Origin of the sequence: Dactylosporangium sp. NPDC049742, assembly GCF_040674675.1 — a bacterium.
Taxonomy (GTDB): Bacteria; Actinomycetota; Actinomycetes; order Mycobacteriales; family Micromonosporaceae; genus Dactylosporangium; species Dactylosporangium maewongense.
This window is the reverse complement of record NZ_JBFANF010000008.1, coordinates 57140-114810: the sequence shown is the minus strand read 5'-3', so window position 1 is coordinate 114810 and position 57671 is coordinate 57140. Positions and strand designations below refer to the sequence as shown.

Here is a 57671-nt window from a genome sequence, read left to right as displayed (position 1 = left end):
TCCCGGAAGGGGCGCAGCGGCACGATCAGCAGCAGGCCGAAGCTCACCGCGAGCGTGAACGCGGCGGTGCGGATGGCCTTCGCCGAGTGCGGCAGGGTGATCGCGAGCGCCTCGCGCAGCGGTCTGGTCCGGGCCTCGCGCCAGGCGGGGCCGATGCCGAAGATGTTGTAGTCGGAGCCGAGCGCGACGAGCAGCACCGCCGCCGCGAACGGGACGTAGAACGTAAGGCCGTCGCCGCCGAGGCGGTCCTGGAAGACGTACGTGGTCAGGCCGAGGGTGGCACCGATGGCGAGGACGCTGCAGGCCAGCAGGCCGATCGGGGCGACCAGGGCCCGCAGGAACAGCACCAGGAAGAGCAGGTTGGCCAGCAGCGCCGCGATCGCGATGCGGCCCAGGTCGTGCACGGTCTGGTCGACGATGACGTGGGCGACGGCGGTGTCGCCGCCGAGGCTCGCCGTCGCGCCGTCGAGCCCCGCGTCGCGCAGCAGGCCCGGCAGGTCCCGGTCGAGCCGGCCGGCGGTGTCGACGGCCCGGGCGCCGAGCGGCTCGTCGGCGAGGACGAGCAGGAAGCGCGCGGCGGAGCCGTCGCGGGCCTGGAAGACGCTGAACCCTTCCGGCAGTCCCTGGGTGCCGGGGCCGAGGACGGCGGCGACGCCCGGCTCGCGGGACAGCGCCTGCTGCAGCTTCGCGAGCTCCGCCGGGCGGGCCGCGACGCCGGCGCCCTCGATGAGCACCTCGGTCGGCGACAGGATGCCGTCGGCGAAGCCGGTCTCCGCGGCGTCGGCCGCGACCCGGGTCGGGTGTCCTGGCGGCAGCGCCTCGACGAACGAGACCCCGAGCCGGATGTGCTGCAGCGGCAGCGCGGCCGCGACGAGCCCGCCGACGCACAGCAGCAGCACCGGCAGCGCGAACCAGCGGCGGGTCAGCAGCCTGGCCCACCAGCGCCCGCCGACCGGGGCCGGCTCGGCGCCGCGGGTGCCGAGCGGGCGGCGCAGCGGCGACCAGAAGACGAACCGGCCGAAGATCGCCAGCAGCGCCGGCACCAGGGTCACGGCCACCAGGACGCCGATGAGGATGGCGAGCGCCATCCCGGGGCCGAACGCCCGGAAGGTCGGTGCGTCGGCGACGATGAGCGCGCCGGTGCCGGCGGCGGCGGTCGCCCCGGCGACCGCGATGATCGGGGTGTAGCGCGCGGTCGCGTGCCGCGCGGCGTCCAGCCGCGACTCCCCCGCGGCCAGCTGCCGGCGCGCCGCCGACAGGTAGAACACGACGTAGTCGGTGACGACGCCGAGCAGCAGCGCGACCAGCAGCGGCTGGGTCTCCTGCGGCACCGGCACCCCGAGCCGCTCCGCGAGCGCGCCGCCGACGTGCAGGGTCAGCAGCGTCGCGACCCCGGCGGCGCTGAGCGCGAGCAGCGCGGCGATCAGCGACCGGAACGCGAACGCCACGATGAGGAACACCGCGCCGACGGTGATCAGCTCCAGGGTCGGCACCTTCGACTGCAGGATGCGGGTCTGCTCGACCCGCGCCGGCACCGAGCCGGTGATCCCGACGACGGCGTCGTCCGCGCCGTAGTGCGCGGCCACGAACTTCTCCGCGGCGGCGACCTGGTCGGCGAAGGTGACGTCCGGGTCCGTGAAGAGCAGCGTCACGATCGTGGTGCCGTCCTCGGCGGAGCCCGGGAAGAGGCCGAGGGTGTTCATGACCGGCACCGCCGCGCGGATCGGCGCGACGTCGGTGTACGTGCCTTCGCTGACCGCCCGCGCGCGGGCGACCGCCTCGGTCTGGGTGGCCTGCGGCAGCCCGTCGGCCTTGCGCTGCACCACGGCGACGCGGCTCAGCAGCGGGAAGCCGAACTTCTCGAACGAGCGGACCTCGCTGGCGACGGCCGGGTTGCCGGCGGACACCAGCTGCTCGAGGTCGCTGCCGCCCTGGTTGGTGGCCGGCAGGTACTGCACGGAAAGGACGACCGCGACGGCCCACCCGCCGACGATCAGCCAGCGCAGCGCGACCACCAGCGTCGCGTATCCACGCATCAGCACGTTGGGCCGCCACCGGCTGCGAGGCTCCACGACGTCGGTCACGGTCCGGCACCCTCTTCCAGGAGTTCGTTGTGTGGATCGGGCAGTACCCCGGCGCCGGGACAGGAAAACGGTGCGCCCCGATCGGGCGACGTCGTGGCGGGATCAGCCGGGCCAGCGGCCGGTGGCCCGGCGGACGGCGACCGCGCCGGCCCGGTCCACGGATGCCTTCACCACGGCGAAGATCGCGCCCTGCAGCGCGGCGGCGACGAGGATCTCGCCCCAGCCGCGGTCCTCGTCGGTGGCGTTCGGCGCGTCGTCGTCGTTGCCGAGCACCTTCCAGACCTGCTTGAAGACCAGCCCGGCGACGAGGCCGGAACCGACGCCAAGGGCGAACCCGACCGGCTTGTACGCGAGCTTCGCGCCCCAGCCGCTCATCATCGCCCCCTGCGGCGGACGGCGACGGCGACGAGCACCGCGACGAGCACGGCGGCGCCGATCGCGGCGAGGGGCAGCGGCCGTCGTACGGCGACCGCCTTGTCCGAGACGGTCTCGGCGAGGTTCCTGGCGGCGTCGGCGGCGGCACCCCTGGCGCGCTCGGCGGCCTGCGCCGCGGCGTCCTTGGCGCGCGCCTTCACGTCGGCCTTTGCGGCGAGGGCCTCGACCGTGCTGCCGAGCTCGGCGCGGGTCCGCGCGATCTGCTCCCGCAGCAGCCGCGGGTCGTCGCCGTCGGATCGTGGCATGGCCATGCGGCACCTCCGTTCATGTGCACGCGTGGTTCCCTTGCCGTCCGGCAATCAAACACCCCGCAGGGAGCGTCCGGTGTGGATCACCCCATCCCCACGGCAGGCCCGGCGAGGGACAGATCGGCCTCGAGACCGTAGTGGTCGGACAGGAACAGCTCGCGCCCGTCGGGGACGCGGACCGCGTCCCGCAGCACGGTCCGGGCGCGCGCCACCACCGGCCGGCCCGCGCCCTCGCGGACGAGGACCTGGTCCAGGGCCGGCGGCGACGGCCAGCGCGGCGTCGGCCGGAACGTCGTCGTCGGGTCGCCGGCGAGGACGTCGCGCAGGCCGGCCGCCGCGGCGAACCCGGTGAACGCCGCCGAGTCGCGGGGCACGTTGAAGTCGCCGACGACGACCGCCGGCAGCTCCGGCTCGAACCCGCGGACCAGCCGCGCCAGGTGGTCGAGCTCCTGGCGGATGACGCGGGTGAACCGGTTGCCGTCCGACCAGTCGTCGTCGCGGTTCGCGGACAGGTGGGTGTTGACGACGGCGAGAGGTCCGGCCGGCGTCTCGACGACCGCGAGCTGCGCCCCCTTGCGCATGAGCTGCTCGGTGCGCAACGGCCCGGCCATCCGGAAGCGCGCGAACCGGTACCGCAGGATCGGCCGCCGCGACATGAGCATCAGCCCGCCGGACGGCAGCGCCGCCCGCGTGACCGCCACGTGCCGGTAGCCGGCGCCCCGCCGCAGCAGGCGCACGCTGCCGCCGTGCAGCACCTCCTGCAGGCACACCACGTCGTACGCGGCCCGCTCCAGCACCGGGCCGAGCGCCCGCAGCCGGGCCGGGACGTCGTCGCGCATGAGCGTGTTGAACGTCAGCAGCCGCACGTCGATCATCGGCCGATTCCACCACCCGCGCCGCGCGGGGCGCCACGGGGTATCCCGCCGGGGGCGTGAAAGTTTCCGCCGCCGGCCGGGGGGCCGCGCCGCCGCCGCGAACTTTCCGTAATCCGGGCGCCGGGCGAGGCATCTATCGCATCGACGAGATCACACCCCGCTCAGGAGGTTCCCGTGCATCCACAACCATCGGCGCGGTGGCGCCGGCTCACCGTCCGGGTCGCCGGCGTCGCGACGGCGCTGCTGGCCGTGCCGCTCGCCGTGCTCGCGGTGTCGGTGTGGCCGTCGGAGGCGGCCGCCAGCCCGGCGGCCGGCGGCGTCTACACCCTGGCCAGCGGCGCGAGCGGCAAGTGCGTCGACGTCGCCGGCGCCGCGACCGGCAACAGCGCCCTGCTGGTCCAGATCGCGTGCAACAGCGCCGCGGCCGACCAGCGCTTCACCGTGATCGTCCAGGGCGGCGCGTTCAACCTGGTCAACGCCAACAGCGGCAAGTGCGTCGACGTGCCGTACGCGTCCACGACGTCCGGCACCCAGCTGTGGCAGTACACCTGCGGCGTCTCCACCAACCAGCAGTGGACCTTCACGGCGTCCTCGGCGGCCGCGGGCAAGTACGTCGTGAAGAGCGTCTCCTCCGGGCTCTGCCTCAGCGACAAGGACGGCTCCACCGCCGGCGGCAACCCGATCGTGCAGGAGACCTGCTCCGACATCGCGCGCATGCAGTGGTCGTTCAACCACGTCGGCGGTGCGACCGCGACCGCCAGCCCGCCCCCGACCAGCGGCAAGCCCACGGTCGCGGCGGACGGCACCGGCACGTACCGGACGGTGCAGGCGGCCATCAACGCGGTGCCGGCGAACAACACCGGCCGGGTCACCATCACCATCAAGCCGGGGACCTACCGCGAGATCGTCACCATTCCGGCGAACAAGCCGTACATCACGCTGCAGGGCCTCGGATCCGCCCCCGCCAACACCGTCATCGTGAACAACCACTGGGCCGGCGGCGGCTTCCCCGGCGGCAGCGCCACCATGTTCGTCAACGGCCACGACAGCGTGCTGACGAACCTGACCGTCAGCAACGACTTCGACGAGAGCACGCAGACGAGCGGCCAGCAGGCGGTGGCCCTGCAGCTGGACGCCGACCGGTCGATCCTCAGGAACGTCCGGCTGCTCGGCGACCAGGACACCTTCCAGATCAACGACCACGCCCGGCTGTACGTGGTGGGCTCGTACATCGAGGGCACCGTCGACTTCATCTACAGCGGCGGCACGGCCGTCTTCAACGCCTGCTCGATCTTCGAGAAGCGCAGCACCGGCGGCCCGATCACGGCCGCCAGCACCGACCCCGCCAAGACCTACGGCTTCCTGTTCTACAGGTCGACCATCACCGGCGCCTCGAACAACGTCACGCAGCTGGGCCGGCCCTGGCGGCAGGGCGCGCAGGTGCTCTACCGCGAGTCGAGCCTCAGCGCCACCATCAAGCTCGCCCAGCCGTGGACCGACATGGGCGACGCCACCTGGAAGAACGCGCGGTTCTTCGAGTACAGGAACACCGGCGCCGGGGCCACCGTCAACGGCAACCGGCCGCAGCTGAGCGACTCGCAGGCCGCCAACTACACGCCGCAGAAGTACCTGGCCGGCACCGACGGCTGGAACCCCATGTAACCGCCCCGCCGACGCCGGCCACCAGTGCGGTGGCCGGCGTCTGGGGCGGTGCGGGTCAGGCGCAGGTGGTGCCGTTGACGGTGAAGACCGACGGGTTGGTGTTGCCGCCGGTGTACGAGCCGTTGAAGCCCAGGCTGACGGTGCCTCCGGCGGGCACCGCGCCGTTCCAGGACTCGTTCGTCGCGGTGACGGCGGCGCCGGTCTGGGACCAGCGGCCGGACCAGCCCTGGGTGACGCGCTGGTCGCCGGGGAACGTGAAGCCCAGCGTCCACGAGGTCCACGCCGTGGTCCCGGTGTTCGTGATCGTGACGCTGCCGCTGAAGCCGGTGCCCCAGCTGTTCGCCGAGTAGGCCACCGTGCAGCCGCCGGTCGAGGCGGGCGCCGTCCGTACCGTGACGGGCGACGACAACAGGGAGAACTGTCCCGCGGTGTCCTTGGCGCGGACCATGAGGATGTACTCGGTGTTGGGGGTGAGGCCGGTCAGCGTGGCCGACGGCCCGGTGCTGGTGGCGAGGATCGACAGCGCGTCGCCCTGCCGGCGGTGGATCTCGTAGCCGGTGACGCCGTTGTCGTCGGTGGAGGCGGCCCAGGCGAGCGTGAAGCCGGTGGCCGTCACCGCGGACGCGACGGGCAGGCCGGGCGTGGAGGGCCGGGCATCCGCGGGCGGGTCCGCCGTGGTCACGGTGACGGGCGCCGACGTGGCGGAGGTCAGGCCGGCGCCGTTGCGGGCGGCGACCACGAACGTGTAGGCGGTGGCGGGCGTCAGGCCGGTGATCGACGCGGACGCGGTGGTGGTGGTCGCCACGACCGTCGACGTGGAGCCGGACACGCGGCGCACCTCGTAGCCGGTGACGCCGCTCTCCGGGTCGCTGGACGGGGCCCAGGTGAGGCGCAGCCAGGTCGAGGTGACGTCGGAGGCGACCGGCGTGCCGGGCACGGTCGGCGCGGTGGTGTCCTGCGGCGGGACGGTGCCGGTGTGCTCGGCGGCCCAGCTGGCCAGGGACGCGAGGCCCGAGTTCCAGTTGATCGCGACCTCGTTGACGGAGTACGCGCCGATGTCGTCGACGAAGCACTTCTGCGCCTTGCAGCCGGCGAGCTGCGCCTGCGCGACCGGGTCCTGCAGGCCGCTGTTGGGGCCGCCGGACAGCGCGCCGGGCGGCGCGGTCGGCAGCGACGCGTCGGCCTGGTTGGCCCAGAACCGGTGGTGCACGTTGCGGACGGCCTTCTCGCCGTACCCGGCGATGTAGGACTGGTTGAGCGGGTTGCGGCCGAGGAGGTAGTCGAGGGCCTGGAACGCGCCGGTGCGGTACTTCGCGAGGCCGGTGAAGTCGTAGGCGAGGCCGAGGACGGCGGCGTTGTTGGCGATCTGCCCGGAGGAGCCCCAGTTGTAGGTCGGGCCGCCGTTCGGGGCGGGGTAGCCCTGCGCCGCCATCTGGGTCAGCAGCCCGTCGGCGAACGTCGCGAACCTGGCCCTGGTGGCCGCGACGTCGGCCGCGGGCAGGCCGTTGGGGACGATCGCGAGGGTGGTGTCGCCGAGGCCGGCGACCCAGCCCCAGTCATAGCCGCGCTGGTTGAAGCCGGCGCCCTTGTAGAGCGGCGAGCCGGTCACGTCGGCGCGGTAGGACGCGCCGCCGGTGGTGGTGAACAGCTCGGCCGCCGCCCAGTAGAACTCGTCCGTGACGGTGCTGTCGTCGTACGCGCCGCCGCCGGTGCTGTCGCTGCCGCTGGCAATCCGGTTCGGGTTGGATTTCGCCGCGGCGTACGCCTTCTCGGCGGCGGTCTGGGCGCGGGCGGAGAACGCCGGGTCGATCGTGCGCCAGATCCGGGCCGCCTGGGCCGCGACGGCGGCGAGGTTGAGGGTGGCGGCGGTGCTCACCGGCGACAGCAGGCGCCGCTGCGGGTCGGCCTCCGGGCGCATCGGCAGCCCGGTCCAGTTCTCGTCATGGATCTTGTGATGGACCATGCCGGCGTCGGTACGGCCGTCCGGCACCTGCATCCGCAGCAGGAACTCGACCTCCCAGCGGGCCTCGTCCAGGACGTCCGGGACACCGTTGGCCCGCTCCGGGATGGCGAGGGTGCCGTCGCCGAGCGCGGCGCGGTCGGTGCTCCGCTCGTAGATGTTGAGCAGCTGCCACGCGGCGATGCCGCCGTTGACGACGTACTTGCCCTGGTCGCCGGCGTCGTACCAGCCGCCGCGCACGTCGAGGGAGTAGCCGCAGCTCGTCCGGCACGGCACGGACGTGTCGCCCTGGTTCGGCGCGACGCCGACGTGCCCGGCGGGGCGGGCGTAGCGGCTGCCGGCGTACTGCGACTCGATCGCGATGCCGCTGCGCTGGTGGTAGAAGAAGGCGAGCGAGTCCTTTCGCAGCTGCTGCACCGGCGCGGCGGAGATGTCGAACGGGTAGCTGTCCGACCCGCCGGCCGACAGCACGTAGCCGCTGCCCGGGGTGTCGTAGGCGGAGAAGTCGGCGATGTGGACGTTGTCGCCGGACAGGGTGTCGGCGCCCTTCACGGTCGTCTGTCCACTCGCGACGGTCACGCCGGCGGCATTGCGCAGCGTCCAGCCGATCGGCGTCGTGGCGGAGCTGACGATCGTGGCCTGCTTCGGCAGGCCCGGCACGTAGGCGACCTGGTTCACCTTGACCGGCGACCCGGGGTCCGGCGCGGCGGTGGCGGGCGGCGCGCACACGGACAGTGCGAACAGTGCGCCCGCGGCGGCGATCGCCACGGTACGGCGTCTCATGTCGGGAGTCCTCCTACGGCAAAGGGTGCCGGCACTGGCGGGCGCCGGCGTGCCGGACCGTAGGCGGGCCTTCGACACGCTGTAAAGCTTCCGTCGCGTCGATGCCGTCCGGCCGGTGCCGCGGGCATGTAACTTACGGCTCATGCGGCTCGCCAGCTACAACGTCGAGAACCTGTTCAACCGGGCCAAGGCGCTGGACCAGCGCACGTGGGCGGCCGGGCGCCCGATCCTCGAGGCGTTCCAGCGGGCGTGCGAGCTGCTGGAGGAGCCCGTCTACACCGACGAGGTCAAGCACGACATCCTGCGCGAGCTGGGCCGGCTCGGGCTGCGCAACGCCGACACGGCGAAGTTCGCCCGCCTGCGGCAGAACCGCGGGCGGCTGCTGGTGCGGCGGCGCACCGGCGTGGTCGAGGTCGTCGCCGGCGGCCGGGCCGACTGGATCGGCTGGGTGGAGCTGACCACCGACCGGGTGGACGAGCTGGCGCTGCTCAACACGGCGCGGGTCATCCTCGACGTCGGCGCCGACATCCTCGGCGTGATCGAGGCGGAGAGCCGGCTCGCGCTGAAGCGGTTCGCCGAGGGCGGCCTCGGCGGCATGTACGAGCACTTCATGGTCGTCGACGGCAACGACGAGCGCGGCATCGACGTCGGCGTCATGTCCACCGCGGAGTACCCGCCGGTCGGCCAGCGCACCCACGTCGACGACACCGACGAGCACGGCCGCGTCTTCAGCCGCGACTGCGCCGAGTACCACTTCCGGCTGCCGGGCGGCCAGCGCCTCGCGGTCCTCGTCAACCACCTCAAGAGCAAGGGCTACGGCGGGAAGGTCGCCTCCGACGCCCGCCGCCGCCGGCAGGCCGCAAGGGTCGCGGAAATCTACCGCGCGTTGGATTTCCCGCTCGTCGCCGTCGTGGGCGACCTCAACGACACCCCGGCCGGCGACCCCCTCGCGCCGCTGCTGCGCGACACCGACCTGCGCGACGTCAGCACCCACCCCGGCTTCGACGACGGCGGCCGCCCCGGCACGTACGGCTACTGCACCGCCCCCAACAAGCTCGACTACGTCCTGCTGTCCCCGGCCCTGTTCGCCGCGACGACCGGCGGCGGCATCCTGCGCAAGGGCGTGTGGGGCGGCCGCCGCGGCGCCCTGTGGCCGATCTACGACACGATGACCCAGCCGGTCCACGCCGGCTCCGACCACGCCGCCATCTACGCCGACGTCGACCTGTCCCGCCTGCCGCGGCCCTGAACGACCGCCGCGGCCTGGAGCCGGGGGCGTGTCACCGGTTCGGGCGACCAACGAACGGTGAAATATGCACAAACACTGCGCTCTGGGTAGCGGATCTATTGCATTGCGTGACAGTCTGAAAGTCGCGAAGATCAATGGGGGTCAGGGCGCGAGTGGGAGGAGCGGGGATGACCGCGACCGCGGCCGCGATGAGTCTTGCCTCCGGAGAGCCCCCGATCAACTTCGCCGCGCACCAGCTGCGGGCGGGCAACCTCGCGGGCGCCCGCGACGACTTCGAGCAGATGCTGGCGATGCTGCTCGCGGCGCTCTACCCCGGCGCCCGGGCGATCACGGCCAACCCCGGCGACTGGGGCATCGACATCCTCCTCGGCGAGCTGTCCGGGCTCGTCATCATCTGGCAGTCGAAGTACTTCTGGCCGGTCGTCGGCCGGTCGCAGCAGGGGCAGATCCGCGAGTCGTTCGACTCGGCGCTCGCCGCGGCCGCCCGCAACGGGTACCGGCTGAGCCAGTGGGTGCTGTGCGTGCCGGCGAGCATGGACGCGCCGACCGCCCAGTGGTGGGACAACTGGCGGGCGCGGCGGCAGCGGGAGACCGGCGTCTCGATCGAGCTGTGGCACGAGAACGTGCTGCGCAACCATCTCGTGCGGCCGGACTGCGCCCACGTGCGCCGGCACTTCTACGACCCGTACGTGCCCGCGCAGACCCAGCGGACCCCCGTGCGGGACCTCGGCGAGGACGACGACTCGGCCCTGGACCGGGCGCTGTTCGTGCGGCAGCTGCGGGCGGCCGGGCACGTCGAGGTCGGCGCCGCGAAGCGCGAGTACTTCAACGCCGACCTGCTGGCCCGCGAGGTCCTCGACAAGCGGGTGCCGGCCGAGGTCGCGGCGCTGAGCGAGGCCGACGGGGTCGTGCACGGCATCTGGGAGGCGCGGTTCAACGCCATGGCGTTCGCCGGCGACCCGCGGCTGCCGGGGCTGCACGCCGAGGTGATGCACGACATCCGCGAGTCCGGCGCGTTCCCGGTCCAGCTGCGGGCCGGGCCGGTGCACCGGTGCGGTCTCATGCACCGGGTCGTCGAGGACCGCCGCGCGGGCTGGGTCGTCCACTGGCGGGACATCGCATGACTCCAGACGACATCTCCGTCTTCCGCCAGACCAGGCTGCTCCTGCTCCTGGCCAGCGCCGCCGAGCCCCTCGACGCCGAACGCCTCGGCGTCTACGACTTCCTGGCCGCCCACCCGCTGCTCCTCGCGCGGTCCGACGACGACGCCGACCGGACCACGCTGCGGCTCGCCGGGTTCGACGACCGGGCCGTCGCCTACGCCAGCCCGGGCCAGCGGTTCGTCACCGCGCAGCTGCACCTGTCCCACGACCTCGCCGCCCTCGTCGGGCGGGGGCTCGTCGAGGTCACGGCCACCGGACGGGTGACCTACCGGCTCACCCAGGAGGGCGCGAGCATGGCCGATCGATTCACCGCGATGTACGCTCAGGTGTACCGCACAGCGGCGCGCATCGTCATCCGCCGCCTTCGTCGCCTGAGCACGCGGAGGCTGCGCGAAGGCCTGCGGCTGTGGCTCCTTCCGGTCCCTTCGTCCGCGCTGAAGGACCTGACATGATCGGTTTGCGAGCACACGGCATCCGGCTCAGGCGGCTGCGCCTGCACAGCGGCGACCGCACCTATGACGTCGACTTCCGGGCGCCCGACGACTCGCCCCGGCCGCTGTCCGTGCTCGCCGGCGCCTTCAGCACCGGCAAGACCACGATCCTGGAGTTCGTCGACTACTGCCTGGGCGCGTCCGATCACCCGCGCCACCCGGAGATCATGCCGAAGGTGCGCGCGGCGACCCTGGAGGTCGAGCTCTCCGGCTCGCCGTACCTCATCGAGCGGACCGTCGGCGAGCCGTCGATGTTCGCGTACGTGCGCGCGGGCCGCCTCGACGAGCCGGGCGCCACTCCCCCGGCACGGCGACCGCTGCGCCCGGCGAGTCACCCGGAGAGCCTGTCGACGATGCTGCTGTCGCACTGCAAGCTCGAGGGCGTCCGGCTGCGCGACAGCGGCGTCGACACCGACCCGCTGAGCTTCCGCGACCTGATGTGGCTGTGCTTCCTGCCCAACGAGCGCCTCGACGACAAGGACCTGCTCTTCCGCAGCGTGCCGATGAAGCACCTGAAGCTGCGGCAGGTCGTCGACGTGGTCTTCGACGTGCACGACGACCACTCCGTGGAGATCGGCCGGCGGATCCGCGCGGTCGAGGCGGACCTGTCCGCGGCCCGGGCCGCGTACCGGGCGGCGGAGCAGATCGTCGACGAGCAGCACGTCGGCGACCGCGAGGACCTGGAGGCCCTGCACCGCACCGCGAAGGACGAGCTGGCCGCGTGCGCGCAGGCCCTCGCGGCGCTGGACGCGCAGGCCCGCGCCGACACCATGTTCGCCGAGGAGCTGCGCGAGCGGCACGGCGCCGCGGCCGTCGAGGCGCGCCGCACCGCGGCGGAGCTGCGCGACCGGGAGACCCAGCTGCAGCGGATGCAGACCCTGCACGGCACCTACGCCGACGACGTCGCGAAGTGGACGATGCTCACCGAGGCCGACCACCTCTTCGAGCCCATGCGCATCTCGGCGTGCCCGTCGTGCCTGGCCCCCCTCGCCGGCGGCGAGGACCGCTGCCCCGCCTGCCGGCTGCCGATCACCGACGGCGGCTCGGTCGACGTGACCGCCGAGCTGCGCTCCGCGAAGACCCGCCTCGCCGAGCTGAACCGCTACACCGAGGAGCTGCAGGAGCAGCTGCCGCGGCTGCGGGACGCCGCGGAGCGCGCCCAGCGCGACGAGGCCCGCGCCGCCGCGGAGGTCGACGAGGCGACGGCGCACACGATCACCCCGTTCCTCGCCCAGCGCGACGCCCTCGCCCGGCGCCGCGAGGAGGCCGCCGCGACGCTGCAACGGGCGCTGAGCGGGCTGCGGCTGATCCAGAGCCTGGAGCGGCGCGCCGCCGGCATCCTGCACCAGATGGACCAGGTGGCCGCGTACCGCGAGGAGCTCGCCGCCGCCGGCCCGCAGGCGCGGCGCGCGGACCGGACCGCGGTCATCCGGCTCGTCAGCGAACGCTACCGGGAGATCCTGCAGGAGTGGCGCTACCCGAAGGTCGCCGACGCCTACCTCGCCGAGGACCTGACCCCCTACATGCGCGGCGAGCCCTACACGGCCGCGTCGTCGGGCGGGCGGACGCTGATCGCGCTCGCCTGGCAGCTCGCCCTGTTCGAGGTCGCGTGGGAGAGCCGCTCGTCGCACCCCGGGTTCCTCATGCTGGACAGCCCGCAGAAGAACCTCGGCGTCGCCGGCGACCTCGCCGACACCGTCACGATCGAGCGCATCTACCAGCACCTGGAGCAGTGGCTGTCCGGCCGCGGCGTGGGGGCGCAGATCATCGTCGCCGACAACGCCCCGCCCCCGACCGCCGCCGACGACGTCATCGTCCGCTTCACCCGCAGGCCGGACCAGCCGCCCTACGGCCTCATCGACGACGAGACCGGCTGATCACCAGCTGTTGCGTCGCCCTCGTCATGGCGACGTACCGGTCGACCGCGCTCTCGAACGCGTCCGGATCCACGAGCACGACCAGGTCGAACTCGAGCCCCTTGGACAGCTCCGGCGTCAGCGACCGCACGCGCTCCGTCGCGGCGAACTCCGGGTCGCCGATGACGCACACCGTGCCCTCCTCGTGCGCCGCGAGCCACTCGCTGACGATGGTTCCGATGTCCGTTTTCTTCGCGTGTACGACGGGAAGGCCGCTCCTGCGGATCGACACCGGCACGTTGGCGTCCGGCAACGCTTCGCGGATCACCGGCGCCGCCTCGGCCATGACCTCTTCCGGCGTGCGGTAGTTGATGCTCAGCGACGCCATGGTGACCCGGTCGAGCCCGACCCGCCCGAGCCGCTCCTGCCACGACTCGGCGAACCCGTGCCGCGCCTGGGCCCGGTCCCCGACGATCGTGAAGCTCCGCGACGGGCAGCGCAGCAGCAGCATCTGCCACTCCGCGTCGGTCAGCTCCTGCGCCTCGTCCACCACGATGTGCGCGAACGGCCCCGCCAGCCGGTCCGGGTCGCGCTCCGCCAGGCCGGCCTCGTCGACCAGCGCCTCCACGAAGTCCTCGCCGCGCAGCATCGTCACCAGCCCGGTGCCGTACTCGTCGTCGGCGGCCTCGATCAGGTCGTCGACGACCCGGTCCATGCCCGCCCGCCGCGCTTGCACGTCCGCCGCCCGCCGCCGCCGTCGCGCCGCTGCCGCCGGGTCGCCGAGCCGCTGCCTGGCCGCGTCCAGCAGCGGCAGGTCACTGACCGTCCACGCCTGCGGGTCCGTCCGCTGCAGCCGGCGTACCTCCTCCACCGACAGCCACGGCGCGCACCTGCGCAGGTACGCCGGCACCGACCACAGGTCACCGACGAGGTCCGTCGCGTCGATCAGCGGCCACGCCCGGTTGAACGCCGTCACCAGCTCGCGGTTCGCCCGCAGCTGCGCCTCGGGGACGTCCTCCTTCTCCCGCAGGATCCGCACCAGCTCGTCCCACACCAGGTCCCGCGCGTCGTTGTGCGGGATGCCGGGCTCCGCCGCCTCGAACGCCTCCGCCCAGTCCTCGGAGCCGATCCAGAGGTCCGCCCAGTGGGTCTCGACGGTCATCCCCTTCGCCGGCGGCCGCTCGTAGAACCGGACGGCCTCCTCGACCGCCCCCACCATCCGCGCCGACGCCTTCAGCCGGGCCACCTCCGGATCGGTCTCGGCCGTCGCCGCCGCCCCCTCCGGCACGAGGTCCCGCAGCGTGCACGTCTGCACGCCCTCCTCGCCGAGGCTCGGCAGCACGTCCGCCACGTACGCCAGGTACGGCTGATGCGGCCCCACGAACAGCGCGCCGCCCCGCCTGTGCCCGAGCCGCGGATCGGCGTAGAGCAGGTACGCCGTCCGGTGCAACGCGACAACGGTCTTCCCCGTCCCGGGACCGCCGTCCACCACCAGCGCACCGCTGGACCCCGCCCGGATGATCGCGTCCTGGTCCGCCTGGATGGTCCCGAGCACGTCCCGCATCCGCGCCGACCGGCTGCTCCCGAGCGTGGCGATGAACGCCGACTGGTCGTCCAGCGCGGCGTGCCCCTCGAGCCCCTCCGGCGTGAACACCTCGTCCCAGTAGTCGGTGATCCTGCCGCGCGTCCACCGGTACCGGCGCCGGCTGACCAGCCCCATCGGGTTCGCGTGGGTCGCCCCGAAGAACGGCTCCGCCGCCGGCGACCGCCAGTCGAGCAGCAACCGCCGCCCGCCGCCGTCGGTCAGCCCGAGCCGCCCGACGTACACCGGCTCGCCCGACTCCGGCACCATCCTGCCCAGGCACAGGTCCATCCCGAACCGCCGCAACGCCCGCAACCGCCCCGACAGCCGCCGCACCTCGTCGTCGCGGTCCATCGCCGCCTGCCCGATCCCCCCGGGCGCTCTCCGCTCCGCGTCCAGCCGCTCCCGCAGCTCCGCGATCGTCCCGTCCAGACTCTCCGCGATCACCGCGAAGTGCCGCTCGTCCCTGTCGATCAGCCCCGGCTCGCCCTTGACGGCAAGCCGCCCACCAAGCTCGAACACACTGGTCCGCAACGGTTGCATGGTCAGGCACATCCTCTGCTTCCGGCTCCGGCCAGCGATTCTGCGCCCTGACCCGGCTCTTGCCGCAAGCCCCCGGGTCCGCTATACCTTAGAAAGGGAACAGTGCGCGTTCTTTGCGGCGCCCTTCCCCAACTCCCCCACCGCTCCCCTTGCTCCCGGTGCGCTCGGCCGCACGATCAGCGAGCGGTCGCCTCATCCGTGCGCCCCGGCGTCCACCCGAGACGCACCGACAGGCGCGCGGTCGCCTCGAGCAACGCGTCGCGGCAGGCGTCGAACTCGGCCTCGAACCGCTCCTTGGGTCCGCAGACGCTGATGACGGCCGCGACCTTGCCGCTGTGGTCGAAGACCGGGGCGGCGACCGACGCCGCACCGCTGCGACGCTCCCCGATGGACCGCGCCCAGCCCTGCTCACGGACGGCCTTGAGCTCCTTGAGCAGGGCCGCCGTGTCGGTGATCGTGCCGTCGGTCACCGCCTCGAGCGTGCTGTCGAGGTAGCGGTCGACCTCGTCCTCCGTGAAGAAGGCGAGGAACGCCTTCGACGACGCACCCGCGTGCAGCGGGTAGGGGATGCCCAGGCTCACCGACATGATGACCTCGCGTCGGGGCAGCACCTCGTCGACGTAGATGCGCCGGCGCTGATCCACCCGGACGGACAGGGTCGCCGTCTCGTTCGTCCGGTTGGACAGCCGGGCGAGCTCCGGGTGAGCCATCCGACGGATGTCGATCTGGTCCATGTAGGCGAGGCCGAGCTGCATGATGCCGATGCCGAGGGTGTACCTGCGGGTCGTCTCGTCCAGCTCGATCAGGCCGCGCACCCGGAGCGACGCGAGCATGCGGTGCGTGGCCGCCTTCGACATGCCGAGCCCGTCGGCGATCTCGCTGACGCCGAGGTCACGGGTCGGGGCGTCCTTGAAGTACATCAGCAGATCCACGGCCCGCACGACCGTCGCGATGGTGGCGCTCGAGACCTTCGCCCCCGCTCCGAGTTCGAGCTCGAGGTCGGCCAGCTGGCTGTCCTGCGACAACGTCATTCCCTTTCCAAGTCGTGCCCCTCGGCCGCCGTCAGTGGCATCGAGCACGGTGCCGGTTAAGCCCGTCGTGGTGGGTAGCGAGATTACAGCCTGACCCATCCGCCGGTCCGCGCGGAGGCATACCAGAGATCCACGAGACGGACGGCGTCCAGTCCTTCGTCCCCCCGCACCGGGAACGGCTCCCTCAGCCCGACGGCCCGGTCGGCTGCCCGAAAATACTCTAGATGACCTGAGCCGTAAAGGAGGTCCACACCATCGGCTTCAGGCGCCGGCGGGATCATCCCCTCGGGTGAGGAGACCACCCGGGAGCCATCGATGACGACGTTTCCCTGATCGGCGAACAGGGTCATCCGCACCCCGGCACCGCGGGCCGCGACGGCCGCCACCGACACGGCTGCGCTGACGTCGCCGGGCAGCTCGATCAGCGCCATCGCGACCTCGTCGTTCGGTCCGGTCACGTGCGCGACGAGTCGCTCCGGCACGCCCAGCCACCACACGAGCAGGTCGAGGTAGTGGACCCCGACCGTGCGCAGGAGGCCGCCGCCGGCTCGGGTCCGGTCCGTCTGCCAGCCGGGCACCTGGACGGGCGCCGGCAGGTTGACCTCGACGACGACGCTGCGCACCCGCAGCGTGCCGCCGGCGATGACGTCCCTGACCCAACGCAGCTGGGCGTATGCCCGGTAGTTCATCAGGCACCCGAGCTCGACACCGGCGGTCCTGGCGGTGGCCACCATCCGCTCCGCCTCTTCGGCGTCGCGGGCGAGCGGCTTCTCCACGAGGACGGCGAGCCCGTTGGCCGCCGCCACGTCGACCGTCCACTCGTGCAGGTCGTGCGGCAGCGCCACCGAGAGCGCGTCGGGACGGGTCTGCTGGATCGCCGCCTCGAGATCGCTGTGGACGGCGTAGCCGGCGGCGGAGGCCTTCTCGCGGGCCGCCGGCACGGAGTCGACGACACCGGCGACGACGGCCGACGGGACGCGCGAGAGCGCGGCCGCGTGCACCTCGCCGGCCCGGCCGTAGCCGACGATCAGCCAGCGGCTCATCGCGCGCCTCCGGCCCGCGTCCGGAACCACTCCGCGACGGACGCCCAGTCCTGCTCGGCCGCCGTACCCGCGACCTCCTCGCCGAGCGCGCCGACGATGACGTCACCGAGGGGCAGGTGTCCCCCGTGATGCTGTGCCTCCGCCCGGGCGAGGTCGACGTCCTTCTTCCCGAGTCGCATCGTGAACGCGACCGGCTCATACCGTTGCTCGGCGACCATCTGACCGTAGGCCCGATGGATCAGCCCGGAGAACAGCCGCTCGGTGAGGACGTCGAGCAGCTGGTCCGTCTTGAGCCCGCCACGTTCGGCGATCCCGGCCACCTCGCCGAGCGAGCCGGCCGTCACCGCGATCAGGTAGTTGCCCAGGATCTTGACGAGGTTGGCCTGCGCCGGCTCGGGGAAGGTGTGGACGCTGACCGCGAGGTCGTCGAGGACCGGACGGATCAGGTCCACCGGCTCGGCGTCGCCGCCCGCGACGATCGTGAGCTGACCTCCGAGCGCGGCCGCGGACCGGCCGAAGGCCGGCGCCGAGACGTAGTGGGCGCGCCGGGAGCGGTACAGCCCGTCGAGCTCGCGCGAAAGACCGGGAGAGATGGTCGCGCAGTTGACGTGGACACTGCCCGGCTCGACGGCCGCGAGGACCGTGGCGCCGGCGAGCACCTCCCGCACGACCTCGTCGTCCGGCAGCATGCTCACGACGATGTCGTGCGAGGCCGCCTCGGCGATGTCGGGCGTGACGGTGACTCCGCGCGCGGCGGCGCCGGCCGCGCGGGCCGCGCCGCGGTTCCAGCCGAGGACGGGACGGCCCCGGTCGACCAGCCTCGCGGCCATGGCCGCGCCCATGGCACCCAGCCCGATCCACCCGATGGCCGGCTCCGCGTGGACTCCCGGTGTCGCGCCGCTCATGGTCACGACCACTGCCAGGTCGAGCCGCACCGGAGGAAGCTGTCGCAGCCGGTCTCCTGGAACAGTTCGAGCTGGACCTCGTTCGCGCGGCGCACGGCCTCCTTGAGATCGACCTGGACCGGCTGACCCCGGCGCATCACGGTGCGGCCGCGCACGACGACCCGGTCGATGGAGTCGGGGGCGGGCCCGCCGGACCAGACGAGGTTGGCCAGCAGCGCCCCTTCGGGAGCGGCGGTCGGCTCGGTCGACAGGTCGATGACGAGCAGGTCGGCCTCCTTGCCCACCTCGAGCGACCCGATCCGGTCGCCGAGGCCGAGCGCCCGGGCACCGCCGATGGTGCCGAGTTCGAGCGCCTCCTCCGCGCTGCCGAACAGCAGTTCGTCGCCGAAGTGGCCCTTGTCGCCCCGGACGAGCTTGCGTGCGCTGTCACCGATCCGCTGGGCCATGAGGTAGGACCGCATCCCGAGCCAGAAGTTGTGGCCGTAGGCGACCACCGGGCCGTCGAGACCGAGGCCGACGGTGACCCCCGCGTCCAGGTACTGGCGCGAGTCGAAGGTGACCATGCCGAGGATGAGCTCCATGTCCGGCACGAGGGAGACACTGGCGCCGGCGCGAGCCAGCAGCTCGGCCTCGCCCGGGCGGATGTTCTGGGCGTGGATGCCGATGACGTGCTTGTCGAGCATGCCCTCCGAGTGCAGCCACTCGAAGGAGCCGCCGGCCCAGCCACGCACGTCCTTGAGGTAGGCGCCGTCCATCATCGAGGGTGCGTGGATGTCGAACTGCTTGTCGTTGTCGAGGGTCCACTTGTACAGCGCACGCAGGTCGGACTCGCTGACGTAGGTGATGCCGATGGTGCTCGCCGTCACCGACATCGTCGCCGAGTCGTAGGCCGCGGCGAGCCGGTCGGTTTCGCTGAGGGCGGTCTCGACGTCCTCGCGCAGCTCCTCCGGCACCGCGAGCGGGTCGTTGACGAGCAGGCGCGCGGCGCGGGCGCGGATGCCCGCGTCGGTCAGGGCGCGCAGCACGCCGTCCATCGAGCGCTTGTTCGCGTGGGTGAAGTGGTCGTCGGTCGTCGTGGTCACGCCCGAGCGCAGCAGGTCGAGCGTCGGCGTCATCGCCGACCAGTAGGACCGCTCCTCGTCGCAGGCACCGGTCATCGGGTAGTAGAACCCGAAGAGCCGCTCCTGGAACCTCGTGCCCTCGGCCATGCTGCGGATGCAGCCCTGGACGAGGTGCGTGTGCGTGTTGACGAGCCCGGGCATGACGAGGTGGCCGTCCCCGCCCCAGGTGTCGCGCGGCTGATAGGGGGCCGGCCCGGTGCCGACGCCGACGATGGCGCCGTCGGTGACGGCGACCCAGCCGTCGGAGAGTACGCGCCGGTTGGCGTCCATGGTCATGATCCGGCCCCGGATCAGGACGTCACACGGTGATGGCTCGTTCATGTGGGGACCTTCCTCTGGCGTCGCGGCGGCGCCGTCCGGTGACGGATGACGCGGTCCGCGGTCGCAGGACGGGAATCAGGCTTGGTCGAACTGTCCTGGGTAGTGGCACGCGACGAGCAGGCCGTCCCGCCGAGGCGTCAGGCGCAGCTCGTCGGTGCGGCAGTCGGGGCGCGCGATCGGGCAACGCGGCGCGAAGCCGCAGGCGGACGCCGGGTCGACGTCGCCGGCATCCCCGCGCAGCGGGATCTCGGGGCGCCGCTCTTCGGTTTCCAGTTGCGGGACGGCGCTGAGCAGGGCTGCCGTGTACGGGTGCAGGGGGTCGGTGAGCAGGCTGCTCGCCGGCCCGGCCTCGACGACGCGGCCGAGGTACATCACGGCGACGCGGTCGCAGAGGTGCCGGATGACGCTGATGTCGTGGGAGACCAGCACGGCCGTCAGCCCGAGATCCTTCTTCAGGTCCTGCAGCAGGTTGATGATCTGCGCCTGGACCGACAGGTCGAGGCCGGACATCGGCTCGTCCATGACGACGACCTTGGGCTGGACGACGAGCGCCCGGCAGATGCCGACGCGCTGGCGCTGGCCGCCGGAGAGCTCGTGCGGGTAGCGGGACTCGATGCTCGGCATGAGGCCGCACTCGGCCATGTACTCGCGGATCCGCTTGGCGCGCTGCGCTTTCGACAGGCCGGTGAGCCGCTTGAGCGGCTCCTCGATGATCTGCCAGACGGTGCGCCGGGGGTTGAGCGAGCCGAAGGTGTCCTGGAAGACGTACTGGACGAAGGTGTGGTCGACGCCGCCGCGCCGGTGCGTGAGCTCCCTGCCGTCGGCGTAGCGGACGATGCCGTCGGATGGCTGGTCGAGCCCGGCGAGAATCCGCGCCGTCGTCGACTTGCCGCAGCCGGACTCGCCGACGATGCCGAGGGTCTCGCCGAACGCGAGCTGGAGGTCGACTCCGTCGACCGCCTTGGTGACGTGCCCACCGCCGGCGAACACGCGGCGCAGCGCCTCGACGCGGATGGCCGGGGCGCCGGGTTCGGCGGGGGCCGGGGGCAGCGAGATCGACACGCCGGACTTCCGGGCGGGATCGCTCGGCACGGGCGCGGCGAAGGGGTGGATGCAGCGTACGAGGCGGTCCTCGGACGCGTCCGGCGTCGGCACGAGCGCCGGGTTGGCCACGCCGCACTCGGCCGTCGCGACCGCGCAGCGCGGCTGGAACCGGCAGCCGCCGGGGAACTTGAACAGCTCCGGCGGCCCGCCGGAGATGGCGTTGAGTTTCATGCCGGGGCGGCCGTTCTCCGGTCGCGCGTCGAGCAGGGCCCGGGTGTACGGGTGGGCCGGCGCGGCGAGCACCTCCTCGGTGGGCCCGCTCTCGACGACGTTGCCGGCGTACATGACGACGACGCGGTCGCTGTAACCGGCGACGACACCCAGATCGTGGGTGATCAGCAGCACGCCCATCCCCCAGGACACGGCGGCCTCGCGGACGAGGCGCAGGATCTGGGCCTGGACGGTCACGTCGAGTCCGGTTGTCGGCTCGTCGGCGATGAGCACCTTGGGCTCGTTGGCGAGCGCCATTGCGATCATGACCCGCTGCTGGGTGCCGCCGGACAGCTCGTGGGGGTACTGGTCGATCCGCTGTCTGGGGTTGACGATGCCGACGTCGCCGAGCAGGCGCAGGGTCCGCTCGCGCACGGCTTCCCTGGACAGCTTGCGGTGGACCGTCATGGCCTCGCCGATCTGCTGCCCGACCGTGTGGAACGGGTTGAGCGCGGTCATCGGGTCCTGGAAGATCATCCCGATGTCGCCGCCACGCACCCGGCGCAGGTCGGCGGGCTTGAGATCGGTGAGGTCCCGCCCTTCGAGCAGCACGCTGCCGCGGGCGAGCCGCACAGGGTTCCGGATCAGCTGGAGCACCGAGAGCGCCGACAGGGACTTGCCCGACCCCGTCTCGCCGACGATGGCCACGATCTCGCCGGCGGCGACGTCGAAGTCGATGCCCGTGACGGCGTCGGTCTGGCGTTTGCCCTTGGTGATCGTCACGGTGACGTCGCGCACCGCGAGCAGGGGCGCGTTCGGGGTGGCAGTCATCGGGTCCTCGGGTTCAGCGTCGTGCGGAGCGTCCGGCCCAGCACGGTCGCGCAGAGCACCGTGACGGTGATGGCAACGGCGGGCATGAACGCGTACCACGGGTTCTGGATGAGGAAGGCGCGCCCGGAGGCGAACAGCTGGCCCCAGTCGGAGGCCGGTGGCTGCACGCCGAGGCCGAGGAAGCTGAGGCCGCTCACGAGCAGGAGCACCGTCGCGACCGCGAACGTCCACAGGACGAGCACGGACGACATGACGTTGGGCAGGATGTGCTGGAAGGTGATGCTGAGGGTCGACCCGCCGCTGCCGCGCGCCGCGAGGACGAAGTCGGCCTGCCTGAGGGTGAGCACCGCGCTGCGCACGACGCGGGCGAAGTGCACCCACCCGAAGATCGACAGCACGACCAGCAGCGAGCTGATGCTGTTGCCCTGCGACGTGATGACGACGAGAGCGAGGACGATGTTGGGGAATGCGAGCTGCACGTCGCAGAGCCAGTCGACGACCGGCCCGATCCACCGGCGGTTCATGCCGCCGACGAGTCCGAGCACGGTGCCGACGACGGCACTGATCGTGGCGGCACCGAAGGCCAGGGCGAGCGCCGTCCGGGCGCCGAAGATGAGCCGTGAGAGCAGGTCGCGGCCGAGCTCGTCGGTGCCGAGCAGATGGTCGCCGCTGCCGCCGGCCCACACCGGCTTGAGCAGCGACTTCGCGGGGTTCAGCTGCCCGGGGTCGTAGGGCGCGACCTGGCCGGCCAGCAGGGACACCACGACGATGCCGAGCAGCACGACGAGGCTGAGCACGCCGGCCTTGGAGCGCAGGAACGAGCGCATCAGTGTCCGCGACGGTTCGCGGCGCTCGGGGACGGACGGGCCGGCGGGCGTTGCCGCGGCCGTCGGGAACTCGGGCGCGACCGGGTCGATGCGGTCGGCCGGACCCGGCACGCCGGCCGGTTGCGGTGGCTGAGCCATGGTCAGCGCCCCTTTCGGATCCGCGGGTCGAGCTGGCGGTAGGCGATGTCGATGACGAGGTTGACGACCACGACGAGGACGGCCGCGACGAAGGTCGCCGCGCCGACGACGGGGTAGTCGCGGTTGGAGACGCCGGAGATGAGCACGTGTCCGAGACCGGGCCAGACGAAGATGAACTCGACGACGACGCCGCCGGAGAGCATCCCGGCGAAGTCGACGCCGAGGACGGTGATGAGGCTGTTGAGCACCGGTCGGATCGCATGACGGGTCACGAGCCGGGCGGGCGGGACGCCCTTGGACAGCGCGGTGCGGACGAAGTCTTCCTGCATGCTGTCGGCCAGGCCCGCCCGGGTCACCTCGAGGATGCGGGAGATGGGGTGGATGGCGAGGACGAGGATCGGCAGGATTATCGCCCGTGGGTCCGAGGCGAAGCCGGCCGTCGCCAATGTGGGCACCCAGCGCAGCTGGACGCCGAACAGGTAGACGAGCAGGACCGCGACGGCGAAGACGGGGATGGCCTGGCCGCCCACGACGATGACGTCCATCAGCTTGTCGTAGATCCGGCTGCGGGCGAGCGCGGCGATCATGCCGAGCGGGATGCCGATGAGCGGCGCGAGCGCGAGCGCGGCCAGAATGAGCCCGAGCGTGGCGGGCAGCCGGTGCAGCACTTCCGCCATCGCGTCGCTGTTGAGCCGGTACGAGTCGCCGAAGTCGAACAGGAACGCCCGGGAGACGAACTCCCAGTACTGCGTCATGATCGGCCGGTCGAGCCCGAGATCGGTGCGGATCCGCGCGAGGTCGGCTGGTGTCGCGTCCTGCCCGGCGAGGGCCTTGGCCGGGTCACCGGCGATCCGGAGCAGGACGAACAGGAGCGTGAGGACGCCGACGGCGACCAGGACGAGCCGCACGACACTGCGCACCGCGAAGCGGACGACGCCGTGCGAGAGGAGCCGGGACCAGACAGGGGCCTGAGGGGCCCGGTCACCGCCACGGGTCGTCGCGGGGGCGGTGCCCATGGGCGCGACGTTCAGAGTCATGCGATCAGCCTTTCCGTCGCTACGGGCACGAGCGTCGGGAGTCGTCGATGGGGTTCGCGGACAGACGGACGAGCAGCTCCGCGAGCCAGTCGGGCCGCGCGATCATCACGTCGTGAGGGCTGTCGACGACATGCGTGGACCACCCCTCGCCGGACCGGACACGGGAGAGGTACGGCCGGTCGGAGGACTCCCCCGGCCGGCCGCACAGGACGTAGTCCTTGGGCAGGTCGAGCGGCCATCCGCCGGGCAGGCGGACCGGGTCGGTCACGCACCGCAGGGGCTGAGGGGTGACGCTGCCGGCGATCCAGGCGTTGTCCGCCGGGGAGAGCCGGTCGTCGGGCCCGCCGGCGATGGGGATGATGTCGGTGTCTCCGTGCCGCCTCGCCCGGGCCCGGAGCGCGTCGCCCTTCGGGTGCACGTCCGCCCCGCTCTCGCCGTCCTCGACGACGGGACCGTCGAGGAGGACGACCCGCGCGACGTGCCCGGCCTTGGCCCCGACGACGCCCGCGACGACGACCGCGCCGTAGCTGTGGCCGACGAGACACACCGCGGCCGGAGCCTGCCGGGCCAGGACGGCGCGGACGTCGTCGACGTGCGTCTGCAGGCCGACCTCGGGACCGAGCAGGTGCGCGCGATCCGCGAGTCCGGTCAGCGTCGGCGCTTCCCACTCCACCCCCGCCGCGTCGAGCAGCGGGGTCAGGCGCTGCCAGCACCAGGCTCCGCGGCCGGCGCCGTGGACGAGCACAACCCTCAGGCGATTCACGGCACCTCCATCAGTCGGAACGGCGTTCCGCACAACGTAATCCAGAGCTACTGGGCGGTCAATGCTTTTCGTCGCCGCCGGTCGCGGCGATCAGCTGGGCGACCGCAGCCGGACGCTCGACGTGCGGCCAGTGCCCACAGCCCGCCAGATGGACGCGCCGGACGCCACCCTCCCCGGTTCCAGGCCCTCCTGAGCTGCTCACTGCCGCCCAGCCGGGGTCGCCGAAGATGCCGAGGCCGTGCAGCGGCGAGTCCCGGGAGGGCACCCTGGACCACTCCAGCACCGAGGACAGCGCCTCGGCCATGGCCGCCGGGTCGAGCTGTCCGGTCACCGCGGACAGACCCAGTTGTTCCCGCTTCATGTTCACGCTCGCGGAACGGCGTTCCGCATCGGTGAGGTTGATGGGCCCTATGGATGCTTCGACCCAGGCCCACGACGTCTCCACGGTGACGACACGGGTGACGAGCGCCGGTTCGAGGCGGGCCGCGGCGAGCGCGACGGCGCCGCCGAGGCTGTGGCCGACGAGGAGGGCCGGCCCGCGGTCCAGTGCGCGCACGAGGTCGAGCACGCACCGTGCCATCGCCCCGACCCCGTAGGCCGGACCGAGCGCCGCCCCCGTGCGCGGATGGCCCGGCAGCCCGGGGACGACGACGTCGTGCCGGCCCGCGAGCTCGAGGGCGAGCGGCCGCAGGTCCTCCCCGGAACAGGACCAGCCGTGGAGCAGTACCGCGAGCGGCCCCTCTCCGGGGTACCGGTCGTACGCGAGCACAGCGGACACGGCGCTCGTCAGTGCCCGGCCGGTTGCGCCGGCGGCAGGTCGACGTAGACCTGCATCGACGCGTTGACCCGACAGACCATGCAGTAGAAGGAGGTGAGGATGATGAGTTCGGCCGTCTCCCTGACCCCGAGGCGCGACTGGCACTCCCGCACGAGCGGCTCCGGGGCCCCACCGCCGACGACCGCCGCGGCGAGGTCGCAGGCGAGGCGCTCGTCGGCGTCGAGCCGATCGGTCTCGCCGGCGGCCGCCGCGCGGAGCACCCGTGCATCCACCCCGGCAGCGGTGGCCAGCCGCTCGTGCGACGCGGCCACCCGCCCGTTGCCGTGCAGCCGCGCGACGGTGATGATCGCCGGCTCCGTGAGCCGCGGTGCGACCGCCAGCTCACGGCGCAGCCTGCGGAGCAGGTCGATCCAGCCCGACAGGGCCGTCGGCGCGTTCGCGAGGATGGAGAACAGCTCGGAGACGTGCCCGAACAGCTCGCGGGACTTCTCGTAGGCCTCCATCGTCTCCGGGTCCTGTGTGGACTCCGGCACCGGAGCGAACAACGCCGACGACCCGTCGGAAGGCACCGAGGTCATGCGGTGATGTAGAGCCGGTCGTAGTACTGCTCGGTCTGGACGTCGCACTGGACCAGGCCCTTGAGGTTCTTCGCCGCGGCGTCCACCCAGACGTCGGCGCAGGCGAACAGGAAGCAGGACTCCTCGTGGAAGATCTCGGTCACCTTCGCGAGGATCGCCTGACGCTTGGCCGGGTCCTGCTCACCGAGCTGCTCCTTGTAGAGCTTGTCGAACTCGGGGTTGTTCATGTGGAACGAGCCGCTGTCGGAGACGAACCGGCTGTAGGCCCGCGCGGCGTCCATGTAGGGGCGCGTGAACAGACCGAAGTGGTAGATGTCGGGGCGCTGCTTGGTGTTGTAGAAGTACTCGAGCTGCAGCGCGGTGTCGGTCAGCGCGGTGAACTCGACCTTGATGCCGAGCTTGCTGATCGACGACTGCATCCACTCGCCGATGAGACGGCGCACCGAGCCCGTGCCCGCGAAGGCGGAGGCCATCGTGATGGTGAAGCGCGTGCCGTCGGCCTTCACGGGGTAGCCCGCCTCGTCGAGCATGGCCTTGGCCTTCGCGACGTCGTACGGGTAGTCCTTCACGGTCTCCGTGTAGCCCGGCAGGCCCTTGCCGATGAGCTGGCCGTCGTCGGCGACGGTGCGGTCCTGCAGGACGGACTTGACGAGCTCTTCCTTGTTGAGCGCGTACTGGATCGCCTGGCGGACCCGCTTGTCACCCATCGGGCCGGTCTTGGGCTTGCCCTTGTTGTCGACCGAGTCCATGAAGGCACCGAGGTCGTTGCCCTTGGTCAGCTGGACGAGCGTCGCGCCCGCGTTCTTGAGGGTCGGCAGGTTGTTGAGCGGCTGGATGTTGATGTAGTGCACGTCCCCGGCGAGGAGCGAGTTCAGCTGCGTGCCGGCGTCGGTGACCTGCAGGAAGGTGATCTTCTCGAGGGTCGGCTTGCGCCACGTCGTGTCGCCGGCCTTCTTCACGACTGCCTTGTCCGAGGCGTACGACTCGAACTTGTAGGGGCCGGTGCCGATCGGCGCCTTGGCGAACGCGGCATCCCGCGCCTTCTGGTCCGCCCCGAGGCCTTCGTAGTACTTCTTCGGCAGGATGGCGACCTGCGCGAGGCGCTTGAGGATGAGCACGTCCGGGGTCTTGGTGACCAGCTCGACGGTCTTGTCGTCGACGATGCGCGCGCTCGCCATCGTCGAGAAGTGCGTGGCGATGCCGTACCCCTGGGTCGCGGCCCGCTGGAAGCTGAAGACGACGTCCTCGGCCGTCATCGGCGTGCCGTCATGGAACTTGACGCCCTGACGCAGCGTGAACTGCCAGGTCTTGGGGTCGACCTGCTTCCACTCGGTCGCGAGGAACGGGCGGGGCTCGCCGGTGCTGGGGTGGGTGTCGATGAGCGACTCGTAGATGTCGAATCGCCGGGCGCCACCGCTGACGACGACCATCGGGTCGATGGACGACGGCAGGTTCGACACGGCGATGGTGGCGACCTGGGTCGCGGCCAGCTTCACGCCGGCCGGGGGCGTGTCGCCCGGCGCACCGTCGGGCGAGAGCGCCTTGATGTCGTCGCCGGCGCCGGACGCGGCGTCGTCGACGCTGCCGCAAGCGGCGAGGGCGAGGGATGCGGCGCCGGACAGCCCCAGGAGCAGCGCGCTCCTTCGGCTGAGCCGAGCCGGGGAGAAGTCGTTCATTTCTGTCCTCCGATGAGGAGATGGCCCGGTTCAGCAGCCGGGAAGGAAGGTGGTGTCTCAAAGGACTGCGAGAGCCGGTCGCGGGAATGGTGTTCCGGTCCGCCGGGCGGGGGATCGACCGCTCGTGTTTCATCTGTCGGAACTGTTTTCCTCTAGATGAGATTATGAAGCCGCTGAGGCGATGTCAACGGCCGTCCAGACCATGGCTTGAAGGGCAGCGGCCACCCCCCTCGGGAGGTGCCGTCGACACCTCCCGAGGTGGCCCGTTCGGGCCTCAGCCGGCCGGCCGCACCCCGTTGTGCAGGCGGGCTCGGATGAGGTCAAACGCGTATGTGGTGGGATCGACCACCCAGCTGCCGGACCAGGGCGAAGGGCCGGTCGCGACAGCGCTGCACCCGTTGAGGACGATGGTGACGCCGGCCTGGGCGCGCTCGCGCACGACCTGACCCAAGGCGTTCGACCATTCCTCTCCGTGGAACACCTTTTCAACTCCGAGGTTGAGGATGTCGGTCCCTCTGAAGCCCTCGGCAAGGCCGTAGCCACGCAGTCGCGCCTCGAGCTCGGCCGCGATCGTCTCGTTGCGGGTCACCGCCGAGAACGGCCTGCCGAGCCCGTGCAGACCCGAGGCGATGAGGCGGAGCAGGCCGAGGAAAGGAATTTCACAGTCGGCACCGGCCTCCACGCCGGGGTCGAGGACGCAGTCCGGCACGACGACGTCGTAGCGCGCCGGGTCCAGACCCGCCGCGACGGCGGTGATGTGCGCCGTCGCGGCCTCGATGTCCTCTGGCCGGTCGAGACCGACCGGCGCCTCGGGAGGCAGGCCGACGAGATCCACGTCGAGGTCCGGCCCGCCGAGCTCGCGCAGCCGCTCCGCCCGGGCCGCGGTGACCGCCTCGGAGAGGTGGATCGGCGAGATCATGCAGATGCGCAGCGGCACCGCTTCGACGCCTTCCATCACAGCTCCAGGGCCGACGGGACGCCCGCGACGACGAGGCCGGCGACCTCGGCCCGGTTGATCTTTGCGCTCGAGTTGCGCGGCATCTCGTCGATGAGCAACAGCCGCGTCAGCGCGGCCGGGAACTCGGCGACGGCGGCCCCGATGGCGCGCCGCTGCTCGGCGACATCGCCCTTGAAGTGGACGACGACGGCCATGTAGTCCGCGGGAAGCTCACCGCCGGCGGACCGCCCGTCCGTGCGCAGGCCGATCACGACGGAGTCGAGCACCCCGGGGATCTCACCGAGGATCCCCTCGATCTCATACGGGTAGACGTATGCGCCGTTGAGGACGAAGGCGTCCTTCCAGCGGCCGAGGATCTGCAGGTTGCCCCGCTCGTCCCAGCGACCGACGTCACCGGTGTAGAACCACCCGTCGACCGCCGCGCCGACGTTGGACGTGGCCGTCGGGTGGAGCTCGGACGCCAGGACGTAGCCGGGCGAGATGCCCGGGCCGCTCGCCCGGACCTCCCCGGCACCGCGCGTGTCACCGCGAGCGTCCTGCCGGGGCGCGACGTCGACGGTGCTCAGCGGTGCGGGACGCCCGACCGAGGACGAGTCACCGTACTCCGGCATCGAGGACGTGAGGATCGCGAGCGTGCTGGTCTCGGTGAGGCCGTAGCTGTTGACGACCTCGCCCCGTCCCGCCGCGAGCTCGCCGAGGCGGCGCAGCGTCGCGCGCGGTGTCCGCTGGCCCGTCGCGACGAGGACCCGCAGGCCCTTGTCGAGCAGGCGCTCGGCCGCGCCGGAGTCGAGCATCGCCCGCCAGGCGGGCGCCTGCAGCGGCAGGACGGTGACGCCGTCCTCGCTGTTGCGCTCGATCGAGGCGATGGAGACGTCGTCGAGGGCGATCGTCGTGCCACCCATGAGCGTCATGCCCCGCAGGGCACCGACGGAGACGTTGATGTTCGTCGGGCTGGCGGCGAGCCACCGCTCCGAGTGGCGCAGCCGCATGCACAGTGAGCGGTTGACGGCGTCCCAGTAGTCCGCGCCGACGGAGCGGACCATCCCCTTGGGCACGCCCGTCGTGCCCGTCGAGTACTGGATCCCGGACACCGTGTCGGGCGCCCGGAGGCCGACCCACTCGGTGTCGCCGTCCGGCCGCGCGACCTCGTCGTAGGTGTCGGTGCCGGGCTCGGTGTACCAGACGGGCGCCGACCCCATCGCCTGCCGGGCCGCCTCCAGCAGCTCCGGGCCGGTGAACAGTTCCTTGAGGTCGATGGCCCGCGCGGCAGCGTCGAGGTGCTTGCCCAGCGTGATGCCGAGCAGCACCGGCTGCAGGCCCGCCGCCTGCGCGGCGAGGTAGAGCTCGAGACCGAACGTGCCCTGGTAGTGGGCGATGCCGATGCGGTCGCCGGGCTTCCGGCCCCGCTCCCGGAAACCGCCGACGAGACCGTCGAGTCGTGTCCCGAGCTCTCCCCACGTCAGGGTGCGGCGCGACGCGGTCGTCACGTCGCCGACGATGGCGGGGCTGCCGGCCAGCAGATTGATGTTCTGTTTGACCTTGAGAAGCAGATCGGTCATGGATCGCCTCCTGGATGTGCTGAGTGTGATCGGAAAGGGCCCGGGCCGACGGGTTAGGCGAGCGGCCGCGTGCGGTTGATGCTCGGGAGGACCTCGGCGATGACGCCCGCGTCGATCGCCGACTCCCAGATCGACGTGAGGGCCGCCTCCGCGCGGGCGCGGACGCCGTCGAGGTCGACGTCGAGGAAGGTGCCGTCCTGGATGAGGACCCGGCCGTCCACCATCTCGAACTGGACGTCGCGGCCGTTGCCGTAGTAGACGAGCGACTGGACGACGTCGAGCGCCGGGGCGATCGACGGGTCGGTGACGGCGACGCCGATGAGGTCGGCTCGCGCGCCCTCCTTGATGACGCCGAGGTCGGGCCGGCGCAGGATCGAGGCGGCGCGGCTCGTCGCGAGGTCGAGGACCTCGGCGGCGGTCGGCCGGTGCGACCGGGCGACGGCGATCTTGCCGAGCATCGCGGCGAACTTCAGCTCCTCGACCATGTCGCAGTTGAAGCCGTCGGTACCGAGCGCGATGGAGATGCCCGAGTCCTGGAAGGACACCGAAGGCGAGATGACGGCCTCCTTCGCCTTGCGCGAGGCGCAGTGGACGATGGTGATCCCGGTGTCGGCCGCGAGCCGGCGGTCCTCGTCCGGCAGGTACGTGCCGTGCGCGGCGATGAGCCGCTCGTTGGCCAGCTCGGCCCGCTGCAGGACCCGCAGCGGGGTCGTGCCGAAGCGCTCCTGCGTCGCGGCGAGCTCGCTCGGCGCCTGGCACAGGTGGGTCGTGACGAGGCAGTCGAGCCGCTTCGCCGCCACGCCGACCCCGGCCAGCACGCTGAACTCGTCGGTGTGCACCGCGGCCGGCCCGAGGACCATCGTGATCCGCCCGCCTGCCGCGCCGTCCCACTCCCCGAACATCCGCTCGAGCTCCTCGAGCTCGGCCAGCTGGACCTCCTCCGAGGTGGTCTGCTTGCGGTCCTCCCGCCCGCCGGAGAGCTGGCCCAGGCGGGCGGTGACGTCGAGCGGGATCGTCGGACCGGCGAAGGTCCGCACTCCGACGCGCTCGGCGATGTGCAGGTAGCCCTCGATGTCGGTCGACGCGTGGTTGAGGATCGTCGTCGTCCCGGTCCGCATCATGCCGAGGACGTCCCACTCGATGACCGCGCGGAACTGCTCCCGCAGCTCTTCCCGGTAGGCGTGCCGCCACAGCCGCGACAGCGGCACGTAGAACGGCATGCCCGTCGGCAGCTCGTAGTCCTCCGACACGGCCCGGCCGACGGGGCCGGCACCCGCGTGGGTGTGCATGTTGACCAGCCCCGGCAGCAGGACCTTGTCGGTCAGCTCGATGCGCCGGGCGTCGATGCCCTCGGCCTGGTCGGCCGGCAGGACCTGGGCGATCCGGTCGCCCTCGACGACCACCGCCGCGCCTGTGCGCACCTCACCGCCACCGAGGTACACCCAGCGAGGGAGAATGACCGAACGTTCCACCATCGTCAACCGCCTTCCGGCCCCGTCGTGAGTTTTCGTTGTCGCTGATGCGCGCCCGCCCGCGGCGGGCGCGCGACCATGGCTGCGCTCAGCCCTTTTCCTGCCGCAGGACGAACACGTTGCCGTCGGGGTCCTTGAAGGTCGCCCACCAGCCGAAGCCGGCCAGGAACGGCTCGGAGACGAACTCGACGCCCTTGGCCTTGAGCTCCTCGTAGGTCTGGTGGATGTCGTCGCAGGTGAAGGTGATGCCCGAGTAGAACTCCACCTCGTCGAAGACCGGCCAGTGCAGGATCATCAACGAGTTGCGCGACGCGGGGGCCGTCTCCAACCAGCGACGCGGGGCGAAGTCGGGCATGACGACGTCGCTGACGACCTCCAGGCCGACCTGCTCGGTCCAGAAGCTCGCCGACCGATCCTGGTCACGAACCTTGATGTTCACACCGCGGATTCCGGTGATCATGGGTGTTCCCTTCCGTTGTCGACCGATTCGGATGCCCGTCGCCCGCTGGGCGCCGGGTCGCGTGGGCGAGGGTGCCCACGAAGCACTTCGAACACGACGGCCGTGTCGCTGGCGACGAGGCCGTCCGACAGCCCGTCGCGGTAGATGGCCCGGGCGGCGTCGAACAGGGGCGTCACGGTGCCCGCCTCGGCCGCGGCCGCCCCGATGATCTCGAGGTCCTTGGCGAAGACGTCCATGCGGATGCTCGCCGGCTCGTAGCGCCCCCGCACCATGTCGGGGCCGCGGACACCGAGCATCCGCGAGCCGCCGGCTCCGTCCCCGACGGCGGCGAGCACCTGCCACAGGTCGAGGCCGAGGTCCTGGGCGAACCCGAGCGCCTCGGCGGCGGCGACGTTGTGCACCGCGACGAGATGGTTCGCCACCAGCTTCATCAGGGTGCCGTTGCCGACCTTGCCGAGCTCGAAGTGGGCGCGCGTGAAGGCCTCGACGAGGCTCCTGGCCCGCCCTACCGGTTCCGGCGCGCCGCTCACGTAGGCGACGAGGTCGCCGGCCCGGGCCTGGGCACCGGTGCCGCTCAGCGGGCAGTCGAGCATCTCGACGCCCGCCCGGGCGAGGCGGGTCGCCCCGTCGAGCTTGGTGCGCAGATCCAGGGTGCTCGTCTCGACGACGACCGTCCCCGGGCGCGCGTGCTCGACGAGTCCACCGAGGACGGACTCGAAGGCCGCGGCGCTCGGCAGGGAGGTGAGCACGAGGTCGCCGGCCGCGACGAGCGAGGCGAGGTCGTCGTGCACCACTCCCCCGGCGTCGGCGAACGCGCGGCGCCGGTCCGCGTCGATGTCGTAGCCGTGGACCTCGAACGCCCCGCGGGCAAGGACGTTGCCCGCCATGGCCGAGCCCATGACCCCGAGCCCGACGAAGCCGACGACTGGCCGGCCGGTCGCGTTCATGACCGGTTCCCTTCATCCGGGCCGTCATTCCCGGGTCGCACCCAGTCCCGTACGAGCCGCGCGAAGGGCTCGGCGAACTCGAGGGCACTGGCGTGCCGCGCCCCGGGGATGACGGCGCGGCGGGCGCCGGGGATCGACCGGGCGAGGCGGGCGGCGCCGTCGTGGAACAGCGGCGCGTCGAGCCCGCCGTCGACGAGCAGGGTCGGCGCCGTGATCGTGCCGAGCCGCGAGGCGACGTCGGCCTCCGCGAGGGCCAGGCACGCGAGGGCGTAGCCGCGCGGGTCGATGTCCGCGAGGGTGCGCTTCACGTAGGCGACCTCGGGCCCGTCGGCGGCGAGGGCCGCGGGGGTGAGCCACAGCTGCAACGTGGGCTCGACGAACGGGGTCACGCCCAGGCGTGCGGCGTCGGCGGCCCGGACCCGCCACCTCTCGCGCCAGTCCTCCGGGTAGAACGGCACGGTGGCCGCCACGACGAGACTGGAGACGAGCCCGGGGTCGTGCGCCGCGAGCTCGAGGGCGACGAGGCCGCCGAGGGACAGCCCCACGACGTGCACACCCTGGTGACCGAGGCCGCGCAGGTGCGTCGCGAGCGCGGCCGCGACGTCCGCCGCGCCGTACTGCTCGTCGGGGACCGGGCAGCCGCCGTGCCCCGGAAGGTCGACGGAGTACACGCCGAGACCGTCGAGCGAGGCGGCGGCCCGCTCCCAGAAGTCGGCGCCGGCGCCGAGCGGGTGCAGCAGCACGACGGTCGGGCCCTGACCCTGACCCTCCCGCAGGGTGCGGCCGCGGACGGCCACCCCGCTCACGACAGGCTCATCTCGACCGGCGGGCTGAGCGCGCCGGCGTCGGTCCGGGTCGCGTTCATCACCATGGCGAGGGTCGTGTAGTAGCCCGCGCAGACGATGACGTCGATGAGACCCTCCTCGCCGAGCACGTCGAGCGCCCGGTCGTAGAGCTCGTCGGTGATGTCGTCGCCGGCCAGGACGCCGGCGACGACCGCGTAGCCCGTCGCCAGCGGCTCCGCCAGCGGACCCGGCTCCCGGCCGGCCGCGATGTCCTCCACGACCTCCCGGGGGACGCCCGCGTCGAGGGCGAGCTGACAGTGATAGCCCCACTCGAAGACCTGGTTCCGGGCGCGGGCCACCTGAAGGACGGCCAGCTCGAGCACCGCCTTGGGCAGGGCGGACCCGAACCGTAGGTGGGCGCCGACCTCTTGCAGCCGGACCATGGCGCCGGGGCTGCGCAGGAGCGGGACGAAGGGCCCGAAGAGATCGCCCCGGGGGCCGGCGGTGATCGCCGCAACAGCCTCCCGTTGCGCCCGCGTCAGTGCCGTCGCCGGCAACTTCGGCATCCGGTCACGCACCGCTGCCGTACCTCTCGACCAGGGGCATGACCTCGGCCGCCATGAGCTCCATCGACCGCCGCGCGAGCCCCTCGTCGACCCAGTCGAGGCCGGCGTAGACGAGCTCCCCGAACGGTCCGGTCTGCTGCTCGAAGGCGACGAGCTGCTCGGCCACCTGCTCGGGCGTGCCGCAGATGACGAGGTCGTCGAGGACCCGGTCAAGGGTGATCGCCTCGTCCGGCTCGCTGCGGTCGCGCTTGAACAGGCCCAGCCGCCCGAGCTTGGTCATCTTGCGCAGCATCTGCTCGTAGTAGAACCGGTAGGGGCTGTTCCGGTCGTCCCGCCCGTAGGCGCGGGCCGCCTGCTCGGTGTCGGCGACGAAGACCGTCCGCGCGATCCGCCAGTCGGCCGGGTCCGCCTTGACCCCGACGGCGTCCTTGCCCTCGACGTACTTGCCCCAGTGCGTGGCCACCCACTGCGGCAGCAGGAAGTTGGCCGACAGCGGGTGGAAGTCCTTGCGGCCCATCTCCACGACGCCCTTGGAGAAGGGCGCGACGACGGTGCCGACGACCTCGGGGCGCGGGCTCTGCAGCGGCTTGGGCAGGACGCCCACACCGAGCGGAAGGTCCATCGACCGCCGCGTCGAGACGCTGTAACGCCCGCTCCCGGACACGATGTCGTAGGGCGGCTCACCCTCCCAGATCTTGAGGATGACCTCGATGGCATCGGCGAACATCGCGCCCCGGTCCTCGTCGAGGATGCCGAGCACCTCGGCGTCCGACGGCAGCGCCCCGGGGCTGATGCCGAAGATGAGCCGGCCGCCGGTCAGGTGGTCGAACATCGCCGCGTTGGCCGCGACGAGCGCCGGGTGCTGGTGTGACAGGTTCGTCGTGCCGGTCGCGAGCTTGATCCGGGGAGCGTCGCCGACGAGCGTCGCGAGGAACAGCATCGAGTTGGTGATGTTCTCCAGCGTGTCCGTCAGGTGCTCACCGATGAAGGCGTCGTGGAATCCGAGCCGATCGGCGAGGATGACCGCCTCGCGGTCCTCGCGGAGCGTCTCCACCCATGGACGTCCGGGGCGGTGCAGTGGCATCGCGAAGTATCCAAGTCTCACCGGCTCAGTCAATCCGCTGGTCAACCCCGGAACAATTACGGCTTCTCACAACCTGACCGGGGCGAGATGTGGGAAGCCGTGATTGCCCCGCTGCCGGCGTGGGAGGTTGACTCGGGACATGACCGTCGTTCGGACGCCAAACGTTGACCGCGACCATTTCCGCAATGTCGCCGGTCGCTTCGCCACCGGCGTCGCCGTCCTCACGTCACGAGGCGTCCAGGCGCGGGCCGGCATGACGGTCAGTGCGCTCACGTCACTGTCGCTCGACCCGCCGATGGTCCTGGTCTGCGTCAACCGTTCGGTGCCGACCGAGCGGACCGTCGCCGAGGCGGGCACCTTCTGCCTCAACATCCTCGCCGAGGGCCAGGAACAGCTCGCGCTGCAGTTCGCCCGCCCGAGCGACGACAAGTTCACCGGGGTGCGCGTCCACGAAGGAGTCCTCGGCAATCCCGTCCTCACCGACGCCCTGGCCTCGATCGAGTGCGAGGTGTCGGACACGGTGCAGGCGGGCAGCCACAGCATCTTCATCGGCCGGGCGCGGGATGCCCAGGCGCGTGAGGGCCTGCCCCTGACGTACTTCCGCGGCGGGTTCGGCGGGCTCACGCTCGACCGCTTCAACCAGGTGTACCAGCGGCTGCGCGACATGATCCTCGCGCGGGAGATCGACGGGCACGACGACATCGACGTTCCGAGGCTGGCGCGACGCCTCGACGTCGAGCCGGCCGCCGTCCTCGCCGGGCTGTCGACGCTGCGCCGTGAAGGGCTCATCATGTCGACGCGGCACGGCCATCGGGTCGCCCCGTTCACGGCCGACGACGCCGCGGAGGCGTTCGAGGCGCGCGCGATCATCGAGCAGGGGGTCGCCGACCTGACCGTCGGCTCCGTGTCCGAGGACGACCTGGTCGCCCTCGACCAGCACTGCGGCGAGCTGTCCCGGTTCATCCTCAACGACGAGTTCACCGACTTCGAGGCCTACCTCGAGGCCAACGACCGGTTCCACCGCTTCCTCATCGGGCTCTCGGGCAACCGGCGCGCCATCGCCCAGTACGAGGCGCTGGCCATGCCGACGATCATGGCGCACAGCTTCGGGATGACCCGGAAGAGCTCCTCGCAGTTCGTCGACGTCCACCAGCGGATCGTCAGCGGCTACCGGCAGCGTGACCTGACGGCGGTCAAGGCGGCGATCGGGCACTACACCACGCTGGCCACCGAGCGGGCCCGGGAGCTGCTCACATCGCACGGCGGATCGGTGTAGCCGGCTCGTTCAGGCCGGTGAGCAGGTCGTGCAGGCGCAGCGCGAGCATGAGCTCGGCATGGCGGGACTGCAGGTCGTGACCGAGCAGCTCCTCGATGCGGTGGACGCGGTTGCGCACGGTGTTCTCGTGCAGGTGCAGGGCTCTCGCGGTCGCGGCGTAGTTGCGCTCACGCAGCCAGACGCACAGGGTCTCGCGGAGCACGTCGAGCCCGCTGCCGGTGCCGCTCAAGGTCGCGAGCTCCTCCTCGACGAGCTGGGCGGCGATGGGCAGGTCGTCGAGGAAGATCGCCTCGAGGCGGACGTCGGCGTACTCGATGACCCCGTCACGGGCGAGCTGGTAACGCTGATGCCTCCCGGCGAACGCCCCTCGAATCCGGCGCAGCCGCCCCAGCTGGCCGTAGGCGTGGCGTAGTCCCTCCAGGCCACGCGCGGGTGCGCTCACCTCGGCGGCGACACCGTGCTCGGCGAGCAGCCGGCGCAGCCCCGCCCGCGCCTCGGCGGTCCACGCCCGCCGGGCGAGGAACCGCACGTGGATGCCGTCCGGCTCGGTGTGGTGCAGGACGTCCGTCACGGCACAGGTCGCCTGAGCGCGGCGCACCCAGTCGGTGCTGCCGGCATCGGCACGCGACGCGACGGCGATGTGGTCGGCGTCGATGTCGTAGCCGAGTCCGAGCAGTTCGAACTTGTCCGGGACGTGGTCGCCGTTGAGCAGGTCCTTGACGAGGCGGAAGCGGAGGTGGTCCCGCGACCGTTGCAGGCTCTCCTCGGTGAGCATGTGCTCGCGGGCCACCTGGGCCAGCGCCGCGTTCTGGTAGGCCATGACGAGCTCGGTGAGCAGGCGGGCACCCTCGCACCGGCGGGCGGGGTCCGTCTCGACGGCGTCGAGGCGGCCCACCCAGTCCCGCCACATGGTGAGGAACCCGACGCGGTAGGACAGGTGCAGGGACGCCTGCACGACGCGCCGCCGAGCCTGGACGACGGCGAGGCGCCGGGGCTGCACGAGGTCGAGCTCGTCGAGCTCGACCTCGCCCATCGCGACCCGGTGCAGGGTTCGCACGTTCTCCGTGACGCTCGCGGTCAGCGCGGCGACGAACTCCTCGTCGTCGCGCAGGTGATCGAACGCCGCGTCGAGGTCGACGGCCACGACCTCCGCGATGAGCTCGGCCGAGACGGCGGACCTGAGGGCCTCCCGCAGCCACACGGGCAGCGGCGGGGGGCAGGCGGACTCCGCGGACACGGCGATCAGCGCTCCTGCAAGGGCAGCAGGACGCTCGACCGGTGGTCACCGCCGCAGTGGACGCGAACCCGCGCGGCGTCCCGCTGTGCCGGACGGTCGACCGGGTCGTCGTGCAGGAACGGCCCGCAGCCCTTCATGGCGTTCTTGAAGTTGGACATCGTCACCGCGTCCTCGAGGTCGGGATTCTCGTAGTCCCGGCCGCCGATGGTCACCGCGAGCGTGTAGCCGGCGGGGACGACGATGCACGTCGGCCAGACCTCGACGTCGACCTCGTACACCTCGCCCGCCTCGACGGGAAGGGTGCGCGAGTGCGAGTGGATCGGCCGCCACGGGGTGGAGGCGGCCTCGTCGAGCTCGCGATGGCTCAGCCGCAGCCACCCCATGCTGATCGGCGCGTTGGGGTCGACGGCGCCGGCGAAGGTGACCTCCTTGCCGCCGGGGTCGAACAGCCGCACGGTGAGGAAGACGTCGGCGTCGTCCGAGTCGGTGGACACGAACAGCTTCGCCGAGACCGGGCCGGTGATCTCACGATCCGCGCCGGTCGCCGGCAGCCGGAAGGTGACCTCCCTGCCACCGGAGAACTCGACGGATCCCGGTTCAGCGTCGCTCTCCTCGACGAACTGGAGCAGGTCGGGGTCGAGCTCGAGACGCCGCCATGCCGTCCCCGGCAGCGGCCACGCGGACGCGGCTCGCTCCTCGTAGACCTCGCCGGGTGAGCGGACGAGCAGGCTCACGGGCGGGCGCCGGTCCCAGCCGTTGTCGACGCCCTTGAGGAAGTGGTCGAAGAACGCGAGCTGGATCTCCCGCCCGTAGTCCGTGTAGTAGGTCGTCCAGTGCTCCAGGCCGTGCATCTCGAGCCACTTCTGCGCGCTGCCGGCCCGCAGGAAGCCCTCGACGTTGCCGCGCAGGTGCAGCCCGGAGCCGCCCCAGTTCCCGGCGCTGAGCAACGGCACCTCGATGTGCTCCAGCACGCCGGAGCGCTCGCCGTGCCAGTCGTCGAGCAGCGGGTGGGAGCGGATGACCGCGCCGAAGTCGCACCGGTTCGCGGCGAGCTCCGCCTCGCTGAGCGTCTCGTCGCCGCAGACGTTGAGGCCGGTGATGGGGTTGACCGGGCCGCGGTCGCCGAGGCCGTACTGGACGACCTTGATCTGCTTGTCGTACCAGTGCTCCCAGAACGTCGACAGGATGCCGCCGTGGTGGGACGCGTCGCGGTAGAAGTCGCTCGCGCCCTCCCAGATGCAGACCGCGGCGAGGCCGCGCGGCCGTGCCGCCGCGACCTGCCACTGGTTCATCCCGAAGTAGGACACGCCCGAGGTGCCGACCTTGCCGGTCGACCAGGGCTGGTCCGCCGCCCACTCGACGCACGCGGCGAAGTCCTTCGTCTCGCGCGCGGAGAAGTGGTCGATGTAGCCGGGCGAGCGGCCGCAGCCCCGGGAGTCGACCCGCACGATGGCGTAGCCGTGCGGCACCCACTTCTCCGGATCGACGACCTCCCAGTTCTGGTACGCGCAGGAGCTGCCCGCGGCGACGTCAGGGTGGTCGCCCGACAGCGACTCCCACGCCGTGGGGTAGCCCACCTGGAAGGGCAGCCCCTTGGCGTAGGGACCGTAGCTGAGGAGCACCGGGTAGCGTCCGGGCTCCTCCGGCAGGAACACGTCGGCGGCGAGCGGCAGGCCGTCGTCCATCGTGATGGTGACGTCCCACAGGATCCGCATGCCGTCGCGGACCTGCTTGATTCGGGCGGCGGTCTCGGTCACGGGCCTGCGAACCTCACTGCTCAGGAATGTGGACGATGAGGTCGACGCTGAGTGCGCAGCCCGGGACCTCCTGGAAGTCCCGTGGGACCTCGTAGAACCCGGCCGCGGGCAGCCCGTTCGTGAAGGGCTCGGGCCACGCCTGGAAGACGGTCGGCAGGTCCTCGAGGTCGGACAGGAACAGGTCGGCACGGACCGCGTTCTCGATCGAGGTGCCGGCCGCCTCGCAGATCGCCGCCACGTCCTCGTGGATGCGCCGCACCTGGTCGACGATGTGGCGCCGGGTGTGCGGCAGGCTGCGGGCGAAGGCGCCGTCGGGCGCGCCGGAAGCGGTGCGTCCGAGCTGCGCGGACAGGAACAGCAGGGGGCCGCTGCGGACGGCCTGGGCCTGGTGCCCGATCGGCGCGAGCGCGTTGTCGGTGCGGATGATGTGGCGGTCGCCGCCGTGCCCAGGACGCGCGACGACGACGTAGATCTCGACGTTGCCGCCCTTGACCCCACCGATGCCGGAGACGGGGACGACGGTGCGCGCGGGCGGGTCGGTCGGCCAGTGCCTGGCCCAGACCTCGTCGATGGCGGGCAGCTGCCGGACGCCCTCGGGCGTGAGGTAGATGACGACCTTGATGACGTCACGCCAGTCCCCGCCGGCCGCCTCCATCGTGATGCGGATCTGGCGCAACGTCTCGTCGGTCTCCGCGGCGACCTGGTTGCCGTACCAGATGTGCTGTGGCACACGGGCGTTCGGGTGCAGGCCGGACTCGAAGTCGGTCGGGATGAAGCCCGCGCTGAACAGGTAGGGGCCGGACTCGACGCCGACCGAGTAGCCACCGAGCGGGCTGTGGACGTCGTGAGCGTAGGCGCGCTTCTCGATACCGGACCCGTCGAGCAGCGAGATGAGCTGGATCTCGACGTGGGTGTCGGTGGCGACGAGGCGCTCGACGGGCAGCAGGCAGCTCGCCGGGCGGTCGGACAGGAGGAACTCGTCGCGGCCCTGAATGTACGAGTGCGCGACGAAGCGCCAGTCCTCCCAGTGGGTCTGATAGCGCGGCGTCCACCCCGGCTCCAGGTGCCCGTCGGTGTGGAAGGTCGGCTGCCACTGGTTGATGCACACGCCCTGCTCGAGGCTCGACCCGGCGACGGTGAGCGCGGAGTCGAGGCGGCGGTACACCTCACGGACCTGCTTCTTCACCGGGTGGCCGCGGTGCAGCGGCAGGCCCGGTTCGACCTGCGCGGCCTCGGCGAGCCCGCCGTTGTCGAAGTCGGTGGCGCTCATCGAGGCGGTGAACGCGAACGGGCCGGCGGTGACGACCGGGCTGCTCGGGTACCAGTCAGGAAAGGACGCGTCGGGCACGTCGTGGACGACGCGGGGGCTGTTCTGAGTCATGGGGCGAGGCCTCCAGGGTTGTGCTGCTCGGAAGGCGTTTCAGAGGGTCTGGCCGCCGTCGACCATGAGGGTCTGGCCGAGGATCATCCCGTTGACGGGGCTGAGCAGGAACGCGGTGGGCAGGATGAGCTCACGGGCGTCGAGGATGCGGCCCGCCGGAATCCCCGCGACGACCGCCGCGGTGAAGTCCGGGTCGGCGAAGAGGGCCTCGTTGACCGGCGTCAGCGTCGCGGTCGGGCCGATCGCATTGACCCGGATGCCGCGCGGCACCCACTCGACGGAGAGGGTCCCGGCGAGCATCGACACGGCGGCCTTGCTCGCGTTGTAGCTCGACCAGTCCGGGAAACCGCGGCGGGCGAAGCTCGAACTGGTCAGGACGATCGAGCCGCCGTCGGTCATCCTCTTGGCCGCGCTGCGGGCCGTGAGGAACACGCCGTTGAGGTTCGTGTCGACGACGGAACGGAAGTCGTCGGCGCCGACCTCGAGCGCGGGCTGAACGACGGCGATACCGGCGTTCGCGACGACACCGTGCAGCCCGCCGAAGGTCTCGACGGCGCGGTCCATGGCCGCCTCGACGGAGGCCTCGTCGGTGACGTCGGCGACGGCGTAGGCGAACGAGATGCCGGCCTGCGCGGCCTGCTCGGCGACCGCGGCCAGTCCCTCCTCACGCCTGGCGAGACCGAGGACGTTGGCGCCGAGCTCGGCGAGGCCGAGGGCCACGGCCTGCCCGATGCCGGAGTTGGCGCCGGTGACGACGACAGTGCGCCCGGCGAGACCGAGGGCCTGCCCGAGCGAGGAGCGCAGCGCGGGGGCGACGAGGATGGCCATGTCAGTGGTCCATCTGGGGAGCGCCGAGGACCCGCTGGATGAGACGCATCCGCTCGCGCCGGAGCACGGCCTGCAGCGGCTCGGAGGGCAGGTGCTCGTCGACGGTCGAGTCGGACAGCGTGCCCTTGCCCGCGAGAACCTCCTCGAGGACGAACAGCCGGTCCTTGGTCACCCACAACTCCTCGACGAGGCCCTCGATCATCCGGGCGAGATCGTCGATCGTCGCCTTCTCCAAGTACTTAGGAACTTCCATGGCTTCCTCTCAGGGGGTGGCGCGGTGCCGTTCCGCCGCCGGGGCGGAAGCGTGGTGCCTCAGGCTGCGGGCTTGACGCCCTTGGTGATCCACGGGTAGTTGGCCGTGCCCACGCCGTACTCCTGGACGTCGACGAAGCCGGCGGACTCGAGCAGCGCCTTCCGGTCGGTGAGGAGTGCGCCGCGCCAGAACGGCTCGTTGCGGTGGTCCGTCTCCCAGTCGAGCACGACCGAGCGGAAGAGGCTCTCGTGCTCGCGGTAGGGCGCGACGTCGGCGACGAGGAACTCCCCGCCGGGCCTGGTGACCCGGAACGCCTCCTTGACCACGGCCTTGGCGGCCGGGGCCGGGATCTCGTGGAAGAGGATGAAGGCCGTGGTGAGGTCGAAGGTGTCCGCGGCATAGCCGGTGGCCTCGGCCTGGGCCTGGCGCAGGTTCCACTCGAAGCCGTTGCGCGCGGCGACGAGCTTGGCGTGCAGCAGCTCGCTCGGGCCGAGGTCGACGCCGTGGATCTTCGCGTTCGGGTAGGCGTGCTGCAGCGCGAGGGCGTAACGGCCGGTCCCGACGCCGAGCTCGAGGATGTTGTCGTAGTGGTCGCGGTCGCCCTCGACGGCGGTGACGTAGCGCAGGTCGGAGAAGTGGCTGCCCGGCTTGATGGCACCGATCCCGCCGGTCGCGAAGATCAGGTCGTAGACGTAGTCGTGGATGATGAAGCCCATGTGCTCGTGGCCGTCCCAGCCGCCCGGCGTGAGGTGGAACTCCGTCGTCCAGTATTCGGGGATCTCGACGTCCGGGTTGAGCTCGAGCACGCCACCCTTGCCGGCGTTCGCCTCGTACTCCGCCCGGATCTCCGCCGCCCCGTCCTCGTACGCCTCCAGGCCCGCGACGAACTGACGCTCGGCGATGAGTCGGGTGTAGAAACGGTCCCAGGCAAAGGATCTGGAGCCGTCGAGCAGCTCGTAGCCGCGACGCAGCCGCTCGCGGTCACCCTCGGGAAGGGTCTCGCCTTCGAGCCGCTCGTCCAGCGTCCGCTCGGCCGAGGCCTGCAGCTCCCGGCCGCTCCATGCGGCGAGATCCGCCAGCAGGTTGAAGTTGGCCCGGCCGCGCTGTTTGAGACCTGTCTTCACGTTCATCCCTCCATGGGTGAGCCGGTCATCAATTCCGCTATGCGTAACACCGTTCCATTGCATGCACCATAGCGATCTAGGTAACCGCCGAACAAGGGGCCTGTGACAACTCGTCCGGTCAGTTCGTCACGGTCACGGCCGCTGTGTTTCGGTTGCCGGCATCGTTGTTACGAACACCGGCCTCGTTGTTACGGTCAGCGGCTCTGTTGCGTCCGCCGCTTTGTTGCTTCAGCGGCTTTGTTGCGGTCAGCGGCCTGCCAGCCGGCGGCCTACGTCCTCGGCCGCGATGAAGGACAGCCCGAGCGCCGCGAGCAGCCCGTTGCCGGCCAGGTAACCGTCCGCCCCCCGGCCGCTCATGCCCACGGCTGCGCCGCCCGCCGCGTAGAGCCCGGCGATGGGCTCGCCGGCGGCGTCGAGGACGCGGGCCGCTCCGTCGACGGCGAGCCCGCCCTGGGTGTGGAAGAGCGCGGGACGCACCTCGACCCCGTAGAACGGAGCGGCGAGGTCCGTCTCGCCCCATCGGGAGCGCCCGTGCGGGTCGGTCGCGCCGCGGCGCCCGGCCTCGGCCTGCGCGAACGAGGCCTCGAGCCGGTCCGCGGACAGGCTGAGCCGCGCGGCGAGCTCGGCCGCCGAGTCGCCCTGGCGCAGCACCCCGGACGCCTTCGTCTGACGGAAGTCCTCGAAGGCGAGGCACGCGTCGTGGATCCGCTGGTCGAAGATGATGAACGCGCGGTGGTCCGGCTGCGTGAGCTCGAGCGCGGCGAACTCGGAGTAGCCCTGGGTCTCGTCGGCGAACCGGCCGCCGCTCGTGTTGACGATGAACCCGCCGTGCATCACCGTGGCCCAGCCGACGAGGATGCTGCTGAGCGAGAGCGCCCCGTGGCCCTGGTACGCGTCGAGGCAGTCGACGGCCGCACCGAACGTCCGCCCGATGCTCAGCGCGTCGCCGCGCGAGGCCTCGCTGCCGTGGTAGACGGCGCCGGCGATCTCCGGGATGTGCTCGGCGACGAGCGCCGCGTCGGCCCCGAAGCCGTTCGTCGCGAGCACGAGGGCGTCGCAGGAGATCTCCTCGGTCGTCCCGTCCGGCGCCTCGGTGACGGCGACGAGGGCGTCGTCCTGGTGCCGGGCCGCGACGAGCCGCGCGGGGACGACGATGTCGATCCCCCGCTCCCGGGCGACCCGGTGGAGCATGCCGAGCAGGATCGTGCCGTGCCGTCCCGGCACGGTGTGGCACCGGTGCCGCGTGTGCCCGGGGTACTCGAAATCCGTGACGAGCTCGAGTGGCAGCTTGAGCGAGCCGGCCAGCCACTCGACGAGCGGGGCCGAGATCCGGCTCAGCGCGTCGGTGACGACCGGGTTGGCGCGGCCCTTGGTCTTGTGCCGGACATCGTCGGCGAAGATCTCCGGCGAGTCCTCGACACCCGCCTCATTTTGGAACAGCGATCCGGCACCCGGAATCATTGCCGTCGACATCGCCGTGTTGTTCGCCCGCAGGAAGTGCTCGTTCGCGTCGATCACCGCGACCGAGAGGCCGAGCTCCTGGGCCCGCAGCGCCGCGACGATGCCGCCGCCCGCACCGGCCACGAGCAGGTTGACGTCCGCCATCTCGTTCTCCTCCTTCGGGAGCGTCCGTACTGGTCATCGGGGGTCGCTTGCGTCAGTACCGGTCGTCAGGGGTCGCTTGCGTCAGTACTGGTCGTCAGGGGTCGTGACGCGCCGGAACGACGACCCCGGCCGGCGGTGGGCGATCGCGAGGCCGATCCCTCGGGGGGAGTCGTCGTCGGCGAGTGAGCTGAAGCCGTAGTAGTACAGATGCAGCCGGTCCTCGACCGGGACCAGCCGGGTCGCCGCCGCGCCGAGGCTGTCCCACGCGCCGGGCTCCCCCGCCGTCAGCACCGGGCCGTCGGACTGGTGGTGCCAGTGCCGGCCGTCGTCGGAGTCGGCGGTCGCGACCGAGCGGCCATGACGCTCGTCGAGCCCGGTGTAGAGCATGAGCCAGCGGCGACCCACGCCGAACGGGTTCTCGAGCACCTGCCGCGTCACGATGCCGTGCGAGTCCCAGGGCCGCTCGCCGTCAGCCCAGACGAGCGGCCCCACGCCGGTCAGGACGACCCCGTCGGCGGACACGAAGGTGTCCGTGTGGAACACGCCGAGGTCCAGGGTCGGTGAGGTCGTCTGGACGAAGATCGTCCCGTCGGGGTCACCGAAGGCGTTCGGCCACGCGCGGTAGAGCCGGTCCGGGTCGTAGTCGAGGATGGCACCGCCGGTGGCCGGGCCCGGAACGCGGGTCCAGGTCACCCCGTCGGGGCTGATCGCATGCCCCGGGCGCATCCCGAGCCCCGTCACCGCCCCGAGCCGGGTCTGGCTCGCCCGTACGGTCAGGTCGCCGCCGAAGTACCACAGATGCCAGAGCCGCCCGTCGAAGGTGACGTCGGTGAGTCCCACGTGAGAGGCGTCGAAACTCGCCGGGTCGCTGCTCGGGGCGAACACCGAGCCGAGCTCTTCAGGGCCGTCGAACCTCTCCCACCCGATGCCGTCAGGGGAGGTGGCCAACGCGATCCGCCCGGACCCCAGCGTGCCCGGTGCCGGGCGGTCATAGGCGCGGTCGCGGCAGTAGTACCACATGCGCCAACCGGCGTCGGTACGGTGCACGACGGCGCCACCCACCCGGTAGTCGTCACAGCGGCCTGCGGGGCCAGGCCCGAGAAGGAACCCGTCCATGCGCATCGTGCGGCCTCCTTTCCGTCAACGCCGTGCTCCCCGACCGCAGCCGCCCCGTCGGCACGACACCTGTCAGTTACCTGTTGCTCCGTCTCACGCCGGCGCCGCGCTGTACATCTGCCGCAGCACCTGAACTCGCTGGTGCACGGCGACGACGTGCTCGGCTGCCGCGGCCATGGCGGCGTCGGCCATCTGACCGTCGGGCAGGACGACGACTCCCGCCGCGACCTGTTGCCCCCGGGCGAGCGCCGCGAGCAGGCTCTCGGCCTTCTCGACCTGCGCCGGCTCGGGTGCGAAGCCCTCCACGATCAGCGGCAGTTGCCGCGGGTGGACGGCGGTGCGCCCGAGAAACCCGGCGGCACGCCCGGCCGCGCAGGACCGGAGCAGACCTTCGTCGTCGTTCAGCCGGGGGTGGACCGACATCATCGGCGGCGGCAGCCCGGCGGCGCGGGCGGCGACGACGAGCCGCGAGCGCACCCAGTCCAGCCCGCCGTCCCCGGTCAGCCGCAGATCCGAGCGCAGGTCCGCCTCGCCCAGCGCGACCGACGCCACCCCGTGCGCCGCGGCGATCTGCCCGAGCCGCTCGACGCCGACGGCCGTCTCGACGAGGACGGACACCGGCACGTCCCGCTCGAAGCAGGCCCGCACCGAGTCGACGTCCTGGGCCGACTCGACCTTGGGCAGCCGGACCGAGTGCACGGTGACGTCGGCGAGGACCTCCGCGAGCGCCTCGAGGTCGGCCCGGCCCCACGGACTGCCCACCGGGTTGACCCGGACGCAGAGGCGCGCGGTGCCGGGCCCCGACGACCGGCGCCGCAGCAGGTCGACGACCTCGCGCCGCGCCGCGTCCTTGCGGCTGGGAGCGACGGCGTCCTCCAGGTCGACGATGACGACATCGGCGATCGTCGCGAGGGCCTTGTCGTGCCGGTCCGGACGGTCCGCCGGCACGTAGAGTGCGGTGAGCTCGGGTGCGGGACTGTGTGCCTTGAACGGATCCACGCCGTGCTCCTCTCGCGTCGGCGGCCGGTTGTCGCGGGTTGCCTTACTCGGTGGTCAACGGGCGCCGCTGGTACTGACCGCGGGGCTCACCCTGGATCGCCCCATCGGCCAGGACGTGGTGGCCGCGCACGAACGTGTCGGTCACGGCGGCGGACAGCTCGAACCCCTCGAACGGCGTGTACTCCTGCGTCGAGAGGGAGTCCTCGGCGCGCACGACCCACGACCGCGAGTCGTCGACGAGGCAGAAGTCGGCGTCGTACCCCACCTTGACGACGCCCTTGCGACCGGAGAGCCCGTAGCGCTGGGCCGGGTTCCACGCGGTCAGGGCGGCGATCCGGTCCAGGCCGAGGCCCCGCTTGCGACCTTCGGTGATGAGCGCCGGCAGGAGGTACTCCGCTCCGCCGAAGCCGGACTTGGCCACGAAGACGTTGTCGCGCTCCTCGCCGAACTTCATCTCGTCGCGGCAGCAGGCGTGGTCGCTGACGACCCAGTCGATCTCGCCGGCGAGGACGTGCTCCCACAGCCCCTCGACATCGTCACGCGAGCGGAGCGGGGGGTTGACCTTGCCGCCGATCCCCGACGCGCTGTGGTAGTCGGCGACGAGGTGGCCGATGGTGACCTCGCGGCGGAAGTTGATGTGCGGGAAGGTCTTCGCCATGAGCAGGGCCGCCTCGACCGCCTTGCGTCCGCTCAGGTGCAGCAGGTTGATGTTCGCCAGCCGCGTCTCGTGGGCGAGGTAGGAGGCGATGGAGATGGCGAGGCCCTCGGAGTGCGGAGGCCGGGAGGCGGAGTACGCCTCGAGCCCGGTGAGCCGCCCCTCCTGCTCGACCATGGCGGTGTAGGCCGACATGATCTCGGCGGTCTCGCAGTGCATGCTGAGGGAGATGGAGTCCGCGATCTGCGGCTCGGCCTCCCGGGCCGCCTGGATGCCGCGCATGACGAACTCGAAGTGCGCGAGGTCGTAGCGCTCGCCCTCGGGAGTCATGAGGAACGAGCTCTGGTCCGCGGACCGGCCGTGCAGGCCGTGGCCACCGTAGAACATGAAGATCTTGAACGACGTGACGCCGTGCTCCTTGATGAGCTCGGGAATCTCGCCGATCTGCTCCTTGGACATCGGCGCGAGGTGGAAGGCGTAGTCGATGTACGCCCGGCCCTGGCTGCGCTCGAGCACCTCGGGGAACACGTCACGGTACGCGCCGCCCTTGTTGAGGTAGTACTGCCCGGTGCGCATGTAGTTGAGGCCCGTCGTCACACCGCCCTGGGCCGCCGCCTTCGACTCGGTCTCCGTGTCGATCTCGAGCGGGTTGTAGATGCCCCAGTGCTGGTGGGCGTCGACGACGCCGGGCAGCGCGAGCTTGCCGCCACCGTCGACCGTCGTCGTCGCGGTGGCGTCGCCGAGGTGGCCGATGGCGGCCACCCGCCCGTCCGTCACGGCGATGTCGGTGAGCACGGCCTGGCGCGACTCATGGGTGACGAGGCGAACGTCGCGGACGATGAGGTCGTAGTTCATAGGTCGCCTTCCTGCGCGGTAGTGGTGACGGAGTACTCGATGGCCGCCACGTCGTCGAGGGCGGAGAGGGCGGCACCGACGTCGCTCAGTTCGTCGAAAGCCAGCACGCGCGCCGCGATCAGCGCCACCGCTGTCTCGGGAAGGTGCCGCCCGGCGTTGTCACGGAACTTGAGCTCGACCTCGTCATCGGAGAGCGGGTGCTGCGGACCGCCGCGGTTGACGAGGACCCGCTCGGTCACGGCCGAGCCGTCGACGAGCTCGGCGGTGAGGACCGCAGGGAACTGCTCCGGGAAGATCCGGGTGCACTCGTCGTCGGCGACGACGCTGACCTTGTCCATGATTTCCCGGCGCATGGGGGCGACCGCGAGCTCGTCGGTGTAGTCGTCGAGGCCGACCCCGAGGCCGCCTCCCCCGCCGAGCAGGCCGACGGCGACGGCGTACGGACCGGAGAACTGGGCCTGATAACCCGTGACCGGGCGGCGCTTGCCGTTGATCGGCTCGCCGATCGTCCTGATGACCGGCGCCGGGACGCCGAGGGTGAGGCTGCGCACCGCACGGTGGTCCACGCCCCTGCGCCGCAGCGCGGTGGCGGCGTCGATGGCGGCGTGGGTGAAGTGGTTGGCGGGGTACGGCTTGAAGAAGATCCTGGGCACCTCCCACTCGGTTCCCAGGCCCTCGAGGATGGCGGCGGGGTCGAACTCGCCGCGCAGGAACGCCTCGAAGAACCCGAACCGCCCTTCGAGCACGGTCGGCGGGCCCGTGATGCCCCGGCTGACGAGGTCGGCCGCCGTCACGGCGGAGTGCGCGGCCCAGCCACAGTGCAGTCGCTTGACGTTGCCACCGGTCCGGTTGGCCTCGATGATGCCGGCGGCCATGGACGCCGCGACGCCGAGGCAGCTCGTCAGCTGTGCCTCGTCCTGGCCGAGAACGACGCCCACGGCCACCGCGGCACCGAGGGCGCCGCAGATCGAGGTCGCGTGCTGCCCGTGCTCGAAGAACACCGAGTTGCCGGCCTGCCGGTCGTAGCCGGCCATGCCGATGCGGACGCAGACCTCGAGACCCACGGCGATCGCCGTGACCGCCGTGCGCCCGTCGGTGCCCGCGCGCTCGGCGGCGGCGAGCACGCTGGGCACGATGGTCGCGCTCGGATGGAGCACCGAAGGCAGATGCGTGTCGTCATAGTCGAGGGAGTGGGCGAGCACTCCATTGCCGAAGGCGGCGAGCGCGGCGGGGACCCGGTGCGGCACTCCGATCGCGCGCGCCTGGGGGGCACCGCCCTGCTCGGCGACGTAGTCGATGACGGCCTGACTGCTGTCGAGGCTCTGCGCCGCGATGCAGATGCCGAGCGTGTCCAGCACCCGCTGCCGCACGCTCGCCGTGACCGCCGGGGGCAGGTTCTCGTAGCGGGCCCCGGCGGCGAACCGCGCGATCGCCTGGGCGAGGGTCGCGTCATGCACCGCTCGTCACCGCCAGGGGACGGACGGGCGATCCGGTCGCGCCGTAGAACTTGAGCGGCGAGGCGACGAAGACGAACTCGTGCACGCCCTGGGCGGCGAGCTCCTCGAGGTCGAGGGTTTCCATGATGTAGATGCCGGCGTTGACGAGCAGTACCCGGTGAGCAGGCAGCACGCTGTGTCCCGCGCCCGGAGGGAGGCACTCGAAGGCGATGGTGTCGGCGCCCGCGGCGACGACGCCCCGATCCGCGAGCCAGCGTGCGCCGGCCTCGCCGACACCGGGGACGCCGGACTCGCCGCCGATGAAGACCGATCGGTCGGGGTCGTCGAAGTGCCTGCCCCAGCCGCTCCGGATCAGGACCACGTCGCCGGCCTCGACGGACCCGCCCTGACGTTCGAGGGTGACCTCGAGGTCGTCGGGCGTGATCTCGTAGCCGGGAGGGCATCCCTCCGGGGTGCCGAGGGCCGCCGGCACGTCGAGGAGGACGCCACGACGCACCATGGCGGGGATGGTGTGCGCCCCGAGCTCGATGAAGCGACCGCCTGAGGAAGCCTCGTAGGCGTCCGAGCCGTCGAAGAGGCGACCGTCCTGCGACACGTGGGAGAGGGCGTCGATGTGCGTGCCGACGTGGGTGCCCATGGTGATGATGTCGTTCGAGGCCGAGCCGCCGTCCGACCGCACCATGTCGCCGTGCCGGCGCGGCAGCGCGTGCCAGTAGTGAGGGTGGTTGGGAGACTGGGGCATCCCCACGAAGAGGACCCGCCCCAGGTCGAAGACGCGCACGCCCTGTGCCACGGCTTCAATCAACACGTCATCCGGCACGTGAACCCTGTCCTCCGTTTCCGGTCGGGCATTGAAGGCGCCCTTCACCTCGGGCCCCGCTGGTGTAGTCACGGAGACTAGCCGAGAAACCCGCAGAGCGGAACACCATTGCGCTCTGTGGAAAGCGTCTCTTTCGCGGTACGGCGGCACCTTGCCCTCTCGGCAACCCGATCGCACCCGACCAACTCGCGCGATTGACTCCGAGCGACATCGAACCTAGCTTGAGTGCGGAACGATGTTCCACTGTCGGGAACCAAGGAGGGACATGACTCAGGATTCGTTGCGTGGCGTCAGGGTCATCGACGCGTCCACGATCCTGGCAGGCCCGCTGTGCTGCCAGATCCTCGGCGACTACGGAGCCGAGGTCATCAAGCTGGAACATCCGACCAAGGGCGACGCGCTACGAGGTCACGGCCCGTCCAAGGACGGGGTGCCACTGTGGTGGAAGGAAGTGTCCCGCAACAAGCGGGCCGTCACGCTGAACCTGAAGGTGCCCGCCGGGGCCGAAGTGCTCAAACGCCTCGTTCGCGAGTCGGACGTGCTCGTCGAGAACTTCCGTCCGGGGACGCTCGAGCGCTGGGGGCTGTCGCCCGAGGCGTTGCAGGCCCTCAACCCCGGACTCATCATCGTGCGGATCACCGGCTTCGGCCAGAACGGTCCCTACGCGTCGCGTCCCGGGTTCGGGACCCTGGCCGAGGCGATGAGCGGCTTCGCCCACCTCACCGGTGAGGCCGACGGCCCTCCGATGCTGCCCGCCTTCGGCCTGGCCGACAGCATCGCGGGCATCGCCGCCTCCTCCGCGGCCGTCATGGCCCTCTACCACCGGGACGCACGCAACGGGGCCGGCCAGGTCATCGACCTCAGCCTCATCGAGCCGATCCTCACCGCGGTCGGCCCCGGCGTCACCGTCTACGACCAGCTCGGCGTCGTCGAACAGCGGCACGGCAACCGCTCGACGAACAACGCCCCCCGCAACACCTACCTCACGAAGGACGGCCACTGGGTGGCCGTCTCGACGTCCGCACAGGCGATCGCCGAACGGGTCATGCACCTCGTCGGCCACCCGGAGGTCGTCGACGAGCCGTGGTTCGCAGCCGGGCACACGCGCGCCGAACACGCCGACGAACTGGACGAATACGTCGGCACCTGGGTCCGCAAGTACGACCGCGACGAGGTCCTCGCGGCCTTCGAGCAGGCCGGTGCAGCGCTCGCCGCTGTCTACTCCGCCGCCGACATCGCCCACGACCCACACATGCGCGAGACCGAGATGATCACGCAGGTCGAAGACCCCGAGCTCGGACCGATGCTCATGCACAACGTCATGTGGCGGATGTCGCGCACACCCGGACGCATCCGATTCACCGGCCGCCCCAAGGGCGCCGACACGGAAGAGGTGCTCACCGAGCTCGGCTACACACAGGAGGAGATCGCCGACCTGAACGCAGCCGGAGCCGTCTGACGCGAAGACACCCGTAACCACGCGGGTGACCCCTGACAGTGGTGACGTGCGCGTACACGGCCGCGATTCAGGGCACCCCGCTCTCCATCTGCCTGCGGACATCCAACACGCCGCGCTCCTCACGCGGCGGCGCTTCACGTAGCCCGTCCCATCGCACCCTTCTCATCTCACAGCAACGGCCTGCGCCGACACCTCATGCGTCACTTCCACTCCGACGTCTCATGCGTCGCTTCTGCGGCGTCGCCACATGCACCACTTCTGCGGCGTCGCCACATGCACCACTTCTGCGGCGGCGTCTCATGCGTCGCTCCACGGCGTCGCCTCGTCCGTCGCTTCTGCGGCGGCGTCTCATGCGTCTCTCCTGCGCAGGAGGACGGCGGCTAAGGCGAAGGTCAGCGCCGTGTACGCGCAAAGGACACCGAGGCCGGCCCACGGGGACAGCGGGTAGTAGCCGGTGGCGGGGGTGTACACGCTGTCGACCTGGGGATAGCGGGTCAGGGTCTGCTGGACGGCCAGGGCCGCAGCAGGGGTGAACGTCGCCAGCCACTCGGCCATGGCTGGCGGCAGGAACGGTGTCCGCGCCAGCAGGTGGGGCAGCACGGTGGCGACCACGACGGCGGTCACCGCGGTGGCGCCGCGTCGCACGACCGTGCCGACGGCGAGCGCGAAGACGGCGGTGACGGCGAGCAGCGCGGCGGTGCCGGCCTCGGCCCGCAGCAGGGTGCCGTCCGTGGCCGGGAACACGGTGAGGCCGAGGCCGCGGACCACCCGCAGCCACAGTGGCACCGCGATGACCGTCGCGGCCAGGCAGACGGTGAACGTGACACCGGCCAGCACGGCCGCCTTGGCCGCCAGCAGACGCACCCGGTGGGGACTGGCGCTGAACGTGGTGCGGATCAGCCTGGTCCGGAACTCGGTCGTGATCATCTGGGTGGCCACCACGACGATGACGACCAGCGCGGGGAACGTGCCGAAGAGCAGATCGGCTGCGGTGGCACCGACGGGCACCTCGTTGCGGGGCGCCGGGCCGAGGTCGCCGGCGCCGGTCACGGTGAAGCCGTCGCCGGACGCGGTGAACCCGCCGGACGTGCCGGACGGATAGCCCGCGAACGTGGCCGTGCCCGCTCCTCGCTGGTCACCGGCCCAGTCGGCGGCGGGCCAGGCGCCCGCCAGTTGAGGGCCGCTGAACGTGGCGGTGGCCGTGTTGCCGGCGGTGCCGATGCCGTCGACCAGTGGCGGGCAGGCCACGAACAGGCCCACCTGCACGGTGCCGGACAGTCCCGCCAGCCGCACGGAGTCGACCTCGCTCCAGCTCGCGCCGTCGGCGGAGACCTCGCCGGTGACCGTGTCGCCGGCTCGGGTCAGGCGCAGCCAGCCACCTGCCGGCGCGGCGTGGTCGTGCAGGTAGTCGTGCTGCATCCGTACACCATGAGCCGCCGTCATCATGATGGCCGCATAGCGGGCGCCGGGCTCGGCTCCCGCGCTGACGATCAGTCCTGCCTTCGCCCATGGGCTGGTGGAGGACGGTGCGGTGACCGCGACGGTGATGCTGCCGTCGCCGGTCAGGGGGCGGTGCACGAAGAAATACGCGTCGCTGACGGGTCCGCCGTGCGGCCCGATGGGCACCTTCGAGCGCTCTTCGGGTGCCCCGCCGGCCAGGCCCGTGAGCGGGAACAGCACGATCATCAGGGCGGCGGCCGCGGCGGCGCGCACCCAGCCGGGCACCGTGCGGAACTTGGTCCACTCCGACCGCAGCAGCCTGGTGACTTGTGTCATGGCTTCGGTTGTACGCCGGCGGTGGTGACAGGACGGTGTCGATCGCTGTCACCGGGCTGTCACCACCCGCGTGGCATCGTGGTCGGCGTCGCTCTTGCTGCATGGAGGTGTGGTCATGCGAGTGCTGGTGGTTGAGGATCATCGGACGCTGAACGCGTTGATCGCGTCCGGTCTGCGCCGCGAGGCGATGGCCGTCGACACCGCCCTCGACGGTCACGCCGCGCTGGAGCAGCTGGCCGCCACCCGTTATGACGTCATGGTCCTGGACCGCGACCTGCCCGGCCTGCACGGGGACGAGGTGTGCCGGCGCACGGTGGCCGGCGGGGCGGGCACCCGCGTGCTCATGCTCACCGCGGCCGGCACCGTCCGTGACCGGGTCGAAGGGCTCGGCCTGGGCGCCGACGACTATCTGCCCAAGCCGTTCGACTTCGCCGAGCTGGTCGCGCGCGTCCGGGCGCTGGGCCGCCGCAGCACGCCGGCGCTGCCCCCGGTGCTGGACAACGGTGACCTGACTCTCGACCCCAACCGGCGGGTCGCGTCGCGGGCCGGCCGGCGGCTGGATCTCAGCCCGAAGGAGTTCGCGGTGCTGTCGCACCTGCTGGCCGCCGGCGGGCGTGTCGTGTCCACCGAGGAGCTTCTCGAGCGGGTCTGGGACGACGCGACCGACCCGTTCACCACGACCGTGAAGACGACGATCGCCCGGCTGCGTGGCAAGCTCGGCCAGCCACCCGCCATCCACACCGTCCGCGAGGGCGGCTACCGGATCGGCGAGCGGTGACCGGCCCAGCGCCGCGCCGCCGGTTGCGCACCCGGCTCGCGCTGCTGCACGCGGCGTTCGCCTTCGGCTGCGGCGTGCTGCTGCTGGCGTTCGTCAACCTGCCGCTGATCAGCACCGGCCACACCACCCCCGTCGACGGGAGCGACGGTGCCCAGGCCACCAGCAACCTCGGTGAGCTGCTGCGCTACTCCGCCGTCGCGCTGGTCTTCATCGCCGCGCTGTCCGTCGTGCTGGGCTGGTGGATCGCCGGGCGGGCGGTGCGCCCCCTTCAGGTGATCACGTCTTCGGCCCGAGCGATGTCCGCGGACACCCTCGCCGCGCGGCTGCGCGTGCCGGCCGCGTACCAGGAGTTCGCGGAGCTCGCCGACACGCTCGACGATCTGCTGCGACGGTTGCACGCGTCGTTCACGGCACAGCGGCAGTTCATCGCCAACGCCTCCCACGAGCTGCGCACGCCGCTCACCGTGCAGCGGACCATGCTGCAGCTGACGCTCACCGACCCGCACGCCACCAACGAGACCCTCCGATCAGCCTGTCACGAGCTGCTGGAGCTCGGCGAGCAGCAGGAGCACCTGATCGACGCGCTGCTCACGCTGGCGACGGGCTATCAGCCGATCGACCGCTGGGAGCGGTTCGACCTCGCCGAGGTGACGCGGGCCGTCGTCCTCGACCACCGCGCGGAGGCCGAGCGGCGCGGCGTGCGCGTCCACACCGTGCTCGCCGCCGCACCGGTGCTCGGCGACCCGCGCCTGGCCGCGAGCCTAGTGACGAACCTGGTCGGCAACGCGCTGCGGCACAACGTCCCGGACGGGACCGTCGAGGTCGCCACGACCCCCACGGGACGGCTGACCGTCGGCAACACCGGGCCGCCGATCCCCGCCGCGGAGATCGGGCGGCTGTTCCAGCCGTTTCAGCGCCACGGCACCGACCGCACCGACGACACGGGTGGCCACGGGCTCGGGCTGGCCGTCGTCGCCGCCATCGCGCAGGCGCATCACGCTTCGCTCGCCGCGTGCCCCGGGCCGGAAGGAGGGCTCCACATCACCGTCGACTTCTCACCTGCGCCCTGACGACCGCGGGGCATCGGGGCCGAGCGCTCGCGGCGACCCCGCGCGGTCGGTGCCGGCAACAGCCGGGTGGGCTGTCAGAACGGCTGCTACTGGGGCTGCTGCTGGGGCGGGGACAGCGATGGCCGGAGGGTTGGCTCGTGGCTGCGCGGCTGCTACGGCGGGGCACCCTTGGCGTGGGACCGCCCTGGTTGAGGCGGTGCGGCACCGAGGCAGCGCGGCGAGGGAGGTCGGGGCACCTGCCGGAGGGCTGTGCGGCCGCGGCGGCACCGAGGACAGTGCGGTGGGCACGCCCCTGTCGGTGATACCGAGGGCAGCGCGGTGGGCAGGCCACCGTCGGTGGCACCGCGGGCAGTGCAATCGCCGTTGGCGGCACCGGGGGCAGTGCGGTGGGCAGGCCGCCGTCGGTGGCGCCGTAAGGTCCGGCATGGGCGGTCGTGGTGATGCCGGTCGCTGGGGACTGGAGGTCCAACACGGGCCGGCCGTCGTCGCGGCGGGTGGTGTCGGGAGGTTCGGCATGGGATCGCGGTGATGCCGCCGGGGGGCACAGAGTCGAGGACGGTCGGAGTGCCGTGGCGTGTGGGGGTGTCCCGACTCAGGTAGCTGGCGATGAGTCGACGTGGGGCACCCTGAGGAACGGCCTTGGGCCGGCGCCTGTGGTAGGGCCGGCCCAAGGGTGTGTCGGTGTTCAGGTGTTACTGCGGCAGGCTGAACTTCTGGGCGCCGCTGCCGTTGCAGTCCCAGATCTGCATCTGGATGCCCTGGGTCGTCGAACCGTTGGGGTCGTCGAGGCACTTGTTGGACTGCGGGTTGTAGTAGGTGTTGTCGGCGCGGTGGATGAAGACCTGGGCCCCGGTGCTGTTGCAGTCCCAGATCTGGAGCTTGGCGCCGTTGGCGGTGGAGCCGCCCGGGATGTCGAGGCACTTGCCGAACGCGCGGAGGGTGCTGCCCGCCTCGACGTACGTCCACTGCTGCGCACCGGTGCCGTTGCAGCCCCACAGCTGGACGGGCGTGCCGTTGGCGCTGTTGGAGGAGCGGACGTCCAGGCAGAGGCCGCCGGGGCCCTTCACGGCCTTGCCGCCGCTCGGGGGCGGCGTGGTGCCGCCACCGCCACCGCCGCCGGCCGTGTACGCCGCGACGTAGTCGACCATCATCGGGGCGCCGGACACGGTGGAGGCGTAAGGGCCGCCGCCGAACGCGGCCGGGAAGCCGCCGCCGATCGCCACGTTGAGGATGATGAAGAAGCCGTGGTGGGTCGCGTTGTTCCAGGTGGTCGCGTCGACCTGGTTGGCGTTGATGGTGAAGAAGTTGTTGCCGTCCAGGTACCAGCGGATCTGCTCCGGCGAGGTGCTGCGGTCCTGCTCGACGGCGTACGTGTGGTAGCCGCCGTTGCAGCCGCCGCAGGGACGCTCGCCGCTGCCGATGCCGGTGGTCTCGTTGCACGGGCCGCCGGGGTTGGTGCCGCAGTGCAGGGCGCCGAAGACGGAGGGCCGGCCGTTGATGTTCTCCAGAATGTCGATCTCGCCGATGCCGGGCCATCCGGTCGCGCCGGTGCCGCGCGCCGCCGCGCCCAGCATCCAGAACGCGGGCCAGTAGCCGGCGCCGTTGGCGGTGTTGACGTTGGGCTGCGCGATGCGCGCCTCGACCCGCAGCTTGCCGCCTGCCGGTGCGGCGATGTTGGTGCGCTGCGTCTCGATGCGGCCGCTGGTCCAGTTGCCGGCGCCGTCGCGGAGCGGCCTGATGGCGAGGTTGCCAGCACCGTCGAGGTAGACGTTCTGGGTGCTGTTGGTCATGTTCTCGATCTCGCCGGTGCCCCAGTTGCCCGCGCCGCCGGGGTACCCGTGGCCGAGGTCGTAGAGCCAGTTGCCGGTGTTGACACCGGTGTTCGCGGCGCCGTTGAAGTCGTCGGCGAAGATCTGGGTCCAGCCGGACGGGGTGGGCGGCACCGACGCGCCGGCGTCGGGCAGTGCCGCGATCGATGCGGCTGCCACCACGACCGCGCCGGCGGCGGCGAGCAGCGCGGTGCGGCCGCGGAGCCTGCGGGGTGTGCGTTCTTGTTGGATCTCCACGGTGAGGGTTGCCCTTCTCGAGCAGGAGCGGAGACGGTGCGATTGGCGGTACGCCACACGTTGGCGGACGTGAGAGCGCTCTCAGCATCCTGGG

At 71.8% G+C, this 57671-nt stretch carries 48 protein-coding genes (1 of these 48 cut by a window edge); 9 read left to right on the top strand and 39 right to left on the bottom strand.

Going from position 1 to position 57671, the window contains the following annotated elements; translation table 11 throughout:
* From AB0J72_RS13300 to AB0J72_RS13285, 4 genes are all read right to left on the bottom strand, one after another.
* Nucleotides 1–2084, bottom strand: the 5' portion of a protein-coding gene (locus tag AB0J72_RS13300; protein WP_363398267.1) for an MMPL family transporter. It extends 211 nt beyond the left edge of the window; 2084 of the gene's 2295 nt are visible here — the first part of the coding sequence; the start codon lies at nucleotides 2082–2084; its stop codon lies off the left edge, out of view.
* A gap of 102 nt (nucleotides 2085–2186) precedes the next feature.
* A complete protein-coding gene (locus AB0J72_RS13295; RefSeq protein ID WP_363398522.1) occupies nucleotides 2187–2459 on the bottom strand; it encodes a DUF4235 domain-containing protein in 273 nt (90 codons plus the stop codon).
* Nucleotides 2459–2770: a DUF3618 domain-containing protein gene (locus AB0J72_RS13290; RefSeq protein ID WP_363398265.1), complete on the bottom strand. Its 312-nt coding sequence runs from the start codon at nucleotides 2768–2770 to the stop codon at nucleotides 2459–2461. Before AB0J72_RS13290 ends, AB0J72_RS13295 begins: the two co-directional genes overlap by 1 nt.
* A gap of 80 nt (nucleotides 2771–2850) precedes the next feature.
* Nucleotides 2851–3642 carry an endonuclease/exonuclease/phosphatase family protein gene (locus tag AB0J72_RS13285; RefSeq protein WP_363398263.1) on the bottom strand — a complete coding sequence of 264 codons (792 nt, stop codon included), beginning with the start codon at nucleotides 3640–3642 and terminating at the stop codon, nucleotides 2851–2853.
* Nucleotides 3643–3816: 174 nt separating this feature from the next.
* Here AB0J72_RS13285 and AB0J72_RS13280 point away from each other — a divergent pair, with 174 nt between their 5' ends.
* On the top strand, nucleotides 3817–5304 hold the full coding sequence (locus AB0J72_RS13280; protein WP_363398261.1) for a pectinesterase family protein: 1488 nt from the start codon (nucleotides 3817–3819) through the stop codon (nucleotides 5302–5304).
* 55 nt (nucleotides 5305–5359) lie between these two features.
* Here AB0J72_RS13280 and AB0J72_RS13275 read toward each other — a convergent pair whose 3' ends face one another.
* Nucleotides 5360–8047: a glycoside hydrolase family 9 protein gene (locus tag AB0J72_RS13275; protein ID WP_363398259.1), complete on the bottom strand. Its 2688-nt coding sequence runs from the start codon at nucleotides 8045–8047 to the stop codon at nucleotides 5360–5362.
* Nucleotides 8048–8189: 142 nt separating this feature from the next.
* On the opposite strand from AB0J72_RS13275, the gene AB0J72_RS13270 reads away from it, so the two are divergent.
* The 4 genes from AB0J72_RS13270 to AB0J72_RS13255 all read left to right on the top strand — a co-directional run bounded on the left by AB0J72_RS13270 (nucleotide 8190) and on the right by AB0J72_RS13255 (nucleotide 12827).
* A complete protein-coding gene (locus tag AB0J72_RS13270) occupies nucleotides 8190–9296 on the top strand; it encodes an endonuclease/exonuclease/phosphatase family protein (RefSeq protein ID WP_363398257.1) in 1107 nt (368 codons plus the stop codon).
* A 167-nt stretch (nucleotides 9297–9463) separates the two neighbouring features.
* On the top strand, nucleotides 9464–10420 hold the full coding sequence (locus tag AB0J72_RS13265; protein WP_363398255.1) for a hypothetical protein: 957 nt from the start codon (nucleotides 9464–9466) through the stop codon (nucleotides 10418–10420).
* The gene (locus AB0J72_RS13260) at nucleotides 10417–10911 is read left to right on the top strand and encodes a hypothetical protein (RefSeq protein WP_363398254.1); all 495 of its coding nucleotides are present in this window, start codon (nucleotides 10417–10419) and stop codon (nucleotides 10909–10911) included. The genes AB0J72_RS13265 and AB0J72_RS13260 overlap by 4 nt, the downstream gene beginning before the upstream one ends.
* Nucleotides 10908–12827: a DNA recombination protein RecN gene (locus AB0J72_RS13255; RefSeq protein ID WP_363398252.1), complete on the top strand. Its 1920-nt coding sequence runs from the start codon at nucleotides 10908–10910 to the stop codon at nucleotides 12825–12827. Before AB0J72_RS13260 ends, AB0J72_RS13255 begins: the two co-directional genes overlap by 4 nt.
* On the opposite strand, the gene helR is transcribed toward AB0J72_RS13255, so the two are convergent.
* The 20 genes from helR to AB0J72_RS13155 form a co-directional block, all read right to left on the bottom strand.
* Nucleotides 12805–14931 (bottom strand): RNA polymerase recycling motor ATPase HelR, encoded by a 2127-nt coding sequence (helR, locus tag AB0J72_RS13250; protein WP_363398250.1) that lies wholly within the window; start codon nucleotides 14929–14931, stop codon nucleotides 12805–12807. The genes AB0J72_RS13255 and helR overlap by 23 nt on opposite strands.
* Nucleotides 14932–15107: 176 nt before the next feature.
* Nucleotides 15108–15962 carry an IclR family transcriptional regulator gene (locus tag AB0J72_RS13245; RefSeq protein ID WP_363398248.1) on the bottom strand — a complete coding sequence of 285 codons (855 nt, stop codon included), beginning with the start codon at nucleotides 15960–15962 and terminating at the stop codon, nucleotides 15108–15110.
* A gap of 83 nt (nucleotides 15963–16045) precedes the next feature.
* Entirely contained in the window at nucleotides 16046–17005 is a 960-nt protein-coding gene (locus tag AB0J72_RS13240; protein WP_363398246.1) for a Gfo/Idh/MocA family oxidoreductase, read from the bottom strand.
* A complete protein-coding gene (locus AB0J72_RS13235; protein WP_363398244.1) occupies nucleotides 17002–17910 on the bottom strand; it encodes an NAD(P)-dependent oxidoreductase in 909 nt (302 codons plus the stop codon). The genes AB0J72_RS13240 and AB0J72_RS13235 overlap by 4 nt, the downstream gene beginning before the upstream one ends.
* A gap of 2 nt (nucleotides 17911–17912) precedes the next feature.
* Complete coding sequence (locus AB0J72_RS13230; protein ID WP_363398242.1) at nucleotides 17913–19352, bottom strand: amidohydrolase family protein; 1440 nt, start codon at nucleotides 19350–19352, stop codon at nucleotides 17913–17915.
* A gap of 75 nt (nucleotides 19353–19427) precedes the next feature.
* Nucleotides 19428–21437 carry an ABC transporter ATP-binding protein gene (locus AB0J72_RS13225; protein ID WP_363398241.1) on the bottom strand — a complete coding sequence of 670 codons (2010 nt, stop codon included), beginning with the start codon at nucleotides 21435–21437 and terminating at the stop codon, nucleotides 19428–19430.
* A complete protein-coding gene (locus AB0J72_RS13220) occupies nucleotides 21434–22402 on the bottom strand; it encodes an ABC transporter permease (RefSeq protein ID WP_363398240.1) in 969 nt (322 codons plus the stop codon). The genes AB0J72_RS13225 and AB0J72_RS13220 overlap by 4 nt, the downstream gene beginning before the upstream one ends.
* Before the next feature lie 2 nt (nucleotides 22403–22404).
* Nucleotides 22405–23439, bottom strand: coding sequence for an ABC transporter permease (locus tag AB0J72_RS13215; protein ID WP_363398238.1), 1035 nt, complete (start codon nucleotides 23437–23439; stop codon nucleotides 22405–22407).
* Between the two features lie 19 nt (nucleotides 23440–23458).
* Complete coding sequence (locus AB0J72_RS13210) at nucleotides 23459–24202, bottom strand: alpha/beta hydrolase (RefSeq protein WP_363398236.1); 744 nt, start codon at nucleotides 24200–24202, stop codon at nucleotides 23459–23461.
* A gap of 58 nt (nucleotides 24203–24260) precedes the next feature.
* The gene (locus AB0J72_RS13205) at nucleotides 24261–24980 is read right to left on the bottom strand and encodes an alpha/beta hydrolase (RefSeq protein ID WP_363398234.1); all 720 of its coding nucleotides are present in this window, start codon (nucleotides 24978–24980) and stop codon (nucleotides 24261–24263) included.
* 8 nt (nucleotides 24981–24988) lie between these two features.
* Nucleotides 24989–25558: a hypothetical protein gene (locus AB0J72_RS13200; protein ID WP_363398232.1), complete on the bottom strand. Its 570-nt coding sequence runs from the start codon at nucleotides 25556–25558 to the stop codon at nucleotides 24989–24991.
* Nucleotides 25555–27234, bottom strand: coding sequence for an ABC transporter substrate-binding protein (locus tag AB0J72_RS13195; RefSeq protein ID WP_363398231.1), 1680 nt, complete (start codon nucleotides 27232–27234; stop codon nucleotides 25555–25557). Before AB0J72_RS13195 ends, AB0J72_RS13200 begins: the two co-directional genes overlap by 4 nt.
* Before the next feature lie 274 nt (nucleotides 27235–27508).
* A complete protein-coding gene (locus AB0J72_RS13190; RefSeq protein WP_363398230.1) occupies nucleotides 27509–28189 on the bottom strand; it encodes an aspartate/glutamate racemase family protein in 681 nt (226 codons plus the stop codon).
* Nucleotides 28189–29751 (bottom strand): class I adenylate-forming enzyme family protein, encoded by a 1563-nt coding sequence (locus tag AB0J72_RS13185; RefSeq protein WP_363398228.1) that lies wholly within the window; start codon nucleotides 29749–29751, stop codon nucleotides 28189–28191. Before AB0J72_RS13185 ends, AB0J72_RS13190 begins: the two co-directional genes overlap by 1 nt.
* Before the next feature lie 53 nt (nucleotides 29752–29804).
* On the bottom strand, nucleotides 29805–31226 hold the full coding sequence (locus AB0J72_RS13180; RefSeq protein WP_363398226.1) for an amidohydrolase family protein: 1422 nt from the start codon (nucleotides 31224–31226) through the stop codon (nucleotides 29805–29807).
* A gap of 85 nt (nucleotides 31227–31311) precedes the next feature.
* Nucleotides 31312–31683: a VOC family protein gene (locus AB0J72_RS13175; protein WP_360563333.1), complete on the bottom strand. Its 372-nt coding sequence runs from the start codon at nucleotides 31681–31683 to the stop codon at nucleotides 31312–31314.
* Complete coding sequence (locus AB0J72_RS13170; RefSeq protein WP_363398224.1) at nucleotides 31680–32630, bottom strand: NAD(P)-dependent oxidoreductase; 951 nt, start codon at nucleotides 32628–32630, stop codon at nucleotides 31680–31682. The genes AB0J72_RS13175 and AB0J72_RS13170 overlap by 4 nt, the downstream gene beginning before the upstream one ends.
* On the bottom strand, nucleotides 32627–33436 hold the full coding sequence (locus AB0J72_RS13165) for an alpha/beta fold hydrolase (RefSeq protein WP_363398222.1): 810 nt from the start codon (nucleotides 33434–33436) through the stop codon (nucleotides 32627–32629). The genes AB0J72_RS13170 and AB0J72_RS13165 overlap by 4 nt, the downstream gene beginning before the upstream one ends.
* The gene (locus tag AB0J72_RS13160; protein ID WP_363398220.1) at nucleotides 33433–33981 is read right to left on the bottom strand and encodes a carboxymuconolactone decarboxylase family protein; all 549 of its coding nucleotides are present in this window, start codon (nucleotides 33979–33981) and stop codon (nucleotides 33433–33435) included. Before AB0J72_RS13160 ends, AB0J72_RS13165 begins: the two co-directional genes overlap by 4 nt.
* 4 nt (nucleotides 33982–33985) lie before the next feature.
* Complete coding sequence (locus AB0J72_RS13155) at nucleotides 33986–35086, bottom strand: LLM class flavin-dependent oxidoreductase (RefSeq protein WP_363398219.1); 1101 nt, start codon at nucleotides 35084–35086, stop codon at nucleotides 33986–33988.
* Nucleotides 35087–35204: 118 nt separating this feature from the next.
* Here AB0J72_RS13155 and AB0J72_RS13150 point away from each other — a divergent pair, with 118 nt between their 5' ends.
* Entirely contained in the window at nucleotides 35205–36341 is a 1137-nt protein-coding gene (locus tag AB0J72_RS13150; RefSeq protein WP_363398217.1) for a flavin reductase, read from the top strand.
* On the opposite strand, the gene AB0J72_RS13145 is transcribed toward AB0J72_RS13150, so the two are convergent.
* The 12 genes from AB0J72_RS13145 to AB0J72_RS13090 form a co-directional block, all read right to left on the bottom strand.
* Complete coding sequence (locus AB0J72_RS13145; protein ID WP_363398215.1) at nucleotides 36316–37578, bottom strand: helix-turn-helix domain-containing protein; 1263 nt, start codon at nucleotides 37576–37578, stop codon at nucleotides 36316–36318. The genes AB0J72_RS13150 and AB0J72_RS13145 overlap by 26 nt on opposite strands.
* A 5-nt stretch (nucleotides 37579–37583) precedes the next feature.
* Nucleotides 37584–39335, bottom strand: a complete 1752-nt coding sequence (locus AB0J72_RS13140; RefSeq protein WP_363398213.1) for a CocE/NonD family hydrolase — start codon at nucleotides 39333–39335, stop codon at nucleotides 37584–37586.
* Nucleotides 39336–39348: 13 nt separating this feature from the next.
* Nucleotides 39349–40716 carry a RidA family protein gene (locus AB0J72_RS13135; RefSeq protein WP_363398211.1) on the bottom strand — a complete coding sequence of 456 codons (1368 nt, stop codon included), beginning with the start codon at nucleotides 40714–40716 and terminating at the stop codon, nucleotides 39349–39351.
* Nucleotides 40717–40755: 39 nt separating this feature from the next.
* A complete protein-coding gene (locus tag AB0J72_RS13130; RefSeq protein ID WP_363398209.1) occupies nucleotides 40756–41544 on the bottom strand; it encodes an SDR family oxidoreductase in 789 nt (262 codons plus the stop codon).
* Nucleotide 41545: 1 nt separating this feature from the next.
* A complete protein-coding gene (locus AB0J72_RS13125) occupies nucleotides 41546–41797 on the bottom strand; it encodes a hypothetical protein (RefSeq protein WP_363398207.1) in 252 nt (83 codons plus the stop codon).
* 59 nt (nucleotides 41798–41856) lie between these two features.
* Nucleotides 41857–42921 carry a class I SAM-dependent methyltransferase gene (locus AB0J72_RS13120; protein WP_363398205.1) on the bottom strand — a complete coding sequence of 355 codons (1065 nt, stop codon included), beginning with the start codon at nucleotides 42919–42921 and terminating at the stop codon, nucleotides 41857–41859.
* A gap of 246 nt (nucleotides 42922–43167) precedes the next feature.
* Nucleotides 43168–44526, bottom strand: coding sequence for an FAD-binding protein (locus AB0J72_RS13115; RefSeq protein ID WP_363398203.1), 1359 nt, complete (start codon nucleotides 44524–44526; stop codon nucleotides 43168–43170).
* 81 nt (nucleotides 44527–44607) lie between these two features.
* Complete coding sequence (locus AB0J72_RS13110; protein ID WP_363398201.1) at nucleotides 44608–45642, bottom strand: hypothetical protein; 1035 nt, start codon at nucleotides 45640–45642, stop codon at nucleotides 44608–44610.
* Nucleotides 45643–45735: 93 nt separating this feature from the next.
* Nucleotides 45736–46641: a CoA ester lyase gene (locus AB0J72_RS13105; RefSeq protein WP_363398199.1), complete on the bottom strand. Its 906-nt coding sequence runs from the start codon at nucleotides 46639–46641 to the stop codon at nucleotides 45736–45738.
* A gap of 43 nt (nucleotides 46642–46684) precedes the next feature.
* Nucleotides 46685–48151, bottom strand: coding sequence for a dihydroorotase family protein (locus AB0J72_RS13100; RefSeq protein WP_363398197.1), 1467 nt, complete (start codon nucleotides 48149–48151; stop codon nucleotides 46685–46687).
* Nucleotides 48148–49608, bottom strand: coding sequence for an MmgE/PrpD family protein (locus AB0J72_RS13095; protein WP_363398195.1), 1461 nt, complete (start codon nucleotides 49606–49608; stop codon nucleotides 48148–48150). The genes AB0J72_RS13100 and AB0J72_RS13095 overlap by 4 nt, the downstream gene beginning before the upstream one ends.
* Nucleotides 49601–50401, bottom strand: coding sequence for a cyclase family protein (locus tag AB0J72_RS13090; protein ID WP_363398193.1), 801 nt, complete (start codon nucleotides 50399–50401; stop codon nucleotides 49601–49603). Before AB0J72_RS13090 ends, AB0J72_RS13095 begins: the two co-directional genes overlap by 8 nt.
* A 292-nt stretch (nucleotides 50402–50693) precedes the next feature.
* On the opposite strand from AB0J72_RS13090, the gene AB0J72_RS13085 reads away from it, so the two are divergent.
* The gene (locus AB0J72_RS13085; RefSeq protein ID WP_363398191.1) at nucleotides 50694–51887 is read left to right on the top strand and encodes a CoA transferase; all 1194 of its coding nucleotides are present in this window, start codon (nucleotides 50694–50696) and stop codon (nucleotides 51885–51887) included.
* A 348-nt stretch (nucleotides 51888–52235) separates the two neighbouring features.
* Here the strand turns inward: AB0J72_RS13085 and AB0J72_RS13080 are convergent, their stop codons facing one another.
* Complete coding sequence (locus AB0J72_RS13080; RefSeq protein ID WP_363398189.1) at nucleotides 52236–53663, bottom strand: hypothetical protein; 1428 nt, start codon at nucleotides 53661–53663, stop codon at nucleotides 52236–52238.
* A gap of 115 nt (nucleotides 53664–53778) precedes the next feature.
* On the opposite strand from AB0J72_RS13080, the gene AB0J72_RS13075 reads away from it, so the two are divergent.
* Nucleotides 53779–54441, top strand: a complete 663-nt coding sequence (locus AB0J72_RS13075) for a response regulator transcription factor (RefSeq protein ID WP_363398187.1) — start codon at nucleotides 53779–53781, stop codon at nucleotides 54439–54441.
* Nucleotides 54438–55511 carry a HAMP domain-containing sensor histidine kinase gene (locus tag AB0J72_RS13070; protein ID WP_363398185.1) on the top strand — a complete coding sequence of 358 codons (1074 nt, stop codon included), beginning with the start codon at nucleotides 54438–54440 and terminating at the stop codon, nucleotides 55509–55511. Before AB0J72_RS13075 ends, AB0J72_RS13070 begins: the two co-directional genes overlap by 4 nt.
* A gap of 692 nt (nucleotides 55512–56203) precedes the next feature.
* On the opposite strand, the gene AB0J72_RS13065 is transcribed toward AB0J72_RS13070, so the two are convergent.
* Entirely contained in the window at nucleotides 56204–57577 is a 1374-nt protein-coding gene (locus tag AB0J72_RS13065) for a ricin-type beta-trefoil lectin domain protein (RefSeq protein WP_363398183.1), read from the bottom strand.
* Between the last annotated feature and the right edge of the window lie 94 nt (nucleotides 57578–57671).

Excerpts from the sequence above, each read along its gene's own strand:
- AB0J72_RS13295 (WP_363398522.1), bottom strand. The coding sequence starts at position 2,459 with ATGAGCGGCTGGGGCGCGAAGCTCGCGTACAAGCCGGTCGGGTTCGCC.
- AB0J72_RS13290 (WP_363398265.1), bottom strand. The coding sequence starts at position 2,770 with ATGGCCATGCCACGATCCGACGGCGACGACCCGCGGCTGCTGCGGGAG.
- AB0J72_RS13285 (WP_363398263.1), bottom strand. The coding sequence starts at position 3,642 with ATGATCGACGTGCGGCTGCTGACGTTCAACACGCTCATGCGCGACGAC.
- AB0J72_RS13275 (WP_363398259.1), bottom strand. The coding sequence starts at position 8,047 with ATGAGACGCCGTACCGTGGCGATCGCCGCCGCGGGCGCACTGTTCGCA.
- AB0J72_RS13270 (WP_363398257.1), top strand. The coding sequence starts at position 8,190 with ATGCGGCTCGCCAGCTACAACGTCGAGAACCTGTTCAACCGGGCCAAG.
- AB0J72_RS13265 (WP_363398255.1), top strand. The coding sequence starts at position 9,464 with ATGACCGCGACCGCGGCCGCGATGAGTCTTGCCTCCGGAGAGCCCCCG.
- AB0J72_RS13260 (WP_363398254.1), top strand. The coding sequence starts at position 10,417 with ATGACTCCAGACGACATCTCCGTCTTCCGCCAGACCAGGCTGCTCCTG.
- AB0J72_RS13255 (WP_363398252.1), top strand. The coding sequence starts at position 10,908 with ATGATCGGTTTGCGAGCACACGGCATCCGGCTCAGGCGGCTGCGCCTG.
- helR (WP_363398250.1), bottom strand. The coding sequence starts at position 14,931 with ATGCAACCGTTGCGGACCAGTGTGTTCGAGCTTGGTGGGCGGCTTGCC.
- AB0J72_RS13245 (WP_363398248.1), bottom strand. The coding sequence starts at position 15,962 with ATGACGTTGTCGCAGGACAGCCAGCTGGCCGACCTCGAGCTCGAACTC.
- AB0J72_RS13240 (WP_363398246.1), bottom strand. The coding sequence starts at position 17,005 with ATGAGCCGCTGGCTGATCGTCGGCTACGGCCGGGCCGGCGAGGTGCAC.
- AB0J72_RS13235 (WP_363398244.1), bottom strand. The coding sequence starts at position 17,910 with ATGAGCGGCGCGACACCGGGAGTCCACGCGGAGCCGGCCATCGGGTGG.
- AB0J72_RS13230 (WP_363398242.1), bottom strand. The coding sequence starts at position 19,352 with ATGAACGAGCCATCACCGTGTGACGTCCTGATCCGGGGCCGGATCATG.
- AB0J72_RS13225 (WP_363398241.1), bottom strand. The coding sequence starts at position 21,437 with ATGACTGCCACCCCGAACGCGCCCCTGCTCGCGGTGCGCGACGTCACC.
- AB0J72_RS13220 (WP_363398240.1), bottom strand. The coding sequence starts at position 22,402 with ATGGCTCAGCCACCGCAACCGGCCGGCGTGCCGGGTCCGGCCGACCGC.
- AB0J72_RS13215 (WP_363398238.1), bottom strand. The coding sequence starts at position 23,439 with ATGACTCTGAACGTCGCGCCCATGGGCACCGCCCCCGCGACGACCCGT.
- AB0J72_RS13200 (WP_363398232.1), bottom strand. The coding sequence starts at position 25,558 with ATGACCTCGGTGCCTTCCGACGGGTCGTCGGCGTTGTTCGCTCCGGTG.
- AB0J72_RS13195 (WP_363398231.1), bottom strand. The coding sequence starts at position 27,234 with ATGAACGACTTCTCCCCGGCTCGGCTCAGCCGAAGGAGCGCGCTGCTC.
- AB0J72_RS13190 (WP_363398230.1), bottom strand. The coding sequence starts at position 28,189 with ATGGAAGGCGTCGAAGCGGTGCCGCTGCGCATCTGCATGATCTCGCCG.
- AB0J72_RS13185 (WP_363398228.1), bottom strand. The coding sequence starts at position 29,751 with ATGACCGATCTGCTTCTCAAGGTCAAACAGAACATCAATCTGCTGGCC.
- AB0J72_RS13180 (WP_363398226.1), bottom strand. The coding sequence starts at position 31,226 with ATGGTGGAACGTTCGGTCATTCTCCCTCGCTGGGTGTACCTCGGTGGC.
- AB0J72_RS13175 (WP_360563333.1), bottom strand. The coding sequence starts at position 31,683 with ATGATCACCGGAATCCGCGGTGTGAACATCAAGGTTCGTGACCAGGAT.
- AB0J72_RS13170 (WP_363398224.1), bottom strand. The coding sequence starts at position 32,630 with ATGAACGCGACCGGCCGGCCAGTCGTCGGCTTCGTCGGGCTCGGGGTC.
- AB0J72_RS13160 (WP_363398220.1), bottom strand. The coding sequence starts at position 33,981 with ATGCCGAAGTTGCCGGCGACGGCACTGACGCGGGCGCAACGGGAGGCT.
- AB0J72_RS13150 (WP_363398217.1), top strand. The coding sequence starts at position 35,205 with ATGACCGTCGTTCGGACGCCAAACGTTGACCGCGACCATTTCCGCAAT.
- AB0J72_RS13135 (WP_363398211.1), bottom strand. The coding sequence starts at position 40,716 with ATGACTCAGAACAGCCCCCGCGTCGTCCACGACGTGCCCGACGCGTCC.
- AB0J72_RS13130 (WP_363398209.1), bottom strand. The coding sequence starts at position 41,544 with ATGGCCATCCTCGTCGCCCCCGCGCTGCGCTCCTCGCTCGGGCAGGCC.
- AB0J72_RS13125 (WP_363398207.1), bottom strand. The coding sequence starts at position 41,797 with ATGGAAGTTCCTAAGTACTTGGAGAAGGCGACGATCGACGATCTCGCC.
- AB0J72_RS13115 (WP_363398203.1), bottom strand. The coding sequence starts at position 44,526 with ATGGCGGACGTCAACCTGCTCGTGGCCGGTGCGGGCGGCGGCATCGTC.
- AB0J72_RS13110 (WP_363398201.1), bottom strand. The coding sequence starts at position 45,642 with ATGGACGGGTTCCTTCTCGGGCCTGGCCCCGCAGGCCGCTGTGACGAC.
- AB0J72_RS13100 (WP_363398197.1), bottom strand. The coding sequence starts at position 48,151 with ATGAACTACGACCTCATCGTCCGCGACGTTCGCCTCGTCACCCATGAG.
- AB0J72_RS13085 (WP_363398191.1), top strand. The coding sequence starts at position 50,694 with ATGACTCAGGATTCGTTGCGTGGCGTCAGGGTCATCGACGCGTCCACG.
- AB0J72_RS13080 (WP_363398189.1), bottom strand. The coding sequence starts at position 53,663 with ATGACACAAGTCACCAGGCTGCTGCGGTCGGAGTGGACCAAGTTCCGC.
- AB0J72_RS13075 (WP_363398187.1), top strand. The coding sequence starts at position 53,779 with ATGCGAGTGCTGGTGGTTGAGGATCATCGGACGCTGAACGCGTTGATC.